This is a genomic window from Prevotella sp. ne3005, assembly GCF_900110085.1.
In the GTDB taxonomy this organism is placed as follows: Bacteria; Bacteroidota; Bacteroidia; order Bacteroidales; family Bacteroidaceae; genus Prevotella.
Genome location: NZ_FOCK01000002.1, coordinates 288,358 through 346,028, shown reverse-complemented (window position 1 = coordinate 346,028; position 57,671 = coordinate 288,358). Strand labels below are relative to the sequence as shown.

The window sequence follows — 57,671 nt, the reverse complement described above, 5'->3', positions numbered from 1 at the left end:
ACGGAAAATGTATTAAGTTGAATAGTCATAAAAATGAATATTATTTAGAATAGAATTAGTTATTCTCATAGTGATAGAAGAAATATGATGCAACTAGTAAATTCTTTTGATAATTTGGTATTGGTAAATCAATCTCCATTTAGTAATGATGAGGGACGAATGGCATTTATTGATATCGCAAAGGGAATAGGTATTATTATAGTATTATTTAGTCATGTATGTGGATTCATGGTAAAATGGGCAAGTCCATTCTTTATACCATTATTTTTTGTTACCAGCGGATTCTGTACTAATCATTTGGTAAAAATTTCACAAAAAGTTAAAAAGCTAATTGTCCCATATTTCTTTTTTACTTTAGTCCTTTTTCTTATATATAGGTCTTTTCGACCAGTTGATTTTGTGGGTGTTTTCTATTCACGATGGTGCTTATACCCATTAGACCATAATGATAATATCTTCTTACTTCAATCTGGAAATGGACCTTTGTGGTTCCTTCCGGCAATGTTTATGTCGTTTTACTTGTATTCATTTGTGCAGAAATGTAAAAGTTCTATTGGGGTTTTATTGATGTTGATATCATATGTTATTATAAGTTATTCTTTGTCTTTCTTACCTATTTTATTGCCATGGAGCTTGGATACTGCATTTTTAATGGCAATATTTATATATTGTGGTGTGAAAATACGAGCTAGTTGGCTTTATTTGAAAAATTGGTGTTTTTTATTTGGTGTTTGTACAACCTATATTATTCTTCTGAACTATTGTGGATATGAGGTTAATTTATCTGTAAGACAATATGGAAATTCTTTATTTCTATTATTGCCAACGGCATTGGTAGGCAGTTTGCTATGCCTTGGCTTTTCATGTCTTATTGAAAAAAGTGTGTTTGGAAAATTTTTCTCAGAACTTGGAAGAAACTCTTTACCAATATTCTGTTTACATATGCCTTTTATAAGCCTTTGGGGATATTTGATGTGGGTATTTCAACTTAACTTGTCATCTATTATGAATGGTATATTGTGTGTCCTTTTCATTATTGCATTTACATATCCGATAGCAATTCTATATAATAAATTTATATCAAAGTTCATAAATATATTACCAACCTATTTTCTCCCACTATTGTAAATGTTTGGTCCTTATATTTTTTAATTGTCTGTATTTCATATAAATAACATTTGGCATATTAATTATCATGAGTTTGCCGATTTTGCTGAATCCACATATCTTATAATATTTATGTAGTATTTTTTTGTTATGCTTGATATAATTTAGTATTTCTATGATGCGATTGTCAGAATAAAACTCTGGGAAAAGTGATACCTTGCCAACCAATTCATTATAGTACATGATGATGTGCACGATGCTCCACTCTTTGACAGCTGCCGTCTCGTTTTTAACAGCCTCTTGGGTAATATGAACTCTCTTAATGCGGTTGTCGATATACTGGCTGATATTCTTTTTGAAATAGGAATGGGCAAGTGAATTCTCTCGATGGGTATATTCATATAATGGCTCATCGACAATGACTGTCTTTTGAGCTTTCACAAAGGCTCTGATATTAAAAATGAAGTCTTCATCAGTACGTAATCCAGGATCATTTTCAATATGATAGTCAATAAGCATCTGACGTTTATATAGCTTCGTCCAACATTGAGAATAAATTTTGTCTTTAGAGAAGAAATGGACCAATCCTTCTTCGTGATCCAAAACATATTGTTTATAGGTACTGTTTAGATGTGAAATATTCCCATTCTCATCTATCTGCTTATAGTTGCAGCAAATGATGTCAGCATGATGCTCATATCCTGCTGTAACCATTTTGTGAAGCATCAAGAGTTCCATTTTGTCATCACTATCAGTTAGGGCAATATAGTTACCTTGTGCCAATTTGAGTCCTTCGTTCTTTGCTGTGGCTGGACCTGAGTTTTGGATGTGAATAGCCTTAATATTATCATGCTTTTGTGTGTATACGTCACAGATACTTGCAGAAGAATCTGTAGAACCATCATCAACTAGAATAATCTCCAACGACACGTAGGTTTGCTGGAGCACGCTGTCAATGCAGGCTGCCAGATATTTCTCGGTATTGTATACAGGTATGATAACGCTTACATCCATTTTCTTAGCTCTTTTTATTGGTGAATCTTAATACATAGCTAGATAGCTTTTTTATCAATTTTCTAGCATATACCGTTTCTGTAAGCATGAGTGATTGATCAAGTAATTCATCATCTACAGGGGTTAGTCGTTGATAGTCGGTAATGATTCGAGGCGGAAACAACTCTTTCAGAATAAGATCTCTTTCTTTAGGTAGCAATCCGTTAGAATTGGTACTGATGCCGCTGGTGTCATAATCTGCAACAATGGTATCGACATTGCGAAAACTGCAATTTTCAAAGACAAGGGCTTCTATGCAGAATTTCCAGTCGGAGAGTATTTTGTACTTTTCGTCATACGGATGTTTAACCAACAACTCTCTTTTGATAAACATCGCTTGATGGGGGAGGCTACCTCTCATCAAATCAACTAACGATATTGTAAATTTATGATGACCACTTGGAATCGTAGAATTACCCTTTAATACTTTTCCACAAATGATGTCTTCTTGATAGTTTTCGATATCATTCAAGACATCCGGCGAATGGAAACTATCACCAGAATTCATGAAAATAAGATAGTCGCCATGAGCTTGAGCCACTCCTTTGTTCATGGCATGATAGACTCCTTTATCTTTCTCAGAAACCCAGGACGTGATGTCTTTTGTATGTAGTTTGATGACATCTAAGCTGCCATCTGTCGATCCGCCATCAATAATAATATACTCAAAGTCTTTATTTGATAGACATAAAACACTATCGATGGTGCGAATCAATCCATCCTTGTTATTATAATTAATTGTAATGACTGAATACCTCATCTAAGTTTTTTTGCAAAGATATATATTTTTTTTGATATAAATAAGTCGTTATTATTTTTTTTTTGTATTTTTGCAAAAAAGAAAATAATGATATCTATAATTGTGTGTTCAAGGAACTCTACGATTCCTATTTCTTTAAAAAAAAATATTGAGGAAACAATTGGCGCAAACTATGAACTGATTGTGGTAGATAATTCTCAGAAGAAATATTCTATTTTTTCTGCGTATAATGAAGGCGTAAAACATGCAAAAGGAGATTTGCTGTGTTTTATGCATGAAGATATTATATATCGAAATAATAATTGGGGTAAGTCTCTAGAATCATATTTTATGCAATACAATAAGGTTGGTATGGTTGGAGTCGCAGGAACACATTATTTGCCTGCTATGCCAGCAGCATGGTGGGATACGGAAATACGTTCAGGCCAATTGTTACAAGGTTCGGTGATAAATGGTGAGTACAAGGTAATAGGAAAAGATGAATGGTTAGAATACAAACATATTCCTACATTAGTCGTTTCTGTTGATGGCTTGTGGATGTGTTTTAGAAGAAGGCTGTTTGATTTAATTAGATGGGATGATATTTCTTTCAATGGATTCCATGGTTACGATACTGATATTTCACTACAAGTTTGGAACTCTGGATATGAGGTGCATATTTTTTGGGATGTGTTAATTGAACATATGTCTGCGGGTAATGCCCAGCTTGATTTTTATAAGAGTTTGGATGTTCTATATAATAAATGGTGTAATTTGTTGCCCATGATTAAGGGGACAGAAATCTCAGAAGGAGAGCAAACTGCTCGCTTAAGAATAGCAGAACTGCGACATGAATTGTTTTATTCTGAGTATAAGCTTAGAAATTTATGTGCCTCCCGGCAATATAGGTGGGGGGGATATTTGCTAAAGCCCTCAACGATATATTATCGTTTGATAAAACATTTAAAGCGATTGTTAGGGCTTACCTGATTACATATTTGTTCATGATTTTAAGAACATAATAGGTTATTATGTATAATAATCTAATATGTTTATTTAATTTGTTATTTGACAATTCTTTATCAAACTTGAGAATAGTTTGTAAGACATATAATAAATATTCTCTTCTTCTTTTGGGGCTTGAAACATATGGCTCGTATTTCTCGCGTGTTGTTCCTGACTGCCCACTAATCTGAGGCTCAATATAAAAAGGGTAGTAATGAAATCGTTTTTCTTGTATGATACAATTCAATAAAATAGTTTCAAAATAAACACCTTTGGAGTCATCTATTTCTTCTCTATGCTTAAGAATTGAACTAAAAAAAAAGATAGGGGCAATAATAATTCTACTATCTGCAAAAGTGAGAGTTGAGTTTAAAGAACTAATTACACTATTACTTTTTTGTAGAATCATATGCTTATATGCAACTTGATTAATATTGTTAACAATTAGTCTCCCAGTGATTTTAATTATAATACAATTAGTAGAGTATGAGGAAATGATATGTGAATGGGATAAAGCATAGTCAATGATCTCGGATTCCCCATACCCTTTTCCTTTTTTTTTGTTCTTATTACCGTTAAACGATAATATTTCTAAGCGTTTTTTATCTATATATTGAGTATAGGAGTCACTTATATCTGTTCCAGAATTTTCTGCAAATATGATAGGAAAGTTTGTTTTGGTGAGATAAAAATCAATTGCACTCAAATACTGAGACCTCCTTATTGATTTTTCTGTTAAGGATGTGAAAGGCATTCCATCAGGATTGATACAGCCTGTTAGAAGGAGAATGTAATTTTCATTCATATGTCTGATAAGCCAATTAACCCATTCGTTTCTTGAAGCATGGATACACCGAAACCTGATTGGTATCCTTCACTTTCTAGGACACAACAATTTGGAGCCTTTAGATAATACTCAACAGTTGGATGATGAATGAATAAATCAACGTTTATGATTCCACGTGTTAGTATTTTAGGTAGTGAAATATTATTCTCAAAAATAAAATTACCAATCTTTTGATGTTTTATTTCTCCCTCATAATGCCCTTTGGCATATGTTGCAAGAGGAACGCCGTCTTTGCTCTTGAAGATTACCATTATATCATAAGTCATATCTTCGTCTGTTTGTCCTTCAATTACAACTTTAATAGATTGTTGACCACATCTTATTGTTGATATTGCTTGATTTGTATTGTTTATCTCGATTTTATTGATTGATAAAGAACTTTTTTTCCATTTAATATTATCTATTATTAATTGATTTTGTTTTCCCTCATTGTCTTTAAGATAATGATCAAGAGTGTTGGGGATACTACCTAAATAGTCAATAGTACCATTTTTAAGCATGACTCCTCGAGTGCATAAACTACGGACGGCTGCCATGTTGTGACTCACAAAGAGAACTGTGCGCCCTTCTCCCTTACTGACATCTTGCATTTTGCCTATGGCTTTCTTTTGGAACTCGGCATCGCCGACAGCCAAGACCTCATCAACTACGAGAATTTCTGGTTCCAAATGGGCTGCTATGGCAAACCCTAGCCTAACCATCATGCCAGATGAGTATCGTTTGACAGGAGTATCCACATATTTAGCTACTCCTGCGAAGTCAACAATTTCATCAAACTTGCTTCTAATCTCAGCCTTTGTCATGCCCATGATACTACCATTCATGAAAATATTTTCGCGCCCCGTCATTTCAGGGTGAAAACCTGTGCCTACTTCAAGAAGAGATGCAATACGTCCTTTAATCTTGATATTACCAGTAGTGGGGGAGGTAACACGAGATAGTATTTTTAGGAGTGTAGATTTACCTGCACCATTTTTCCCAATGATACCAACAACGTCTCCTTGTTCCACTTTGAAGTTGATATCACGGAGTGCCCACACAAAACGACTATTGCCTTTCTGGGTGCGGTCGTTGGTGTCACCAATCTTTAAGAATGGATCCTCCTTGCCACGAACTCGAGCCCACCAGCGATTTAGGTCCTGGCTCAGTGTCCCAGTGCCGATCGTGCCAAGAATATATTGCTTACCTACATTATTAAATTCTATAACAGTATTGCTCATAGTCTTGCATTTTTTAGATGACATCCATGAAGTTTCGTTGAACTCGGTTAAAAATAATAATGCCAAGCATCAGGATGATGATAGTAACTAAAAAGCTATAACCTAAATAAATCCAATTGAATTCTCCAACACCCGTGAAGGCATATTTAAACGTCTCGAGTATTGCTGTCAGCGGGTTTGCAACTAACACCCAGATATATTTTGGATATGTATCTTTCATCACAGAAAGGGGATAGATTACTGGTGTGGCATACATCCAGAGCTGTACACCGAAAGTGATAAGAAATCGTAAATCGCGGTATTTTGTAGTCATGGAGGATATAATCATACCGAAACCTAATCCTAAACACCCAAGCATCACAATGAGAATTGGAATAAGTAGGATTGTTGCATTGATATGAAATGATACTCCTGAAGCATAGTAGTAAAGATAGACTACTAAGAACAAGGTGAATTGTATAGCCATCTTAATCAAATTTGAGATGACGATAGACAGAGGGACAACTAATCTTGGGAAGTAAACTTTTCCGAAGATTGCTTGATTGGCATTAAACGTATCAGAACATTTGCTGAGGCAGTCCTGGAAATAGTTCCAACAGACAAGTCCGGCTAAATAGAAAACTGCCTGTGGAATACCATCGGTGGAGATACCTGCTATGCCACCAAATACAAACATAAACATGATGGTTGTGAACACTGGTTGGATTACAAACCATAATGGGCCGAGGACGGTTTGTTTGTAAAAGGTAATAATATCGCGTTTGACATACATGGCTAGAAGGTCGCGATATCTCCAAACCTCCCCCAGATCAATACTCAGAAGGTTACTTCTATTCGTTATAATAATATCCCAGTCTTTTGCCATATTGTATAATCATTATCCGTGTTGGGTATGAATAAAATCGGTATTCTTGCGGTCGAGATGGAGAATGTTTTTGAGCATACGTAGTACAAGGCCGGGGATGGCTAAGACCTTGCTGAAAGAGCGTAGGCGAAGCTGCCTGGGGATTGCAATGAATAATGAAACTGCCAATACACCAAATAGCGCCCACCATTTTTCACACCATTCAGGAATAGTAAGTGTGATGAATATAGAAATACCCGTCAGTAAAACAATTAAGATGGAACGGGGAATAAGGGCCTGCTGGATAGTTTTATCAACAAAGTTAATCTTACCATGGATGATAGCATCGGGAATCTTGGGCAGATTGCTGAGGAGACTTTGTATCTGAGCTGTCATCCAACGCATACGCTGCTTTTGGAAATTCTCTTGGTTGCTGACTTTCTCATCAAAGACATGGATGTCTGGCGCATATTTAATGAATACCTCCTGATGAAGCAGGAGGGCTTCCATCTCACGGTCTTCACCTGCTGTGGATAGTTTGAAGACATTTTCTTTAAAAAGATTGTAACTGAAACACATGCCGGAACCAATCAATGCAGAGGATAGACCAAGGCGGTTATGAGCCTTTCGGAAGATGGTATTGTTGATCTCCTCGCTGGTGCCATCGAGGACGGCCACATCGTTATTGGCATTTTTGGCGCAGCGGTGGCACTGAATCGCATCATAGATATAACATAGTACATTCAACTGTGACAGGAACTCGGGACGAACCACATTGTCTGCATCCAAGATGACTACATTGTCAAAATCGCCCTTAACCTCGTTGATGGCATACTGCATGGCCTTTGCCTTAGAACTCTTGTCAAATGTAGGTGTCAGCAGCGTGATGGGTAATGTTCTGAGATAATCGTTGGTCTCAGGCAGCATGTGATCAGATATTACAGCAACAGTATAATGGTCTTTGGGGTATTTTTGTCCCAAAAAACGTTCCACAGCATTAATAATAACCCGATCTTCATTATAAGCAGGATAGAGGATGAGGAATTTGTTCATTTTGTTGCTCAGAGCCGCTGCGTGAATGGCAATGCGATCTTCCTTTTCATAGAACAAGGATATGATGGCAAAGAATGCCACGTAGGCCACAGAGCCCAAGATGATGACCCAAAGGGTAATATCTATAATATGTAATACATGCCACATCATCTTATCTTCTTTTTTAGAGAGTCCAATTTGTTGCCAATCAGTTTTGTACTGATGATGCCCCAAAGCGTGACAAAGGGAGACCGAAGGAATGTCTTGTTCCACATTTCATCAACTAAATAGTCGGGTGTGGCTAAAGCAAAGAAGAAGAGAGCCAAAGAGCCCAGTATCCACCATTTTATAACCAAAGTCATGTAGATGAATGGGAGTACTACACTCATCAGCATGATAATACCTACCATTGTGGTTCGGGGAAGTAGCATCCATTGGATGATCTTATCTGCTAAATCGTATTGTTTGCTAAAGATGGCACCAGGCAAGAACTTGATGTTACGAATGAAATTCTGAATTTGCTGGATGGCCCAACGACCATGCTGCTCATTCATCTTAAGCGTAGTACGTTGTTTTTCGCCATATACTAAGATATGATCAAAATAGTCAATGAAGTAGCCCTGTCGCAAAAGAAATGCCTCTAATTCCTTATCTTCTCCTGCCGTTTTGGCTTTCATCACATTGGTTTTAAACCAGTTGAAGTCATAGGCAGTGCCGGAGCCTGCTAAAGCTGCAGACATACCTAAAACGATATGGCCACGACGGAAGATGGCATTGTTGATTTCTTCAAATATAGAGCCCATCCTGGCAGCGGCTGTATCACGATTTCTGGAAATGCGATGCAATTGAATAGCTTTGGTGGCTGCCGTCTCAAAAGCATCATTAACCTGAGTAAGAAACTCTTGGCCCACAATGTTGTCTGCATCCAAAACTAAAGCAATATCATAAATCTTAAATTCAGGCAAATTCAAAATAGCATATTGGAGGGACTTTGCCTTGCTGCTTTCCGCAAAATCAGGTGTTAATAAGGTAATTGGGTATTGAGCCAACTTCATGTTGGTCATCTCACTCTGATGATCAGAAATTACAACCACATCAAACATACGCATCGGATATACCTGACCTAAAATAGAAACAACCGTATGCTCAATGACGTCATCCTGCATATAGGATGGAATCAGAATGACAAAGCGGTTTTGTTTTTTTGCCTTATTAAAAGCTGTATGTCGATTAAAAAGGGATGCAATGGCAAATACTCCGAGATAGAGCACAGTTATTGCGACCAATGCGAAAAGAGTCCAATCGATGATATATAATAGAATCCAAAAATCAAACTTCATACTCATAGAATTTAGAATTTGCAAAATCACATAGCGCTTGATAGATTGCCTTTACATGATTTTTATTTCCTTTTATCATATTCTTCAGAATGTCACGAGTGGAAACTAAACCTATTATATATATATATGATAGATATTTTGTTAACCCATGCCAATTACGTTTGACCAGTAGCTGGCGATTTCGGGTAATATAATATGTTCGAAGAGGACTGTTTTGACCAGTACTTTGACTCTCTTTATGATAGATGGTGCAAGCGGGCTCGTACCATATTTCATACCCGGCTCGTGCGAACATCATTGACCAGTCAAACTCTTCATAATATAGGAAGAAACACTCTGGCATCAGCCCTACTTTCTCTATAGCTTCTCGTTTGATGAGCATAGCTGCACCGTGGGCGTAAGGCGTAGGATGGGGAATATCATATTGACCTTTATCTTCTTCGCCATAACCAATTGCTTGGTTGCGGACCGTCATCTTGGATAGAGGTGTATAACCTGCAAATTGGACAGGATTATTACCCCATGCAAAGCGAATTTTGGGGCAGACCATGCCAATAGTTGACGAAGATTCTAGCCTGTCAATTAATGGCTGTATATTATAGTCTTTAAATATGGTGTCATTGTTGATCAGAAAGAGATACTTGCCTTTGGCTGCCTTTATTCCTATGTTGTTACCACCAGCAAAACCAAGGTTTTTGTTGCTACGGATAGTCTTTACTTGAGGATAGCGTAGCGAAATTAGAGCAGCTTCGTCTTCTTTTGAAGCATTATCTTCTACAATCACCTCCATGTTGTCGTTGAAGGGGATGCTGTCAATTAATGCACACGTATCTTCAAGCCCATTGTAATTGACGGTGATGATAGACAACTTATACTCGTTTTGCAAGTTTCTTTTCTAATTTGAGACGTTTTTTTTCTGTTTCTATTGCTAACTCCTTGGCTTCATATTCTTCGAATTCTTTCTCAAGTTTAGGCAATAAGAAAACTGTAGTTAATCCTCCGTAAAAAATGACGATATTGGGGAACTGCATCAATATCTGATTGGCATATCCTCCTAGATGAATTGCAGTAAAACCTGCACACCAAGCTGCCCCAATTCCCATCAATGAACGGTTTTTAATCCTGAAGAAAACAGTCCAACATGCACCTAATAACATGATGATGTTGCAAATCAGGAACCATGAAACACCAATCCAACCAGTTCTTACCCAAATAAACACATATTCTGAATCAGGTGGGATTTGAGAAACAATTTTGTATTTATTCCATGCAGGTATATCTCTTTCGAAAATGCCAATTCCTATACCCCAAGGCGCATCTTTCATATATTTAGAAATAGCAGCTTTATTAATGTCTCTAACATTGGCAGAGGCATCACTCGTATTAAAAGCTGAACGCATTCTTCGAATCTGATTATTTCCTTGCCCAATGTTAGTGAATATTAGCATTGCAATAAATAAACCAAATATGATGGATACGGGGATAATGATTTTAGCAGATTTTGATAGGGCTAGAAAGACTATAAAACCTGCAATCATGCAAAAAATGGCAGTACGCGTTCCTGACTGGAACATGGCCCATGTACATAATATACCAGCTATGCCAAAGAAAAACCTATATTTCTTTATTCTATTAGTAATAGTAATAATGAAGAATCCAACGGCAGCAGCAGCCATATGAATACCATAATTTGCAGCATCCGTGAATGTCCCAAAATATCTAATGATACCATTTACCATGTGTTGTCTTTGGTGATCTTGGACATACAGCCAATAAGTCTCTCCAGAGGTCCATCCAATATTTTTCTGTTTCCATCCCCAAAAAACCGCAAATAATGCACAACATGCCCATGCGAAAAATAAAAGATAGATACGCTTGGGCGTATTAATATATAAGGCAAAGACAATCACTGCATAAAGTAATTGAAAAGCCATTAAACGTATGCCCGTAAACCAAGCACTGACGTTCATACCTAATCCACATGTATCATTAAACAACTCAATAATACAAAAAGAACACCAGCCTAAAATTCCTACCAACATAAGGTTAGCTAGGTTCTCAAAATGGGACTCTCTTAAATCAATAATAGCAATGGCGATAAGTATAATCTCAAGAATCTCATTGGGCAATGAAGAAGGTATTCCGCTCGGCCATAGGCGCTCTTTCCCCAAAAACATTACAAAATAGTTGATCAGAAAGAGTAACCAGAATGTAAACATTCTATAGCTGAATGCCAAATAGACAAAGAGAATGGTGAATGGTAATGCCAAGTACATGGCCATACCATTGATACCAGAATTAACGAGAGAATAGATGCTTAGTAAAAATAGGAGAAAGAGTAATAGAACTCTTCCTCCGTTTTCTCGGGAATATGTAATATAATCCTTTGTCATTTGTTATTTTGCATGACTATTCTCAACTGCTGTCAATCCCATTTGAGAGATGCGATATACAAAGTTGTTAAATTTGGTATATGGTGGCAATTGGCCAACAAACTCTTCGACAGCGTAACGCTGAGCTTCTGTCAGATACATAAATAATGTGCTCTGATCTTTCAGTTGTGATTGTAATTCCTTTAATGCTTTCTGATCTACATCCTTCCATGTACGATTCGCGCGAGTCACTATCATATTAATAGTTCCCATATTTAATAACCCTGATGGAATGGAATTGTCATCCAAGTTGGGGTATTCGATAATGGCAATCTCGTTTGGCAGGATGTCCGGACAAATGTCTTTGATATCGTTGGCCATAATGAAGCGACTATCTTCTGCCAAGAAATCTTCATCGTATGTAAGACGGCGTACCTGAAGGCCGATAGATATCCAATAGTTCTCTAATTCCTGAGCAATGTAGCTTTTACCGTTAGCTGCATCGGTAGAGAGAAGATTCAATACATTCTGCTGGCCTTCCTTGAAGTGGGGGAGTAACGTTTTACTCAAGTTGCGTAACGCCATATCTGCTATTGTCTTGTTAAAGCGGCGATAGCGTAAGGTACTTTCTTTTGGGAAACATCCCATCACAGGAATCTTTGTGATTCGTTCGGAACGCATACGGTCGCGAAGTGTTCGATCCAACAACTCGATAATGAAGAAATACATTGCTGTTAACAAAAATGTAATCATAAATGCACCCAGTAGTATCATCATACGATTCGTGGGCTGCGCATTCATGGGGAACATAGGTGGATTGAGCACACGCAATGTCGCAGTGGTCATCTGAAGGTTCTTTTGGCGAAGACGCGCTGCGTTGAGAGCCTTCAACATCTCCATATAATTCCCTTCAATAAAGCCTATATGCCTTTCTTTTCGTCCTATAGTAGCACCAATTGGCGCATAATATAGTATTTCTTTATCTAGTTTCTGACGCATGATGTCCTGGGCACTTTCATGGGCCTTGGTTTTTTCAAGCAACAAAACTTGTTCCAACCATTTATCAATCATTTCACTGGCTTTCACACCGCTTTCAGTACTATAGGTACCTGCTTCAATGTCTTTTACTAAACTTCTTACATTATTTTGAGCATCTTGAAGCATACGTTCGGCCTTTGCCAGTTCTAATTGGGACTCGACACCACTACCACCGCCTTCACTACTCATTAGGCGAAGGTTGGAAATACGAGACTGAATACGGGATATATCTGTCACCTGATTAGTAAAGTCTTTATTTGCTTTGATGATTTTTGCACGGTCACCTAATTGACGCTCCAAATAGTCCATCAGAGCACGAGTAGTCGTTCTGTCTATCAGCAAATTGTTATCAGATACTTTCTGGCCAGCATCAAGTCCTGCTAATTGCTTGGTTTGTTCTCCATAATTAATAATGCGCTTTTCTACATTATAGCGAATCAAATCATCTTCTGCATTGGTCAAAATACGATAAAGACGAGCTACTTCACGCTCAAAGAACTTGATGACATTATTGGTTTCACCATAACGGAGTAATGCATATTGACGAGCAAAGACCTCGTTTAGAATATCCAAAGTATTATAGGCAATACCAGCATCATTTGCAGAGTAGCCTATATCAATAATATCTGAACGGTTTAATTGTACAACTTTTAACCGTCCCGTAATGCTATTAATTCCAAACCAAGGATGATAGTTTGTTAATCCAAATATGAAATTATCTGCAGATGGCTTTTCGTAAGCCTTTAAATTAGCATAGGTCGCATTTTCACTGTTGTGGTTAATCAGTGCTTTTACTTCTGCAGGAACGCTATTACTGAGTTGACGAAAATGTTCTGATGATATATAGTTATTATCCTTATTCGGATTACCATACATCATGCAACGGGCAAACAGGCGTAGAGATACCTCATGAATAGTCGCATCTGTGGTAATCAACAACATCAAGTTTGTCATATTAGTTTGAGATTGTCCACCAGCGGTACCTGTACCACCTTCAATGTTATAGGCAGTTATCATACCTGTATAGATGGTTGTGTTTGTGTTGTATATACGCTCCATGTGACGGGTGGAGAACCAAGCTACCACCAAAGCAATTAATGGTAGAATGATGAGGTACCAACGAATTTTGTATAAGAATCGAACTATATATCTGAACAAATCCATAATCCTTCGAATTTAATTATTTATTTTGTTTCTTTGCTGCTTTAGCTGCTGCTTTTTCTGCTTTTGCTTCTGCTTTTATTAACTTCTTTTCTTTTTTCTCCTCTTCCTTGACTGCTTTTTTGATTCGCTTTTCAACGGCTTTATTTTCTTTGGCAATCTCTTTGCTAGATTTACTCTCTTTTTGATCCAATGTAATTTCTGTTGTGGAGTTTGTGATGATTGGAGTATGGGTTAAAATCTCTAAAGTAATGATGTCGGTTGTAATCGTCGTTTGAAGTGCTTGGTATGATTGAACAGATCCGACTTCTCTTTGCTTATCAAATGCATATGCACTAATAGTTTGATTGCCATTTTCAAAATCTTCTCTATTAAGGGAACCTGCTCCAATATATGCAGCGGCAGCCTCCCCCGTAGCTTTAAGAGCTACTAAGTTATTGGTAATTCTAACAAATAAAGTTGCAATTTGTAATTTTAATTGGTCGAAGGCAATATCTTTTGCTAAAACAGCTTGATCTGCTTCCATTTTTTTTCGTTTGACAGAAGCTGTCAAGTCTAAGATATCTTCTAATGGTAAATTTAAACTTGCGCCTAAATTCCAATAATTGGTTTCAGAGCCTTGATATTGCATCAACATTGGGGAATATGCATTTTCTGAAGTGCCCCAACTATCACCCTTACCATAACTAATGCTTGCATGGGCTCTTAGATACGAGAAAATATGCCTTTTTTGCTTAGCCACTTCTGCTTGAGCAAGCTGTTGTGCCTTTTCAAGGGTCAATATCTGAGGGTTGGCTTTCGCATTCTCAAAGAGAATGGCCAAAGGTGGCAAGTGGAACTCTGAGAAATTGATTTCCTTATCATTACTGGAGTCAAAGAATCCAGCAGCGATACCACTCTCGTCGAACTGGGCGTAAGCCTGAGTTCCTGCTCCAGCGATGGCTACAATAAATAGGAGTCTTTTTAACTTATTCATTGTTATCGGGTTATGATGATTTTTAAACGTTGTTCTTTTGTACAAATGCTGTCAGCGTACGGAAGATAATCTGCATGTCCATCTTGAAACTGTAGTTACGACCATACTCAATATCCAACTGCTTACGCTCCTCAGCTGACATCATGCCGCCTTTGCCACGCTCCTCGACCTGCCAGAGACCTGTCAGTCCTGCGGGAGCCATGAAACGGTCGATACTCTTGTCGGCTGTGAGCTTTTCAGCTTCATAGAGAGGAAGGGGACGGTTGCCGACAATCGACATGTCACCCTTGAGGATGTTGAAGAGCTGCGGGAGCTCGTCAATGCTGTATTTACGGATGAACTTACCCACCTTGGTGATGCGGGGATCATTCTCAATCTTCACGAAAGCACTGTCAATTTCTTCCTGTTTTTCCTTGGCAAAGTCACTCTCGGCTACAACATAGTCATCGCCAACAAGCATGACTTCATCATCGCTGATCATCATATCAGATTCCATGCCCATGTCCATCATCATCATCTCAGCCTCGGCACCAAGTGGGGCGGTAATGGTGTGATCCTCTTCTTTCTTCTCTTCGTTCTTCTCCAGATACTGGTTGCCGGCTTCTTTGGCAACTTCTTTCAGACGCTCTTCGGCATCGCAGTACATAGAACGGAACTTGAGGAAGTTGAAAATGGTGTAGTTGGTTCCAACACGCTTCGACTTGAAGATGACGGGACCCTTGCTTTCCAAACGGATGGCAATGGCTGTCAGCAGGAAGACGGGAGAAAGAATAATAATAGCCAGAGCTGAGAACACAATGTCGAAAACACGCTTCCATACTGGAATCTTGAATTTCAGCATTTTGTAACGGGGTGTCGTGTCGTCGAACATTTGGGACTCACGGTCGGCAATGAAAGTGATCTTTTTGTTGAGCTCTGTAATCGAAGCATTGACATCAATGGTGTCATTAATGCCGCACCTCTGATATACCTGACGATCATCCTTGTTCATGTTGTGGGTGAGCAGGATGATGTAAACACTCTTGTTCCTCTTTTTCAGATAGGTAATAGCCGTGATGTCTTCCGCTTGCTCAGTCTGCTCATAGAACACAATGAAATGCTCATTGCGAACATGAGTAGAGCAGGCGGCTGCCGCATCTTTGTAATTCTTCGTATATTGTACCAGACGACCGGGAATGTATCTCAGACGTTCTTCGGTCTCAGGATTACTACCAAGATATACTACACCTAACATATATTATAGTCCTTAAGGAATAATCTTCTTAACTCGGATTTTAAGTTCCATCGGGTTGAAGGGCTTCACAATGTAGTCTTCTGCACCAATCTCTAACAGGCGGATACGCTCACTTGTGGAGTCTTCACTGGAGAGCATAATGACCGGGATGTGCTGGAACAACTCGTTTTGCTTAATCCACTCCAAGAAGTCATCGCCGCGCATGCCCGGCATGCGGATGTCAGAGATGATCAAGTCGGGTGTGTTGCCTGCCTGAAGCCACTTTACTCCTTGCAATCCATCGGGCAACCACTGTACATCGTAGTCGCTCATCAGGTAAATGGAGAGAACCTTTGCGATGGTCTCTTTGTCGTCAAGTATTAGTATTTTTTTCTTCATATATGAATTAATTTATCCGGAATTACGTGATTCTAAAGTGCAAAGGTAAACAAAATATTTTAATTGTGTTCAAAAAATAGTAAAAAAATCACTTTTTTTTGTAAAAAAGTTGCCTAAATGAAAAAAAAAGGGGAAATTTGCGGTAAAAAGTACTGTAAACAGACACTTATTATCATATTTAATTATGGCAAACAGATATCTATTAGGTTTTGATGTTGGTAGCTCATCAGTGAAGGCATCACTCGTTAATGCCGATAGCGGCAAGTGTGTAGCAACAGCGTTTTATCCCGAAAAGGAGGCTCCTATTCTTGCCTTGAAGGCAGGATGGGCTGAGCAGGATCCTCAGATGTGGTGGGAGAATGCTAAGTTAAGTTTGAAAAAGATTATGGCAGATGCCGGTGCAACTGCCGAGGAGATTAAGGCCATCGGTATTTCATATCAGATGCATGGTCTGGTCTGCGTGGACAAGAATCAGAAAGCGCTCCGTCCTGCAATCATCTGGTGTGACTCCCGTGCTGTTCCTTATGGTGAGAAGGCATTCAAGGATTTAGGTGCAGACCAGTGTCTTAGTCATCTGCTGAATTCTCCTGGAAACTTTACGGCTGCTAAGTTGGCATGGGTGAAGGAGAATGAGCCAGACCTCTATAATAATATATATAAGGTGATGCTGCCAGGTGATTATATCGCTATGCGTTTGAGTGGCACTATGAATACCACCGTCAGCGGTCTGAGTGAGGGTATGTTCTGGGACTTCAAGAATAATCAGGTGGCAGATTTTTTAATGAAATATTATGGCTTCGACCAGAACCTGATTGCTGACATTGTGCCGACCTTCGCTGAGCAGAGTGTGGTGAGCGCAGAGGCTGCAGCTGAGTTGGGCCTGAAGGCAGGTACACCGATTACCTATCGTGGTGGTGACCAGCCGAATAATGCTCTCTCACTGAATGTACTGAATCCTGGCGAAATTGCCGCTACTGCTGGTACGTCTGGCGTCGTATATGGTGTGCTTGGTGAGGTGAACTACGATAAGCAGAGTCGTGTGAATACTTTCGCTCATGTGAACCATGCTGCAGATCAGACTCGTCTGGGTGTGTTGCTTTGCATCAATGGCACGGGTATCCTGAATGCCTGGACGCATCGTAACATTACACCTGACGTGGGTTATGCAGAGATGAACGACTTGGCTGCAACTGTTCCCATTGGCAGTGAGGGCGTGACTATCATTCCGTTTGGAAATGGTGCTGAGCGCGTTTTGGAGAATAAGGAGATCGGATGTTCTATTAACGGCGTGAACTTTAATAAGCACAATAAGGCTCATCTCGTCCGTGCTGCCCAAGAGGGTATCGTCTTCTCTTTCTGCTATGGTATGGAGATCATGCAGCAGATGGGTATGGACATCAAGAAGATTCATGCCGGTAAGGCCAACATGTTCTTGAGCCCGCTGTTCCGTGATACTCTGGCTGGTGTGAGCGGTGCCACTATCGAGCTTTATGATACTGATGGTTCTGTAGGTGCAGCAAAGGGTGCCGGTATTGGTGCTGGTATCTATAAGAATGCCGATGAGGCTTTTGCTACATTGGACAAACTGCAGGTTATCGAGCCGGATGCTAAGCGTCGTGAGGAATACCTTGCTGCTTATGCCGCTTGGAAAAAGACTTTGGAAAGTAAACTGAAGTAAGTTTTAAAGCAAATAAAGAAGCCCGCCAAATCGGCGGGCTTCTTTATTCATTTATACCAATCATTGTTGTTCTTACCTCCTGAGGTAGACCATTCGAGGAACTTTGGATAAAGTTCATTGATAGGCTTCTTCTCGTTGTCTCTCACCAGGATGGTTTTCTTAAACGGCTCGATCGTTGTGCCACTGAGGAAGAATGCAAAGGGATAGTTTCCTTCTCTGACATAGTAGATGCCTTTAGAAGGATCGGAAAGGTCATCTAACGTGCCAAAATAAGATGTAATCATCTTGTTGGTTGGTGCTTCTTTTGGAATATGGACTTCCCAACGGCCGCCATCCTCATTTCTATAAATGAATGGCTTGACTTTGCTTTTTTGATTATTCGTAATGCCACCACTGTATTCGAACTCAATAACGAATTGTGTGCCAAGGGTTCCTGTGATATCATTGGTCAGGAGATAGGTATTGCCGTCCTTCTCAAAGCTTGCTTCTTTTACATCAGCACCCTTGATGGTCTTCATCTTGACGCTGGTAGGAGCCTCCTTATTATCAATAGTCACTGCGAGGCCGCTCTTGAGTGTTACGTAGTTCTGATAGGTGGTCAGCTTCACTGTCTCCTTATAGATCTTGGATTCTGTTGTATTTACATCAGGTGTCTTCCAATTCCATACTTGTTCAAAGTCCACTACGGCATCGTTCATGTCGTAATCACCCTTGGCGGGCCACAGGTCCTCAAAAGCATAGACACCAGTCGTCTTTGTCTCTTTTTCCTCTGGGTTGGGAAGATTTTCAAACACACCTACAGGCTTTAATGCCAAGATGAAATCATCGAAATCATCATCGTTGCAAGCGTCCTCAAACGACACAATAGCATACTGCTTTCCTTCTGCGTTCTGATAGGCAAACTTCGCTGTACGAGCCTGACCAGTTGGGTTTGGAATTCCATAGGTTCCTTTATCCGCTGTGTTCTGCTCTGCATCGTCAGTGCTATACGACAGGCCATCCGTACTCGATGCCCAAGAATTGTACTGGCGTGAGATTTTAGTACCTTTCAAATCACCAAGGTAGATGTTGTGGTATTTCTTGTTGCCTACAGGCTTCTGCATACCCCAGCCATTTGATTTCAGGATAAATCCGATTCTTGTTCCTTTGGGGAATTCCTTGGTAGCACCAGAGTAGTCACCATTGGCAATGTTTGGATAGTACATCAACTGAACCATATCGCCAGGCTGGAGGGCAACGTTCCCATTGTATTTGTCTCCTGAGCCAGATCTTTTAGCAATAAAATCCGACATACCATCCTGCGTGTTGGGGAACAGCATGATGATGTTCAGATCCTCAGGCTTTGTCGGTGTCTGCCCCTCTGGATAATAATAGTAGCCCATAGTGCTGTTCCAGCAGGTATTGCCTCCAACCACGGTAACAGCCACTTCGCTTGTCTCAGTCAATGCAAGGTCATACGCTTGCCTGTACTTCATGGGGCAATGACCCTTATTGACCAAAGTATTACCGATGGTCTGCTTAATACTTTTCATCTCTGCCTCTGTGAATGCCATTTTCGAATAACTCTCGTCGCTGCTTGCCATCAGGTATGAGGGTCTTCCTGTATTAGCATCCCACGTCCCGAGAGGTGTATGCCAGTCTTTGTAGATCCTTGTGTCTGTCTTGTCACCAGTTCTCCAGTCTACGATGTAGCTCAATTGGTAAAGCGTCTCAAGACTCCTAGTCTGGGTGCCGTCTTCGCCGCGAGTCCTAGCAAATGCTCCACGGGTAGCCGCGGCTGAAGATTGGGCTGTCACTTTGGCAGAACCACTCAGTACGTCGCACTCCAACAGTTGATCCTTCACAAAGAAGTTACCTGTGTATACATAGAGATGCTCTGCGTAAGCAGGAAGCGTAACAATCTCATTAAAGATACCAGAGGTGTTTGTGAAAGCCTCAAATACTGGTTGGATGTCATTCTTCAATACAGGGTCAGTGTCATCCGACAAAGGGTATTCGGCATAGATGCTGAACCATACGGCACCTGCTTTACAAGCAGAGTAATCTACGCCCAAATTGATAGACTGGGTTGTTGAAAAATCGAACAAATTGGCTTCTGGCTTGACAGGCGTTGGCTCTGGATCAGGGTCTTGATTGTTTCCCTGATACAAGTCGGTCTTCGAACAACCCCAAATCATCATTGTTGTCATGAACAATAATGAAAAAGACTTCATCGTTCTCATATTCATACAAATTTAAATGTAACTTAAATGGCTAATGTAAAGCGCAAATATAGCAAAAAAATTCTATTTGTAGGTAAATATCGTCGATTTTTCTTTCGCCTTTAACAATATTTATTATTTGGGGCTGCCGAAATGGTTATTCCAAAGAGTTCTGGTACCAATCAAACAATTTCTGTACACCCTCCTCAATCTCCACTTTGTGAGTCCAGCCGAGAGAATGGAGTTTTGATACGTCAATGAGTTTGCGCATGGTGCCATCGGGCTTGGAGGCATCAAACTCAACCTCGCCCTCGAAACCTACAGCTTTTACAACCAACTCGGAGAGTTCGCGAATGGTGAGCTCCTTACCTGTGCCCACATTGATGTGGCAGTTGCGGATCTCCCCTAATTGGGGAATGGCACCACCTCGGCCTGCAGAATGGTTTCTGTCAACAGCGCCATCGGTGCTTGCACCATAATGGACACTGGAGTATTTCTCGATACCAATAATATCGGAGAAGTTCACGTTCAACAGCACATGCACGGATGCATCAGCCATATCTTCACTCCATAGGAACTCGCGAAGCGGGGTTCCAGTTCCCCAAAGTACCACCTTATTATTATATATACCGTATTTGGCCAAAATGTCGAGGACCTTCTGGCGGGGTGAGAGGTAAGAGGTGAGAGGTGAGAGAAGACCTTCGCCTGTAACTCCTTCCACAGGGCGTTTGTTCAGATCGATGGCGATCTTATCCCATTCTTCGTCATGGATGAGTTTAGCCAGGTAGATCTTGCGCATCATGGCTGGCATCACATGGGAGTTCTCCAAGTGGAAGTTGTCGTTGGGACCATAGAGGTTGGTGGGCATCACGGCAATATAGTTGGTGCCATACTGTAGGTTGTAGCTTTCGCACATCTTCAGGCCCGCAATCTTGGCGATGGCATATTCCTCGTTGGTATATTCCAGGGGCGATGTCAGCAGACAATCCTCCTTCATGGGCTGGGGCGCATTCTTAGGATAGATACAGGTGCTGCCCAGGAAAAGCAGTTTCTTTACCCCATGGGCATAGGCCTCGCTGATAACGTTACACTGAATCTTCATGTTCATCATGATGAAGTCAGCGCGATAGAGCGAGTTGGCCATGATACCACCTACGAAAGCTGCTGCAAGCACTACTGCCTCAGGCTGTTCTTCGTCGAAGAACTTCTTTACTGCCACCTGATCTGTGAGGTCGAGTTCCTTGTGGGAGCGACCAACCAGATTGGTGTAGCCTCGCTGAAGCAAATTATTCCATATAGCTGAACCCACCAAACCATTGTGGCCTGCCACATATATTTTAGAATTTTTATTTAACATGATCATCTTTAATTTTGGCACGGATTACACGGCTTTTTCAAAGACACGGCTATAAAAGCAGTGTTAATCCGTGTAATCCGTGCCTAATAATTATTCGTCCATGTGAGCTTTAAGGAAGAGTTTCTTCACGAACTTCATATCGTGCTGAACCATGATCTTCACCAAATCAGGGAAGGATGTCTTCTGCGGATTCCAACCCAACTTAGCCTTGGCCTTGGCAGGATTACCCAGCAACTGGTCAACTTCTGCGGGACGGAAGTATTTTGGATCGACCTCAACGAGCGACTTGCCCGTAGCTTTGTCGTAACCTTTCTCGTCAACACCATCGCCACGCCATTCGAGTTCGATGCCTACCTCCTTGAAAGCCAATGTGGCAAATTCGCGAACTGTGTGATACTCACCTGTGGCAATCACAAAGTCATCTGGCTCGGGCTGTTGAAGGATGAGCCACATACACTCTATATAGTCCTTGGCATATCCCCAGTCACGGAGTGAGTTGAGATTACCAAGATAGAGCTTGTCCTGATAGCCTTGAGCAATACGGGCTGCGGCCAGCGTAATCTTTCGGGTTACGAATGTCTCACCGCGACGTTCACTCTCATGATTGAAGAGGATACCATTGCAGCAGAACATATTATATGACTCGCGATAGTTCTTCATGATCCAGAAACCATAGAGTTTGGCTACGGCGTATGGAGAACGGGGGTAGAAGGGAGTGGTCTCACTTTGGGGAACCTCCTGTACCTTACCATAAAGCTCGGATGTTGAGGCCTGGTAAATGCGACAGGTATCGGCCAAGCCACAGATACGTACGGCTTCCAGTAAGCGCAAAACACCGTTGGCATCAGTATCGGCTGTGTATTCCGGTACATCGAATGATACCTTCACATGGCTCTGGGCAGCCAGATTGTAAATCTCCGTAGGACGAACCTTTGAGATAACACGAATCAGCGATGACGAGTCCGTCATGTCTGCCCAGTGAAGATTCACCAGACGGGATTTCTTCATATCACGTACCCATTCATCAAGATACAGATGTTCAATACGGGCGGTGTTGAATGAAGAGGAACGGCGCATCAGTCCGTGTACCTCATAACCTTTTTCAATTAAGAATTCTGCCAGATAAGAACCGTCTTGTCCGGTAATACCTGTAATAAGAGCAACTTTTTTATCCATATTAATGTTTAATCGTTTCCTGAAAATTGTTTGATTCGCTGTTCCTCAGATAGCTTGCAGATGAGGAGCGTGTTGTCTTTCTCTGCTACGATATAACCGTCGAGTCCCTGGATGACGACTTTTTTCTCCTGGGTGGTGTGGACGATACAGTTATGGCTTTCTATCAGATTAATGTCCTCGCCAATGCTGACATTTCCATAGAGGTCCTTCTTGCTTTGCTCGTGCAGAGAGCCCCATGTACCTAGGTCGCTCCAGCCGAAGTCGGCAGGACAGACAAAGATCTCCTCAGCCTTCTCCATGATGGCATAGTCAACGGAGATGTTCTCGCACTCGGGGAAGCGACGGTTAATCTCTTCCTGTTCTTTATCCGTGCCGTAGATGGGGAGCATCGACTCAAATATCTTGGACATGGTGGGCTGGTAGATACGAAAAGCGTTAACGATAGTACTTACATTCCAAATAAAGATACCAGCATTCCAAAAGTAATAGTTCCTTTTGATATATTCCTGCGCAGTCTCCAGATTGGGCTTTTCACGAAAGGAATCCACACGGTAGATTTCTTTGTTACGTAAGGAACTGGTGCTCAGATCGGCCTGGATATAACCGTAACCCGTTTCTGGACGATTGGGCTTCATACCTAAGGTAACGATGGCATCCGTTTCACTGGTAAACTGCATGCACTCTTTTATGACACGCTGGAATTCAGCTGTATTCGTTACTATGTGGTCGCTAGGCGTTACAACAATATTGGCCTTAGGATCCTTTGACTTGATGCGCCAGCTGACATAGGCGATGCATGGAGCTGTGTTTCGGCGGCAGGGTTCGCATAGGATGTTCCCCACAGGCATATCGGGCAGTTGTTGTTTGACGATATCTGCATATTTCTGGTTTGTCACCACCCAGATGTTTTCTGACTTGACCAAATTTCCAAACCTCTCCACGGTAAGCTGAAGTAAGGTTTTTCCTACACCAAGTACATCTATAAACTGCTTGGGATTCTCAGATGTGCTCATGGGCCAGAACCGGCTGCCGACGCCGCCTGCCATGATGACCAGATGATTGTTTGTCTTTGCCATAACTAACAATTTGTTGATAATAATCGGCAAAATTACAAATAATTTTGGAAAATAAAGAATTTTTTGATAAAAATCTCTATTTAAGCTACTTTATCTTGCTTTTTCTTCATTTTCGCCTTGATGACGAAGTAGATGACGGCCACCAAGAGGAGACCGAGGATAGCGATTTTGATATATTCCGCATATTCACTGATTTTCTCGTTCAACTGATTCTCAGGGACGATAGCGTGCAGATACCAACCCATCGCTGCCAAAACACTGTGCCAGCCACCGGCACCGATGGTGGTGAAGAGCAGGAACTTGCCATAATGCATCCGAGCCAGACCGGCAGGGATGGAGATCAGATGACGGATAACGGGCACAAAGCGGCCTGTCAGGGTAGCGGCTACGCCGTGATCGTCAAAATATTTTTCACTCTTCTCGACTTTCTCTTGGTTCAGCAGACACATCTTGCCCCACTTGCTATTAGCAAACTTATAGACCACAGGCCGACCAACATATAGGGCGACAAAGTAATTGATGCTTGCACCGATGTCGGCACCCAGAGTGGCATATAGAATCACTAAGAATACATTCAGTGATCCACTGGCGGCATGATAGGCGGCAGGGGTTACTACAAACTCTGAAGGTACTGGAACTACCGTACTTTCCAACAGCATCAGTATGAAAATTGTGGGATACCAGCCGAGGCTGTTCAGGATATTAGTGATGAAACTCATATTTATTTCTTGCTTAGTTTGTTAATCATATAATCGTAATAGTCCTTGGGCTCAGTGCCCTTGGGGAAATAACTGCCTAACACCGTTCTGGCTTCTTTGGGATTCTTCTCGCAGGCCAACTTTAGATAGTGTAGGAATTCGTCGTCTTTTTTCATGTCCAGACAGCACAGTGCCATATAGGCATAGCCGTCTTTCCAATCGTCGTCCATATATTTGAAGAAACTCTTTAACAGCATATATGATGAACGCAGATATTGATTGTCATAGAGGCTGACGATGATACGCAGCATGACCTTAGGCGAGTTCCCTGAGTCTACAAGCGCTTTTCTAAAAGTGCTTTCGGCCTCTTTCTGTCGTTTATTGGCTAAGTATACATGCCCCCTGATAATCTGTATGTTGATGTGGTCGCAGTCCAGATTGTCGGTCTTGTCGAGATAGTAGATAGCGGTGTCGGGCTGATGTAGTTCACTATAGGCAAACGCTAACTCCTGAAAGATATCCGGCATATATTGTGATTCTGGACTCGCCACCTCTTCCGCCTTCTCCAGAATACTAATCGCATCCTCAAAGCGGCCGAGATTAATCAGACAGGTACCCTGATGTAAGAAACCGAATTCGTCGTTGGGCATCTTCTCAGAGTATTTCTGGAAATAGGAGAGAGCTGTCTCGAAGTTCTCTAAGTTATAAAGGCTATTGGCTTTAGACAAAAGACTTTCTGCATCGTTAGGATCAATGGCGATGGCATATTCGCTGCTGGTGATGGCTGAATTGTAGTCCTCCTGCATGAACTGGACACTGGCTAGTGCGTTCCAATAGCGGGTGGAGTAGGGGTCATGGTCCAGCAGTTCGTTGAAGATACGTTCGCTATCCTTGTATTTGCCTAAACCGAAGAGTGTACGGGCCATCAGCTCCTTGAACTCGTCTGAGTCATCACCTCGTGAGCGGCACATCCATTCGAATGACTTGTCGTGAAGTCCGTATTCTGAGAAAATGTTGGCTACATCATAGACATAGTCCATCAGCTCGTCTGTCATGACCTCCTCCTTCATATACTGCCTATAAAGGGCGTCGGCCTCTTCTTCCTTGCCTTCAGATATCAGAATCTCACCTTTAAGGAATAGCGATTCTAAGGCATCGGCAGCCTGGATACGACTGGCATATTCGCGTGCAGTGTCATAGTCGCGAAGCGTCAAAGCCTCGCGAGCCTTATAGAGTAACGGTCCCACGGCTTGTGGATTGTAGCTTAGGGCCAGGTCGATAGCCGTTTCAGCCTCTTCGGGATGCCCGTTATACTGATAATAGTCAGCGATATCAGCCAAGTCGTCGGCATCCATATAGACAGGATGCCCCGACTTGGCCGACTCTTCGTATTTATTCAGGATTTCACGGAAATCCTCACTATCAAAATATGCAAGTTCGTCTTGTCGCATTTAACTCTTGAGTCCTACGGTCTTGTTGAAGATAGGCTTCTCTGGCGTAGAATCTGCATCAGGTGTGAAGTAGCCGATACGCTGGAACTGCAGGTAGGTGAGAGGCTTCATTGTGGCGGCATAGGGCTCGATGTAACACTCCTTCAGAATGTTCAGTGAGTCAGGATTGATCATCTGCTTCATAGCGGTGACGGCATCGCAGTTTTGTGCTTCACGGATGGCAGCCATCTCGTCACGTGGGTTCTCAACCTTCCACAAACGCTCATAGAGTCGCACCTCTGCTTTTACAGCGTGTTGACAGCTTACCCAATGCAGCGTCTTACCCTTGATCTTGCGGTTAGAGCCAGGCAGACCGCTACGTGACTCGGGATCGTAGGTGCAGTAGATCGTTGTGATGTTGCCGTTCTCGTCCTCGTCGCACGGGTGTTCCTCGTCGCACTTGATGATATAGGCATTCTTAAGACGTACCTCCTTACCGGGAGCCAGTCGCATAAACTTCTTCTCGGCTTCCTTCTGGAAATCATCGCGCTCAATCCAGAGTTCACGGCTGAACTCTATGGTATGTGTACCGTCGGCCTCGTTCTCTGGATTGTTGATGGCCGTCAACTGCTCAATCTGTCCCTCTGGATAATTGGTGATAACTACTTTCACCGGATTCAATACAGCACTGACGCGAATGGCGCGGCTGTTAAGATCATCGCGGACAGCACTCTCCAGAAGAGCCATCTCGTTGAGAGCATCGTAAGTGGTATAGCCAATCTTATCGATAAACTTGATGATACTTTCGGGACTGTAGCCTCTGCGACGGAAACCGCAGATGGTTGGCATGCGGGGATCATCCCATCCGTTCACAAGACCTTCGTTCACCAATGCCAACAGGTTGCGCTTCGACATCAGCGTATAGCTCAGGTTCAACTTGTTGAATTCCGTCTGGCGCGGGCGGTTGTCCTCGATATTATCGGTCTCACCCTTCCATTCTTTCATCCAGGTAACGAACAGATCGTACAAGGGACGATGCTCTACAAACTCCAACGTACACCAGGAATGGGTTACTCCCTCCAGATAGTCGCTCTGGCCGTGGGTGAAGTCGTACATGGGGTAGGCATTCCATTTGTTGCCTGTACGGATATGGGGGATGTTCAGTACGCGGTAGATCAGCGGATCGCGGAAGAGCATGTTGGGATGAGTCATATCAATCTTTGCTCTCAGGACGAGTGTTCCTGGCTCGCACTTGCCGCTGTTCATGAATTCGAAGAGCTTCAGGTTCTCCTCAATAGGACGATTGCGGAAAGGACTGTTGGTTCCTGGACTGGTGGTTGTACCTTTCTGCTGGGCGATGACCTCAGCACTCTGCTCGTCAACATAGGCACGGCCTTGCTGGATGAGCCACACGGCAAAGTCCCACAACTCCTGGAAGTAGTCGCTGGCATAGTAGATGTTGGCCCACTGGAATCCCAGCCACTTGATATCGTGCTCGATGCTCTCGATATATTCCGTATCTTCCTTAATGGGGTTTGTATCGTCGAAGCGGAGGTTACACAATCCACCGTATTTCTTGGCCAGACCGAAGTCGATGGCGATAGCCTTGGCGTGTCCGATGTGTAGATAACCATTGGGCTCTGGTGGGAAACGGGTCTGCATCCTGCCTCCGTTCTTACCTTCTGCCAAGTCGTTGATCACCTTCTGCTCGATGAAGCTGACAGACTTCTTTTCCTCACTCTCATTCAGTATTTTCTCTTCCATATTATACCTTATCTTTTATTTGCGGCTGCAAAATTACGAATTTTTCTCGAAACTCCTGCAAGAACCTTTTTACTTTTTTACCTTTTTGCTTTTTTCCCTTTACTTGATTCCCCGTTCGTTGAGTGCTTTGCTGTATTTGGCGGCATTCTTCAAGTGTTCTGAATAGGTCTTGGCGAAATTATGAGTACCAGAGAAATCCTCTTTAGCACACATGTACAGATAGTCATGATTCACCCTGTTCAGAACAGCATCGATACCTGCCACCGAAGCAATCTTAATGGGACCAGGGGGCAGCCCTATGTTCTGGTAGGTGTTGTAGGGACTGTTATAGGTCAACATATCATGATAGATGCGACGCAGGGCGAAGTCTTGCATGGCAAATTTAATCGTGGGGTCTGCCTGCAGAGGCATACCTGTCTTCAGGCGGTTCAGGTACATACCTGCAATCATGGGCTTTTCTGCATTGTTGGCAGTCTCCTCATCGATGATACTGGCCATTGTACATACTTCGTTGGGGCTTAGTCCGATAGCTTGGGCCTTGGCCTGACGCTCATTATTCCAGAATCGTTGGTGCTCTTTCTGCATACGGTCCATCAGGTGCTCGATGGTGGTGTTCCAATAGACCTCATAGGTGTTGGGCACGAACATACAAGCGATGGTTGTCGTATCATATCCCCAACGCTGGCAGAAATCATTGTCCTTCAGGCAGATGGCCAGTGCCGTACTATCCATCATCAGTTTCTTCCCTAACGCACCGGCCAGTCTGTCTGTCGTGCGACTCTCGGGAATCGTCAGCATGACGGGTTCCTGATGGCCATTCTTCAGGTGACGGTAGATGGTGATGGTGTTCTCGCCGTGTACGATAGCATAGCGGCCTGTACGAATCTTCTCGGCATATCCACCGTGACGGGCCATCGTCTGGAAGGCCATCATGGCGTGGGCATTGGCAATGGGACTCAGTTTCGCACAGACAGAGTCGATGTTGTCGTTATCGTCGATATAGACATACGTCGTCTCTTCTACCTTTGAGAAACTATCCATGAAAAAGTAGTAGCCCAGGAGCAGGATACCTATGAGACAGATAACGATAGGTATCAGGTAAACTTTCTTTTTTAACTTCTTGATCTTCATGATTCTTCTAAAATTGCTGCAAAGTTACGACATTTCTTCGCAAAGTTACAAAATTCTCTTAATTATTCGTGATTTATTCGCAATTATTTGTATCTTTGCATGAAAATATGGCTTATGAAACTGAAGTTTGCTATTAACTATGGCACAAAATGGGGCGAAAACCTCTTTGTGTATATCACCTACCGCAGCCTTGACGGGACAGAGCGCTCGAGTCGGCAGATGATGCTTACCAGCGACGGATGGCAGTGGGAATTGGAAACCTCTGCGCATGAGTCGCGACAGCATCCCCTTGTGTCGTTTTCCTATTATTATCAGGTAGAGGATGCCGATGGCCACGTTCTGCGAAAAGAGTGGACTGCGATACCACGTACCTTTTATTTTGATTCTTCGAAGAACTACGTGATGGCCGATCTATGGCGCGAGGTGCCTCTTCAATATCATCTTTACAGTCAAGCCTATAGGACGATGGCCTTTATGCCTCAAGAGGAGGAGGTAAAGGCCTTGCGGGTGCCGCTCTATCGAAAGACCGTTATCTTCCGCGTCTCTGCCCCTCAGTTGCTGAAGGGACAGTCGTTGGCGGTTATCGGAAACCATCCTGCCTTAGGAAGTTGGAATCCAGCGCGTTATCTGAAGATGGAGCATATAGGCTGTTATGACTGGCTGCTCTCCGTCAATGTCGATGCTGTACTATTGCCCATCGAATATAAATATGTGATTGTTGATGATGCAACCCATGCGTTGCTGACATGGGAGGAGGGTGATAACCGCACTACCGAGGGGCTTCTGCCACCCGACCAGAATGCGGTACCTGATGGAACGGTATTGGTTGCTTATGGTGAAAACCTCAGGGTGAAGGAACGGACTTGGCGTGCTGCCGGTGTGGCTGTACCTGTCTTTTCTTTGCGTACAGACCGTTCTTACGGCGTGGGCGATTTCGGCGATCTGAAACACTTCGTCGATTGGGCTGTAACCACAGGGATGAAGGTCATCCAGATTCTGCCTGTCAACGATACAACGTCCTCTCACAACTGGTGCGACTCCTATCCATATAACATCGTATCAGCCTTCGCGCTCCATCCACATTACATCGATCTTGAGGCTTTGGGCTCGCTTAAGAGTAAGGCGAAGATGACGGCATATCGTCGTCAGCGTCAGGAACTTAACAATCTCAATTATAGTGATTATGAAGCGGTGGATCGTGTGAAGTCCGTCTATGTTCAAGAGATATTTTCAGAACGTGGTCAGCAGACGCTTGACTCCAAAGAGTTCCAGACTTGGTTTGACGATAATAAGGATTGGCTGGAACCTTATGCACTGTGGCTGAAGCAGCCAGTGCAGATGGTTTATTATCTCCAGTATCACCTTCACCTCCAGTTGAAAGCGGCTGCCGATTATGCCCGTTCGAAGGGAGTTATCATTAAAGGTGATGTGCCGATTGGGGTGAATCGGAATAGTGTGGAGACGGCCACTCATCCAGAACTCTTCCATCTCGATGCCCAGACAGGTGCACCTCCAGATGCTTTCTCCCATTATGGTCAGAATTGGGGATTCCCAACTTATGATTGGAGTGAAAAACAAAAATCGAAAGGTGAGAATCTGGTAGACTGGTTCCACCGCAGGCTTCGCTGGATGGCTCAATATTTCGATGCCATTCGTATCGACCACGTGTTGGGCTTCTTCCGTATCTGGGAGATTCCCGAGGATGCTGTCTTTGGTGTTTTGGGTCATTTCTCACCCGCACTGCCGATGACGGTGGAAGAGATAGAATACTTTGGTCTTCCCTTCAGAAAAGCTCTCTTCACCAAGCCCTTCATCAACGACCGTGTGCTCGATCGTCTCTTTGGCATGCATGCACCTTATGTTCGCGAGAACTTCCTTGTTCTTCGTGCCTATGGCCTCTACGACCTGAAGGCAGAATACAACACTCAGAAGAAGATACGCGATGCCTTTGAGGGTAGGGGAGACGAGAACAGTCTCTGGATTCGCGATGGGCTCTATCGCCTCATCAGTAGTGTACTCTTCCTTGAAGATCCCCAACAACCAGAGATGTATCATCCACGTATCGGCGTTCTTCAGGAGCCTGTATTTGAATCACTCTCAGCTGAGGATAAAGATGCCTTCATGCGCCTGTACAACAACTATTACTATCAGCGCCACAACCTCTTCTGGGGCGATCTGGCAATGCATCGTTTGAGTGAGGTGTTTGGTGAGACGCGTATGCTCTGTTGTGCTGAGGATTTGGGAATGTTGCCCGACTGTGTGGCTCCTGTACTCGACAATCTCCGCATCCTTACGCTCGAGATTCAGTCGATGCCCAAGCAGAGCGGCTTTGAGTTTACCCATCTTGATGGTAATCCCTATCGCAGCGTGGCTACTTTCTCTACCCACGATATGTCGCCTCTGCGCCTTTGGTGGGAGGAGAATCCCGAGCGAACCCAACGTTTCTATATCACCATGCTTCAGAAACAGGGACGAGCACCAGAGCATCTGCCGGCTCATCTGGCTGAGGAGATTATCGCACGCCACCTCTATTGTCCCTCGATGCTGTGCATCCTCTCCTTACAAGACTGGCTGGCGATGGATGGGGAACTGCGCTCGAAACATCCACGAGAGGAGCGTATCAACGTGCCCAGCGATGCTTATAACCATTGGAAGTATCGCATGCATCTCACCATCGACGAGCTGCTGAAGGCCGACAAATATAATAATAAGGTGCGTACGATCATTACGAGGAGTAAAAGGTAAAAAAGTAAAAAGGTAAAAGGTGTTTTCGACTTATATATTTGATTTGGATGGGACGCTGTTGGATACGTTAGGTGATCTGGCGGCATCCGTGAACTATGCGTTGCGGACGCATGGTATGCCTGAACACACTATCGACGATGTGCGTCGTTTTGTGGGCAATGGTGTTAGGAAACTGATGGAACGGGCTATTCCCGAAGGCGAAGCCAATCCTCAGTTTGAGGCTACTTTCGCCACCTTTCGCCACTATTACATGCAGCATTCACTCGACACCACACGTCCCTATGAGGGTATCCCTGAGACGTTGGCAGCCCTAAAGGCCAAAGGGTGCCGTCTGGCTGTGGTGAGTAATAAGATGATGGCAGCTACACAGGAACTCTGTCAGCATTTCTTCTCCGATACCATCGAGGTGGCCATCGGTGAGAACGAAGCTGCCGGTATTCGCAAAAAGCCCGCCCCTGATACCGTCATTGCCTCTCTTCGCCAGTTAGGCGTAGAAAAGCAAAACGCCGTCTATGTTGGCGACAGCGATGTGGATATCCAGACGGCAGCGAATGCCGGTCTGCCTTGTATCAGTGTACTATGGGGCTTTCGCGACAAGGACTTCCTGAAAGCAAACGGAGCGAAGACTTTCATCTCCGCTCCGTCAGAACTCTTACAGACTCTGTAATCTCGCAATATACTTGCCGAGAATATCAAATTCCAGATTGACGACCGTTCCCACCTTGATGTCACAGAAGTTCGTGTGCTCAAAGGTGTAGGGGATAATGGCCACCTGGAAAGTATTCGTAGTGGGATTGCAGACCGTCAGGCTGACACCGTTTACCGTTACCGAGCCTTTATCCACCGTGAAGTAGCCTTTCTTCGCCATCTCACGATCCTCGGGATACTCAAATGTGAAGTAAGTACTACCATCGGCATCCTCCATCGCGATACACTTTGCAGTCTCGTCCACATGCCCCTGTACAATATGACCGTCCAATCGTCCGTTCATCAGCATCGAGCGTTCCACATTCACCTTGTCGCCTACCTTTAGCAGACCGAGGTTCGAGCGGTCGAGGGTTTCCTTCATGGCCGTTACCACATAGGTGCCGTCCTTGATTTCCACCACCGTCAGGCACACGCCGTTATGAGCGATGCTCTGGTCAATCTTCAGCTCGTCGACAAACGAGCACTTCAACGTAAAATCAATATTCTCGCGGTCTTTCTTTATCGCTACAACCGTAGCAAACTCTTCAACTATTCCAGAAAACATATCGATATAAAATTGTTTTAATAAAAAAAGCGGGTTCGTGCCGATGATTTGGTGAAAACTCCTGTTTCACACGATGTGGGTGCTCCCTGCTGTTGTAATCCACCGGCATTACTGCTCTCCCGTGGGGATGACTGTGGCCCGCCATTGGCAAGGGAAACGATCCCGGTTTGTTTTTGTTAATGTAGAGTATCCCGATCTATGCGGCACGACCCGTATTATCGTTCTCTTATTCTTTTCTGTTTGCAAAGATACGGCTATTTCTTGAATCAGCCAAACCTTTTAGCATTTTTTATTGTTCTTCTTCTCCCAATTTGTCTACGTCGATAATCTCATAACTGTCTTCATCGTCGCCCTTGTCGGACTTCTTCTCTACAGGGAATTCAATCTTCCGCTTGAATTCCTTGTTGAACTTATAAACGAAGAAGGCTGTCAACAGCAACAACATGATGCCTAGCACCCACTTGAATAAAGGTCCTAACGGTAGGGCGCTCCTCACATCTACCTCGATGCTTCGGATATCATATTTGTCGGGCGACTCCAACAGGAATGCCTTAACTTTAAAAACGTAGGTGCCTGAGGGCACGTCGAAATAGGTGGCAGTCCGGTCCTTCTCTGCATTGCGCCAGTCTTTGTCGTAGCCCTCAAGCATATATTGATAATGTACGCGATGCTGCAACTGGTAGTTCATCGCTGCAAAGCGGAAACCGAAATTGCTGGCTTCAGAGGGAACTCTCACATGCGTGCTGCCCGGTACGTAGTAGTCTATCTTGCTGCCCAGACGGGGACTCTGCCATTCGTCGCTCAACAGGAATCCTGTAATCTGCAGCTTCAGTAGAGCTCCGTCCGAAGCCATCAGCTTCTGGCGGTCCACCTCATAATATCCGTCGAGTGTACCGAAGAGGATATTGCCGTTGCCGGTCATGATGGCACCGCCTTCTGAGATACGTGTATCGTCGAGACCGTCGAGTTCTGCGAAGGATGTGAAGATGTGCTTCTCGGCATTAAACGAGCAGATGATATGTTCGGCGGCAAACCAAGTGTTACCCTTCTCGTCAAAGGTGATGCTGCGAATCTCTTCTGACGGCAGTCCGTTGCCTGCATCGAAGATGTGCATCTCCCAGCGGCCGTTCTTATCCTTATTGTGTGTGTGGGCGATGCCGCCACCGTTGGTGCCTACCCACATCGACCCCTTGTTGTCGCGACGGATACAGATGATGTCGATGCTCAGGGGTGCAGAACCTGTTTCTGTCGACATCTCCAGTTCTTTTACCACGACCTTCTTGTTTTCATACGAGAGTTCAAGAATACCGTCGGTGGTACCTGCCCACACTTTACCGTCTGGGTCGGCCTCGATGGTTCTCACCTTTTGGTAGGCTCTTTCTGGATAGTCTGCCATACCGCGCAGGGGATGCAGGAACGCATCCTTCGCCATGTTCTCCTTTGTCAGCAGATTCACGCCGCCGCCATAGGTGGCGATCCAAATGTTACCATCCTTATCCTCCACAGCCTCATAGGCGGCACTGCTGCTCATGCTCATGGGGTTACCATCCTCGTGGCGATAGTTCTTCAGCGTCCATCCACTGCCGTTGGGCATCATCTTATAGACACCGTTATCCTTCGAACAGATCCAGTAGTTCCCCTGCGAGTCTTTCGAGATACCGTAGAGGCGTCCTAAGGGGTCGCCTTTTGAGTCGTGGGTGATGACGCTCTTCTGACCGTTGTCGTGGTAGAGGAACAGGCTACTGCGCTTGTTGCCTAAGAGCAGCAGCTTACGTTCTTTGTCGTAGTACATCGCTCGAATCTCGTTCTCCTCCGTAGAGGTGGCATTGGGGATGGGTTTCCTGCGTACAATGTTATTCTTCTGCAACTCCAACTTGTCGAGTCCGCGGCTGCTCGTCGATTCCCACACCACACCTTCAGGCATCTCTAACGAGGCGTAGACGGTGTTCGAGATGCTCCATGATTCCATGGGGTCGTTATAGAAGTGCTCCACGCAGTCGGCCTCGCGGTTGTAGTAGCCGTAGCCGCCGTTGTTCATCAGAATCCAAACGCGGTCGTTCACCTCATTGAACTCACCGCCGCGACCGTCTCTTTCTGGCACGGGCACAAACTGCTGGAAGTGCTTTTCTTTGCCCGTCTCGATGTTCAGATACGAGGCACCCATCTGGTCGTCGCAGAACCACAGCAGACCGTGACTGTCGAAGAACATGTTGAACACCGTCTTTCCAGTGGGTTTCCTGATTTGCTGGATTTTTGTGGGGAAGGTGATCCTGTAGATGGCACCTTGTTTAGTGGCGGCATAGAGGGAATAGGCGTTGACGCATAGGGCTGTCACCTCTTCATGAGTTAGTATTGATAATGTGTCGAGGGCCATCGTCTTGCGGATGCCGCGATAGATCCCCTGGGTCGTACCCAGCCACACATCGTCATCAACGCCCTCGGCCATACATCCAATCTTCATGCCGTGGGTGTCGACCAACGTGGACTTCAGTCCGTCGTTAGGGTCGAGATGTGCCACATAGAGACCCACGTCGCGGATGTTCAACAGCACCTCACCCTTTGAGGTGGTCAGGATTCTACTGCCCAGAAGGAACTCCTCGTAACCAACCTTCCCCTCGAAGGGGTTGATAATCTTATCGGTATGGCGGTTGAGCACAAACACACGATTGTCGTACATGTGCATCCAAATGTTCTGGAACTGGTCGATACGGATGTCGAGCAGGCGGTTGTGCAGATGTTTTACGCCGCTGCCGCTACCCATGCGGTAGTTGTAGAACTCGTAGCCGTCATAGCGTGAGAGACCGTTCCAGGTGGCAATCCAGAGGTAACCGTAATCATCCTGTCTTATCGCGGAGATGGCATTGCTGCAGAGGCCGTCCTTGGTGGAGAGGTGGGTGTGGATAGCCCGCAGCGGCTGGGCGCCTGCTGTGAGCGGTAGCAGGAGCAGCCATAGCATAAGCAGCTGTTGTATATGTCTGAAACTCTTATTCATAAGGTAATAGTCTGTTATCATATTACTCTGCAAAATTATAAAAAAAAAATGTAATAACCAAATTATTTCGCGAAAATTTCTTATCTTTGCGGCATAAATGAGAATAAAAAGAAATTCATGCCTTATGGAGAAGCAAATATGTATCTTAGCGGGCGCAAGACCCAACTTTGTCAAGGTGTCGCCACTCGTCCGGGCCATCGCCCGCCGCGACGACGCACAGTGCCTACTCGTCTATGCCGGCACAGAGGATGACCCCACGCTCGAAGCCTCGCTCTTCGACGATCTCCAGATGTCGCGACCACAATATTATCTAGGTGTTTCGTCTACCAGTCTGAATGAGATTACTAGTCAGGTGATGGCTGCCTTCGACCGCTTCCTCGATGATCATCCCGTCGATGTGGTGATCGTCGTCGACGACCTTGCCTCCACGATGGCGGCAGCTATCGTCACCAAAAAACGGGGAATCCGTCTGGCCCATCTCGTCGCAGGCACACGTTCCTTTAATATTAACATGCCAAAGGAAATCAACCGTCTCGTGATTGATGCCCTCAGCGACTATCTCTTCACGGCAGGTGTGCGCTCTACGGGCATTGCTAACCGCGAGCAGTCCAGTGACTCGCAGACCTATATGGTGGGCAATATCCTCATGGATACGTTGCGCTTCAACTACAACCGTTTTAAGAGACCCGCATCGCTGCCAGATATCCGTGAAGGTGAGTACATCGTCTTCACCCTCAACCGTAAGGCCCTCATCGCAAATCAAGCCAATCTCCAGCGTATGCTTCAGGCGATGGTTGAGGCCTCAGGCAATGTCCCCATCATCGCTCCCCTTCGTGGTGAAGCGCGTAAGGTGGTGGAGACTATGGGATTACCAATCGAGGTGGTCGATCCACTCGGCTATCTGGAGTTTGGCTGGCTCACGGCCCACGCCAAGGGCATCATCACCGATTCGGGTAACGTGTCGGAAGAAGCCACGTTCAACAGTGTTCCCTGTATCACGCTGAACAATTATACGGAACATCAGGAGACGGTGACTGTGGGTTCCAACGTACTTGTGGGGGAGGATGCCGAAAAGCTGCATACTGCCGTCGCTCAGATGGTGTCGGGTGAATGGAAAAAGTGCGCCCTTCCCGATCGTTGGGATGGACGCACAGCAGACAGGATCCTACAAATCCTTGTTTAGTAATTCTCGGCTTTTACCTGGAAGTAAGCTTGTGGATGGTTGCAAACGGGGCACTCCTCGGGGGCCTTCTTGCCGATGACGATATGGCCGCAGTTCGAGCATTGCCAGATGACGTCACCATCCTTCGAGAACACACGCTCCTTCTTGATGTTGTCGAGCAGCTTACGATAGCGGGCCTCGTGCTCCTTCTCGATCTTAGCCACACCCTCAAACTTCTCGGCAATCTCGTCGAAACCTTCTTCACGAGCCTCCTGAGCCATGCGGGCATACATATCGGTCCACTCGAAGTTCTCGCCGTTGGCAGCTGCCTCTAAGTTCTCGGGTGTACTCTTGATGCTACCGCCCTCCAACAACTTGAACCACATCTTGGCGTGCTCCTTCTCGTTATTGGCCGTCTCCTCAAAGATGGCTGCAATCTGCACGTAGCCGTCCTTCTTGGCCTTCGAAGCCCAGTAGCTGTACTTGTTACGTGCCTGACTCTCGCCTGCAAATGCTTCCTGCAGGTTTTTCTCTGTCTTTGTTCCTTTCAGTTCTTTCATCATCTTTATTTGTTTAGTTTGTTGAATAATGATTCGTTATAATGGGATCCACATCCAGAATGTGCAGCCTTTGCCGATACCTTCCGACATGAGGCCGATGTCGCCGTGACAGGCATCTGCGAAGGCCTTACAGATGGCCAGTCCCAGTCCTGTTCCTTGGATATAATCATTGACTTTATAGAACCGCTCGAAGATCTTGGGCTGATTCTCCAGAGGGATACCGTCGCCGGTATCCTCACAGTAGAGGTATAGGCCTTCATGCTGTTTGCCGCCCATTGCCCTGGTCTCCAGATGGTAGCCCAGCTTGATATGTCCCTGATGGGTATACTTCACGGCATTGGTGAGGAAGTTGGTGATGACCTGCGTCAACCTGCTGGCATCAACCTTGATCGTCAGGGTGGGATAGGGGTTGTCTTTCAAGAAGTCCACACCAATTTCCTGCACTCTGGGTCGCAGCGTCTCAAACAGCTCGTTGAATGTCTTGGCGAAGTCCACCTCTACGGGCTTGATGCTCACTTCTCCTGTCTCCAGCGATGAGGCTGTGAGGATATCGTCGATCAGGCGCAGCAGCATGTCGCAGTTGTTCTTGATAATCTGGATAACCTCCTTTTTCTCCTCCGACGATGTCAGCGACGACAGCACCTCCGAGAAGCCCACAATCGCATTGATAGGTGTCCGGATCTCGTGGCTCATATTGGCCAGGAAGAGACTCTTCAGCTGTCCCGACTCCTTGGCGCGCTGGGTCTCGCTGCGCAACAGGTCCTGCTTGCGCATCAGGTCGGATATGTTGCGCCATACGCCAAAGGCTCCCAACAGGTGTCCGTTTTTATCGTATTCGGGAATACAGTTGATCTGCACCCATTGCTTTTCGGTAGAGCTCTGTGTCACCATGGGATGCATCTGCCCGATATATATGAGTGGTTTCTTCAGGGCTTCTGAGGGGTTCGACAGAGCCTTCACAAAGTCCTCCTCCTGATTGACGAAGATTTTCTGCACTTGAGTCAGGTTGAACGAACGCGCTACAGTGTTCAGACCATTATAAAACTCTAAGGTCTCGCGCTCCAGACTGATGCGCCAGGTCTGCATCTTCGAAGCCTCGAGCATATAGCGCAACTCGGCCTCGTAGTTCTTGATGGCCTCGTTCATCTTCTTCATCCTGGCATCGTTCTCCATCACTTTCAGGTACATGTTGCGCTCCTCTGTCACGTCGTTAGCCGTTACAGAGATGTATATCAGCTGTCCGTTCTCGTCGTAGATGGGGTGTACGCTGATTTCTAGATACACGTGCATGTTCCTCTCGGGAATGATACTCAGCGAACAGGCCCAGTAGTCCTCGGGATGATCGCGGTCCAGCACCTCGTTGAACGGCGATATCTCAAACAGGTTCAACTTTGAGAAGAACTCATCGCCCGTATCGCTGTCGAAGTTACAGATGCGGCGCATGATGCGGTTGGCATCCACCAGCCTGCCCTCTGGGGTATAGAACGACATACCGATGATGGAGTTCTCGAAGATCGACCTGTATCTCTCCGACAACTGCTCAACCTCCCGTTCCTTCCGTTTCGGCTCCGTCTCGTCAGTAATGGTGGCGATGATGCTCACGGGCTTGTCGTCTTCATATTCGGCAATGGCCACAAGGTGATAGCTGTGCCAGTCTGGCTCGCCCTTGCCGGTATAGTTGAAGTTCCATCGGTAATGGCATTCGGCTTCCATATCGGTGCCGTCACTCAGGCGCTTGATGAGATTACGAAACTTATCGCAGTCGTCTGGATGGACATAAGTATAACACACCTCTATGCCCACATTATTGCCAAACAACGACTTTCCGTGAATGTCGTACACACGGTTCTCGCGTATGTCAAAACACATCACGTGGTTGCCGCTGATGTCGAGCGCCATCGTCATGGCCTCCTGCTCGTCAAACATATTCTTCGTACTCATACCTCTGTTCTTTTCTTTTCAATGACTGAGGCCGTACAGGGTATCGATACCCATGTACTTGTGCCTTTGGCATATTCCGACTGAATCTCGATGTTGCCACCCATCTGGTGCGCCAGCAGCTGCACGATCGGCAGGTCGAGTCCCGAACCGATCAGTCCACCTCTTATGTTGCGTGTAAAGTGATCGAAGACGTGGGGCATGACCTCGGGTGCGAATCCTATGCCCGTATCGTCGAAACGGACGGTCAGCTCACCGCGATGATATTCGTAGCTGATACTGATCGAGCCTTGGGTGGTCATCAGACACGACAAGTTGCACAGGCGCTGGATAATTATCTCCAGATGATTGGTGTCGATGTCAACCACCAGCTTGTTGTAGGGCTGTACGATGACGGGCTTTACGCCTTGATTGATGGTTGAAAGGCCGTTCAGGCAAATCTCCTCAAATCTCGTGGAGAAATCCACAGTCTCTGTCTTGTATTCCTCCATATTGGCCTCCAGGCGCGAGATATATAGGATGTCGTTCACGAGCAGCAACAGCTCACTGGTGCTGTGCTTGATCTGTTCCATGAAGAAGGGCTCGTCGCTCTCCTCATGATGGCTCGTGAAGAGTCCTGCGTAGCCGATGATGTTGTTCAGTGGCGTTCGTATCTCGTAGCTCATATTCGTCAGGAAAGCCTGCTTCAGCACCTCTGTCTCCTGTGCCTTCTTGGTCTCTATGGCCAGCCTCTGCTCTGTCTCCACCATGTCGGTGATATCGCGGTAGGTGCCGAAATAGCGCTCCACCTCGCCCTGGGCATTCAGCATGGGTACCATGTTGAACAACAGCCATATCTGTCTTCCCTTCTTGTCGCGTATCTCTATCTCTATCGCCTGCACAATGCCGCGTTTCGTCAGGTGGTCCATCCTGTTAAGCGCACTGTTCACCGTACGGCGGAATCGCATTGTAGCCAGGCGGATGCAGCGCAGCTGCGACATGTGGAGCCGCTTGTGGGTCTCTCTGTTGATGAGTTCGAAGGTATAGGATTTGGGGTAATAGTTCACCAGCTGCACGCCGCTCACGCTCAGGGCGTAGTCGATGTTGGCGATATACTCTTTGATGCTGTCCGTTCCCTGCTGCAGCTTCTTCACACCCGCCTGCTGGCGATGGTAAGAGTTCACCATCTCCGTAATGTCGCGCCCCGACATATAGACGCCCTCCAGCTCACCCTGCTCGTTGCGGATGGGGTTGATGGTCGACTCGTAGTACATCTTGCCCGTCAGCTGGAACTCATCAAGCCGGTATTTCTTTTCCACAAATTTTGTGAAGTTGATGATACTGCCCGTCAGCGTATTCGTCATCTGCTCCAGCGGTATCTGACTGTAGAAGGGGTTGTTCTCCAACAAGAAGCTGCCGTCGAGCACCTGTTCGCGGCTCTTTACGTTAAAGGCTGCACAGGCGCGCTCGTTGATGTCGCTCAGCACACCATTTTTATCGTAATACAGCATGTCGAGCATCGACGAGTTGAAGATGGTGTGGTAGCGCAGGAGCAACTGCCTGGTCTTCTCCTGTCGACGATACTCTTCTGTCACATCGTGCTGGATACCCATCAGCGAGGTGGGAAGCCCGTTGTCGCCTCGGCTGACAACTGAGATGGATACCTCATAATGGTTGCATTCCGACTCCTTTTTCGCACTGCTGCGTAGGGTCGCCTTTGCGGAGTCTTGTTTACCGTCGCAGATGTCAAAGATGATGCTGCGCATCTTCTCAAGGTCCTCGCGGTAAAACTGCTTGGCAAATTCCGAGGGGTTATATTCGCGTTCGTAGTCGCCTGCTTCCGACAAGTAGCAATAGTGGCGCGTGGCTGGGTAATAAAACCATATCCTCAGTCGGCCTGTTCTCAAGATCAGTGCCAACCGCGCTTTTTGCTTTTTACTGTCCGTATCTGTTGCCATAGGTCAGATGATTGTCTATTTAGTAAAAAATCCGTTAGATAGTTATTTGTGTGGCAAAGATACGAAGAAAAATTGGAACGTGCAAATATTTTAGGGAAAAGTTTGGAAGTTTCAGAAAAAAATCTTATCTTTGTCGCCGATAAATCAATCACTAAAAGACTAAAAATTATGATCAAACGTATTTTCTTGATGCTCATCGTAGCATTTGCATGCACACTGAGTGCCAACGCCCAGAGCTGGCTGAACAGACTTAAGGACAGGGCTGTGAACGCAGCAGAGAACGCCGTAACGCGTAAAGTAGAGAATAAGGTAGACCGCGAGACCAGCGACGCTATGGACAATGTGCTCGACGGTAAGAAGAAAGACAAAAGCTCAAAATCCAACGATGCCGACTACGAGGATGCCGAGGTGACGGAGCAGTCTGGCGACGATACGCCCGTAGCTCAGAACCAGAAGAGCGACTTCGTTCGCGGTAGCGTGATTCTCTTCGAGGATGATTTCGCTAACGAGCAGATGGGCGAATTCCCGTCGAAGTGGGATATCAGTGAAGGTAGTCTTGAGACAGCTGCTATCAACGGAAAGAAGTATTTGCACAGCAATGCCCCTGACTCTAGGTTTTCTCCTTTGATGGAGAATATGAAATCTTACTTGCCCGAGGTCTTCACACTGGAGTGGGATGAGTTCTTCTGTAAGAGTGGAGATATAGCTGATTTTCCATCTGATTTTAATTTCTATGACGCAAACGGAAGCGAAGTCGGCCATATTTATAAAAGGTATCGCCCAGGTAATCCAGATTTCTATGGCAACTACAGCTTTAAGAAAGGTGGTGGCGTGGATGAGAATGTCACAGGCAGTTTTGACTGGGATCATATGAAGAAATTTATCAAGATTGGTCAGTGGAACCATTTTGCTATCTCATTCAACAAAAGAGCCTTCAAACTCTACGTCAATGGAAACCGCTTCATCAATCTGCCTAATGTAGCAGCGCCTGCTCGTTTCGTATTCATTATTCAGGATGAAAATCCCTACCGAGGCGTTGCTAATGTAGTGCTCGCCAAGGGTGCTGTAGAACTCTATGAGCGTCAGACTACTGATCTTTCTGCCGTTGAGAAGGCTATTGCCGAGACGGGTAAGTTTGTGACGAACAACATCCTTTTCGAGACAGGTAAGGCTACGCTGAAGCCCGAGTCGATGGCCGAGATCCAGAAGGTGGCTGACTATATGAAGAAGAACCCGACGGCTCGCTTCGAGGTACAGGGACATACCGACAATCAAGGCTCTGACGCCATCAACGATCCGCTCTCACAGCAGCGCGCTGAGTCCGTCGTCAAGGCCCTCGAAGGCTTAGGCTGCGATCCCTTCAACATGCGTGCTGTGGGTAAAGGCTCTCACGAGCCCGTTGCCGACAACAAGACCGACGAAGGCCGCGCCAAGAACCGCCGCGTAGAATTCATCAAGCGGTGAGAGCAGAGATGAGAGCTCGCTCTCAATCTATGCCGAAGCGCGCCGATGAATCGGCAAAGCCAATTCATCAAACGGTGAGCGCAGAGCGCAAGCCAATTTATCAAGAAATAAAAAGTTGTATCACTGCAACATAATTAGTATTACCAAAAACAATTAGCTTATGAAGAAATTTATGATCTTTGCAGTCATGATGCTCAGCGCTATGACCGCAAGTGCACAACAGGAAGTCGGAACATGGTCTGTGACACCGAAAGTAGGTATCAACCTGGCCAAAGTTACCGACGCCAATGATGCCAGCATGAAGGTAGGTCTCGTGGCTGGTGCTGACTTGAACTATCAGATAGCAGAGAAATTTGCTGTTAGCGCAGGTGTGTTCTACTCTATGCAGGGTGCAAAAAGCAAGGATGATGGTATAAAAACGACGGCGAAGCTCGACTACATCAACATCCCCATTCTGGCTCAGTTCTACGTGGTTCCTGGTCTGGCCCTCAAGGCAGGTATTCAGCCAGCTTTCAATGTGAAGCATAAGTTTAAAATTGAGTCTGGTGGCAGCTCTGCAGAGTCGGACTATACCGATTTCAAGACTTTCGACTTCTCAATCCCCCTCGGTGTTTCTTACGAGTTTAGCAATTTTGTTATCGATGCCCGCTACAACTTAGGTCTGACCAAGATTGTGGATAATGGTGAAAGCAGCAAGAACAGTGTGATCCAGTTCACTGTCGGCTACATCATCCCGTTCAATAACTAATTTCCAATCACGAAATTTAAATCCCCGCCAAGCTTTCTTGGCGGGGATTATTTATTTGATGAATGTGAAACGCCACATGCTGTGACGCTCAATTCAGATTACTTTCCGAAAGGAATGACGTAGCCGAATGTAACCTGGAACACGCTGTTCTTGTGACTCTTGTCGTCGATTGAATCAAAGAGCTTTGTCAGACCGAGGTTGTAACGAGCTTCAACCATGAAGTCGCCAAACTGGTAAGAAGCGCCGAGGGGGATAGACAGGTCGAATGACTTGAAGTCGTCAATGTCGCCCTCAACAGAAACCTTGCCGCTCTCTGTCTTGATCTTGTGCTTCACGTTGAAGCCGGGCTGAACACCTGCCTTGAGGGCCAGACCAGGAATCACGTAGTACTGAGCCATGATGGGAACGTTGATGTACTCGAGCTTTACGTTGGCGTCAATCTTCGAACCATCTATTTCCGTGAAATCATACTTGCAACCCTGCATAGAGTAGAAGAGACCTGCGCTAACAGCAAATTTCTCTGCTACCTGATAGTTGAAGTCGGCACCAGCCACTGAACCCAGCTTCATTTTTGAATTGTCAATCTTGGTGACGGTAGAAAGTTGAAGACCAACCTTTGGGGCCACTGAGAATTTTCCTACTTCCTGTTGTGCACTTGCGGTCATAGCGCAGAGCATCATGACTGCGAATAACATTAATTTCTTCATAAGCTAAAATCGTTTTTTTTGTTTAAAACGCTGCAAAAGTACACACTTTTTCTGAATCACCCAAGTAATTTTAATATAATTGTTTAATTTCTGCCGTATTCCTTGAGATTTATTAAGAAATTTGTTTGTTTTTTGCCACCGAGTTTCCTTCCGTCCCCTTACGAGTTTCACAGCGTCGTCCGCGGTATGACTCTGCGTCCCCTTACGAGTTTCGTTCAGTCCGCATCCGGTCGGCTCGAATCTGAGTACAAAGTTAATGCTAAAACGGCCTAAATCCAAGCCCGCAAGGCAGGCATATCTTATTTGGCGGCAGGTCATGATGCTGATGCACGATGATCCGAATCTCGCATCGCTCAAACACAGTAAACGTAGTTATCTGACTATAGATGAATATGACTATATATTAAATATGTTAAAATCGATTTCGTAAGAAATTCTCCAAGAATTACAAATTACAAATTACAAATTACATTAAGACCTTTTTAGCTCGATTTCGGCTAAAAAGTAGAAAATATAAGACCATATTATATAATTATATATATATAATTATATAATATGAGGTATATATAGGATTTTTGTCTATTTTCTTCCAAAACTCCTTATTGTAATTTGTAATTTGTAATTTGTAATTTTGTGTAAAGGTTTGTCTCCAGGTAAGTCTGGAGGTTGTTATCATCAACCAAACTTTTCGGCAAATTGTTTTGCCATTTTGGATTTTATTTGTACCTTTGCATGCGCAAACGTCAACAATTCCTTAAAACTAACAAAATATGGAAAATGATTCAAATAAGACAGTGTTGAAAAAGGCAGTTGTATGGAAAGAGCTCTACTTTTATCGTAAGAGCGATACCGTATATCAGTTGACAGTGGAGTTCTGCAAGCGTTTTCTGCCTCATTATGGAGATCGTACTGTCGACCAGATGGTGCAGGCCGCGCGTTCTGGCAAGCAGAATATTGTGGAGGGTAGCGAAGACGGGCAGACCAGTTCTCAAATGGAGATCCATTTGTTGAATGTTGCTCGTAGCAGTCTTCAAGAGCTTCGTTCAGACTATCAGGACTATCTGAATACCCATCATCTTGAGACTTGGGCGGCTCATAGCAATCGACAGAAACGGCTTCGTGAATTCTGCCATTCGCACAATGACTACGAAGCCTATGCTCCGTTTGTGGGAAAAATGAACGATGAGGAAATGGCGAATATGTTGCTTACCCTCTGCCATCAGACGGACAAGATGATGTGCGCCTATATCAAGAAACTGGAGCACCGTTTCGTGACGGAAGGTGGTATCAAAGAGCGGATGTATGCGGTTCGCACAGGCTATCGTCAGCAACAGGAGAACCATCTGCGTACTCTTGAAGCTGAGAATCAGCAGCTGAAGGCGGAAAATGCTGCTTTGAGGCGGGAGCTCGCGGAGATGAGGGCCAGGCTGGGCCTAGGAGAGCCTAGGATGACCTAGGAATGCCTAGGAAAACCTAGGAATGCCTAGGAACCCCTAGGCTCTAGGCCCCTAGGCGGTGATCTCGCCGCGGAGGCTCTGGGACATGAGGCGGCGGACGGTCTCTGGGTCGTCGGGATAGTGGCTCTGGAGGAACATGAGCTTCGTGACGGCACTCTCTACCGTGGAGTCCCGGCCGCTGATGACACCAGCCTCCTGCAGATGGTAACCGCAGTCGTAACGCCCCATCTCCACGGCACCCTGCATACACTGACTGATGTTGACAATCACCTTGCCATTACGCGTACCCTCGCGCAAGGCGTTGAGCAGCCAGGTCTTCTGCGGGGCATTGCCCGAGCCGAAGGTGCGCATGACGATGGCCTTGAGGTTGGGCGTGTGGATGATATGACGGATGAGGTCTTCACGGATGCCAGGGAAGAGCGAGAAGATGATGACATTGTTGTCGAGGCGGAAGTGGGGCACCATGGGTTTGTTCCAGTCGGGCTTGAGGATAAGGTGGCGATGGTAGGTGATGTTCACGCCAGCTTCGACGAGGTGGGGGAAGTTGAACGACTCGAAGGCATTGAACTCCTCGGCGCTCTGCTTCGTGGTGCGGTTGCCGCGTAACAGATGACCGCCAAAGTAGATGCCTACCTCAGGCACCATGGCGTGACCCTCCTCGTCCTTCGCTGCGGCTATCTCTACGGCGGTGATGAGATTCTCCTTGCCGTCGGTACGGAGCTGTCCGATGGGCAGCTGCGAGCCCGTGAAGATGACGGGCTTCGTCAGATTCTCCAACATGTAGGAGAGGGCAGAGGCAGTATAGGCCATCGTGTCGGTACCGTGGAGCACCACAAAACCGTCGTAGTCGTCGTAGTGGTCGGCAATGCAGTGGGAGATGTCGGTCCACATGGCGGGCGACATGTCGCTGGAGTCGATAGGCGGCTCAAACTGATAGGTGTCAATCTTGATATCAAACTGTTTCAGTTCGGGCACGTTGAGTAGCAGGTGCTCGAAGTCGAAGGGCTCGAGGGCGCCTGTGTGCGGGTTGCGGTTCATGCCGATGGTGCCGCCTGTGTAGATGAGTAGTATTCTGCTGCGCATAAAACAAACGTTTACGTGGTAATTTTCTGCAAAGATAGTGGATTTCTATGAGATTTTTGCTATCTTTGCACAAAAATTTAAAGAACCTATAAAACAAACTCAAAATTATGAAACAATTCAATGACGATAACTTCGTTCTGGAGACCCAGGTGGCACAGGACCTGTATCACAACCATGCGGCTAAGATGCCTATCATCGACTATCACTGTCATCTGATTCCTGAGATGGTGGCCAACGACCATCGGTTTAAGAGCATCACAGAGCTCTGGCTGGGCGGCGACCACTATAAATGGCGCGCCATGCGTACGAACGGTGTAGACGAGAAGTACTGCACAGGCAAGGACACCAGCGACTGGGAGAAGTTTGAGAAGTGGGCTGAGACGGTGCCTTACACCTTCCGCAACCCCCTGTACCACTGGACCCATCTGGAACTGAAGACCGCCTTTGGCATTGAGAAACAGCTCTCTCCCAAGACGGCCCGCGAGATTTTCGACGAGTGTAACGAGAAGCTGAAGCAGCCCGAGTTCTCTGCCCGCGGATTGATGCGTCATTATAATGTGGAGTGCGTCTGCACCACCGACGATCCTGTGGACGACCTGCACAACCATATCGAGTATGCCAAGCACAAGGCAAAGAACGACCCTGTGATGATTCCCGCCTGGCGCCCCGACAAGGCCATGAACATCGAGAAGCCCGAGTTTGCCAAGTATGTGGAGCAGCTGGCTCAGGTGAGCGGTGTGAACATCGTGAAGTTTGCCGATATGGTGGATGCCTTGCAGAAGCGTCACGACTTCTTCGCCAGCAACGGTTGTAAGCTCTCTGACCACGGTATTGAGGAGTTCTACGATGAGGAGTATACCGACTCACAGATCGAGACTATCTTCGAGAAGGCTATGCGCGGTCAGCAGTTGTCGACCATGGAGGTACGCCAGTTCAAGAACTGTTTCCTGACGGTGATGGCCGAGATGGATGCCGACAGCGACTGGACACAGCAGTTCCACTATGGTGCCATCCGCGACAACAATACGGCGATGTACAATCAGCTGGGTCCTGACACGGGCTTCGACTCCATCGGTGAGTTCAATACCGCCAAGGCTATGTCGAACTTCCTGAACAAGCTGAACATGAAGGGTAAGCTTACGCGTACCATATTATATACGCTGAATCCCTGTGCCAACGAGGTGATTGCCACGATGCTGGGTAACTTCCAGGGTGGAGAGCCGGGCAAGATCCAGTTTGGTTCCGGCTGGTGGTTCAACGACCAGATGGATGGCATGATCCGTCAGATGAACGCCCTCTCGGTGCTGGGTCTGCTGAGCCGCTTCGTGGGTATGCTCACCGATAGCCGCTCGTTCCTGAGCTATCCGCGTCATGAGTATTTCCGTCGCATCCTCTGCAACCTGCTCGGCAACGATGTGGAGAAGGGCTTGCTGCCTTGCGATATGGAGATTCTTGGACGTATGGTCGAGGATATCTCGTACAACAACGCCCGCAGATATTTCAAATTCTACTAATATAATTAAAAGTGCACAAGAGAATTCTTGTGAAAAAGAGCCGCAGACTTTTGGAGTTTGCGGTTTTTTTATTAATTTTGCAGCCAATATGAGATATAATAGTGGATATAACCGTGAGGGTGACTACGACCATTACGTCGTGAACGAGCCCATGCCGCTGCTGGAATGGCTGTTGGCAAACGTGCAGCAGACGAAGACGAAGATCAAGGCCACGCTGCAGGGTAGGGGTATCAAGGTGAACGGCAAGACCGTCTCGCAGTTTGATTTCCCCTTGGAGCCCGGCATGAAAGTGGCCGTGAGCAAGACCAAGCGCAACCAACAGGGTTTCAAGAGCCGTTACGTGAAGATTGTCTATGAAGACAAGTGGCTCATCGTCATCGAGAAGGCCGTCGGCATCCTCTCGATGGCTGCAGGTCATTCTACGCTTAATGTGAAGACCGTGCTCGACGACTATTTCAAGAAGAGCCGTCAGAAGTGTACCGCCCACGTGGTGCATCGTCTGGACCGTGATACCAGCGGACTGATGGTCTATGCGAAGGATATGGAGACGGAGCAGATCTTGGAGCACAACTGGCATGATATCGTCTACGACCGCCGTTATGTGGCCGTCTGCTCGGGGGAGATGGAGCAGGATGAGGGCACCATCGAGAACTGGTTGAAGGACAATAAGGCCTACATTACCTACTCGTCGCCCGTAGACAACGGCGGCAAGTATGCTATCACGCATTATCACACATTGGCCCGTACCACGGAGCACTCACTCGTGGAGTTTAAGTTGGAGACGGGAAGAAAGAATCAGATTCGTGTCCACTCGGCCGATATGGGGCATCCTGTCTGCGGCGACCCCAAATACGGTAATGGTGACGATCCCCTGCATCGTCTCTGTCTGCATGCCTGGTTGCTCTGTTTCCATCATCCCGTCACGGGCGAGCCGATGGAGTTTGAGACTCCTGTACCCACAGAATTCCGAAAAATGTTCAAATAATGGAATATTATATTTTTGTTCTGGTCGCACTGATTGTCGCCTTCATCGTGGTGAAGAAGGTGGCCTCGTGCATGATTAAGTCAGTGATTCTGCTGGCGATGGTAGTAGCCTTAGCCGCTATCTACTGGCTCTACTTTATGAATTAGCAGTCTCTTCGGCAAAGATCTGGTCGAAGGCTTTACGGAGTTCAACGGGTTGCTCAATGAGGTTGCGCAACTCGCTGAGCTTCTTTGCGTTGGGTGAGCCGGGAATCCAAAGTTTCAGATAGCCGTCCTTGGAGTATTTGTTGTTCATGTGTTCCAGGAAACGCTTCCAGTGACCCTCTTTGTCGAGCTCAGGATAATGACCAAAACCAAACTGGATGGTGCGGCGAATCACCACCTGGGGCTCAATGTCGCGGTCGGCCTCGGCCACGATTTTCCCGTAGATGCTACGTGGTGCTCGACTGGCTGAGGCACGATGGTCTTCAACGGCTTCCTTCATGATTTTGATCTGTTCGGGCGAGAACCACTTCTTCAGTCTGGCATCGCGCTCGAGGATTTTTCCGCCACGGATATGATGGTCGGCCCGATGGCCCGACATCCCTAAATCGTGATAGGCGGCGATGGTGTAGACCATGTTGATATCGGCTCCTGTTATCTTAACAAGATCGAGTGAGCTGCGGATGACTCTTGTGACGTGCTCCATATTGTGGGCACGATCGAATTCGGCATATTTGGGGAGTATCTGTGTCTCGACGAACTCCACTAAATCCAGGCTTGGCGTGTTGGTAATCATAAAAAATCAAGAAAATTTTTGCAAATATACGAATTTCTATGTACTTTTGCAAATAAAAAGCGAAAAAATGATGGCGGAAGAAAGAAAAATTAAGACCGATTCTCCTCAGGCGTGGCTTCTGGCAGCCCGCCCGAAGACGCTTTCTGGGGCTGCTGTCCCTGTGATGATAGGTGTGGCTCTGGCTTGGGTGGATACGCCGCTCTACGTGGGCGGTTCGTTTAGTTGGCTGGCGGCTGTACTCTGTCTGCTTTTCTCGTTCGCCATGCAGATCGATGCGAACTTCATCAACGACTTCTTCGACTTTGCCAACGGTAATGACGACGCTGAGACGCGTCTGGGGCCGAGACGAGCCTGTTCGATGGGGTGGGTGAAGCTCGACTCGATGAAGCGGGCCATCGCCCTTACCACCTGTCTGGCCTGTATCATTGGCCTTCCGTTAGTCTACTATGGCGGTCTGGAGATGATTCTCGTGGGTATGCTGTGCGTGATCTTCGCTTTCCTTTATACGACGTTCTTTTCCTATCAGGGCTTGGGTGATGCGCTGGTGCTCTTGTTCTTTGGCATCGTGCCCGTCTGCTGCAGCTATTATGTCCAGCTGCATACGGTCACGTGGCAGGTGTTCCTGGCTTCCGTAGCCTGCGGACTGGTGATTGATGCGCTGCTCATCGTGAATAACTTCCGTGACAGGGATAACGACCGATTGGCGGGTAAGAATACGCTCATCGTACTTTTAGGTCCTGAGGGCGGCTTGCAGCTCTATCTGGGTGCAGGTATCGGTGCCATCATCTTAGGGGCTACATTCTGGATGAATGGGCATCCTCTGGCTACCGTCCTGCCGCTGATTTATCTGCTGATGCATGTCTTTACTTATCTGAAGATCAAGCGCATCTATCAAGGAAAAGCGCTGAATCTCTGCTTGGGAGAAACAGCGCGTAATATCTTTATCTATGGGCTTTTAGTGAGCGTGGGCCTGCTGCTGGTATAGGATCTCCTAGGAAATCCTAGGGTGTCCTAGGAAAACCTAGACCCCTAGTTGAAGAACGGCCAGGAGACACCGAAGTGGATGACCGATCCGTTGGTGGGGTAGTGAGGCGTCAGGAATTTCATGTGGTTACCTGAGCCGTTGAGCACGTTGGTCATCATCAGGAAGAATCTCACACCTTTCAGTGCCAGGTTGGCATAGACATCCATGAAGGGATAGCCACCTAACTCCACACGGCTGGCCTCGTTCTGCTGGACGGCAAACTGGTTGATGGCCGGGCAGAAGTCTGGAGCGTAGTATTTGCTGAAGAATGTGACGTCTGTTCCCAGTTCCACACCCAGCACCTTGGCTATACGGAACTTCAGGTAGAGGTTCGTGAAGATGTTCCATGTAGGCAGGGGCAACACATCCTCTTTACTGCTTCGCTGATAGGTGATCATGTTCTCCCAGTTGATGGGACCTAGGCGGAAGTTCTGATGCAGCTGGGCTGTGAGCACATTGATGTTGTCCGACTCCTGGAGAGGTCTGCAGGTCATGTTTGTGCGACCTGTTTCCGTAGCGTCGTAGCTCATGGCGAAGTAGGTGTAGTCCTTGATGTTGTCCATTGCCACACGCAGTTCCGTATTGGTCTTGGTATAACTGAACAGTCCCTCGATGCGGGTACGTGTCTCTTTAGACATGTCGCCGTAGTCCCACCACAGGTGCTTCGAGTGGTAGTTGCTCACGAAGAAAGCTGGGGTCTTCCTGTGGATATAGGCGTTGGCGGCCAACTGTACGCTGTCGCCGAAGAGTGGGAAGTTCAGGTCGGTACTGAAGTCTATGGTCAGGTCTCCACTGTGGGGACCCACCATCCAGGCTTCAGCCGCCAGGTTGAAGTGGAGCGTCTTACCCTGTGTCTTACTGAGCACACCACCGAGGGAGATATCGTCCTCAGTTTCCTTATATTCGGAGTAGACACCATTTTGGATACCGGGCATCTTGTATGTGCGATGGTCGAAACTGACGAATGCCTTCAGACCTGCTTTGACGTATTTATTGAAGCCCTCAAGCAGTGCCAGACCTAAGGTGTTCTTGATTTGCAGGTGCTTCGTGGTGTCGTAGATAGAGTCGTTGCCGTACTCCTCACCCTTGTCGTAATAGCGGTCCTTGTAATAGTCCTTGGGGGTGTTGTAAGCCTGATAGATACGCTCGTAGTTGTTCAACTCGAAGGTGTGGATAAAGCTGGTGACAGGCACGAACTCACGTTTCATCGTGGCATCGATGGAGTCCTGAATGGCCTGCAGACGGTTGAGACTGTCGATGGCAGCCTGACCGTTCACCTTGATACGGGTGCTGTCGGCCATCGCCACGTTGAGAGAGTCCCTCTGGGGCTCTTTACCCATCACGACGGCTCCTTCAGGTCGGCCAGAGGGTGCTTTCTGGGGTTTCTTGCTTGTATCGCGTCTGCCCTGATTGTCGGCATTCTTCGGGTCTTGTTTCTTTTCATCCCGCTCTTTCTTCGACTCCATCGCAAACTTCCTGGCCTTGATCTCCTCCTCGGTCATCTTCACCAGGCGGTAGAAACCGAGGTTATAACGGTGACTCAGGAAGATATGCTGGTGGTCGTTACGGTTCCAGTTGGAAGAGAGCACCGTAGGAATCTCAGCATCGGAGAAGTTCTGTTGGTATGACTCCGGGTGGGTGATATACTGATCGTCTGTGATACCGCCGTTCTCTGAGGCTTTCTCGTGGTTGGCATTGAAGAAGAAGTGCAGCTGATACTGGTCACCACGATAGGAGGAGAATATCGAACTGTTGAAGTGCGAGATACTCTGGTTACTGAAATAGCCTCGGGCATAGGCATAATCGAGGTCAAAGCCTATGTTGAAGCGCTTGCCGGCATTCACGGCAAACTTTCCGTCGATATGGTCCTCACCGTAGAGCTTGTCACCACAGTCGTCATAGAGTATGCTGGTATAGGGCGACAAGGTGTTCATGAACAGGAACTTGTCGACCTCTTTCGTGGCAAAGCTATAGGGCTGGGTGAAGATAAAGTTGTTGAATTCCGGCCGGTCGATGAAGATACGGCTCATGCGGGCTGTATAGTTGCTGCCCGTGGTGTTGTATTGGCCATAGTAGCCCGTGTTCAGCGTGGTGTTCGGAAAGAGGTGGGGCAGGGTGTCGGGTATTGCAGGGGTGATCTCACCCAGACGCCTGTCGATGGTCCACACGTAGAGGCCTTTGGGAATCTCCTTATTACGCTTGGTGGTGTCGTTGTTGTGCTTGTTGAAGTTGCCGTTCTCACTGCGCTGGGTGAAGTTTCCGCTCTCGTCAACCTGATTATAGGTACGGGTGTTTTGCGCACTGAGCTCTGTCAGTACCAGCAACATCGTCAACAACGTATTTAGTCTTTTACCCATAAAGTTCATTTAATCATGCGCAACGAAGACTCTGCGATCTTGAAGCACATCGAGATGAGGATGATGTAGAGTCCTAGCTGATGGGTCTGCTCGTTCTTCTGGAGATAGAGGATGACGCCCACCACGGCTCCAATCATGAAGATGATGTTCAGAATGTTACGTATTTGGTCTTTGCTCATTTCTTTTCGTTCAGCAGTGATTCAAACTTATTGAAGATGAAGTCCTTACGGTCGATGGTCTTCCTACGGAACTTGCCGGAGATGGGGTAGAGTTTAGTGCCCTTCTTGTTTACGGCATATTTGTCGGTAATCCATTCCTCTGCCGAATAGTGCTGGGGGGTGCGCGCCGTATCGTAGTCATAGGTGATGCGCGTCATCCTCACATTCGCCTCACCGTCCTTACAGGAGACCAGCAGCTGGAAGTTCATCTGCGTACGGTCCAGCGAGAGGGCTACACTCTTGAAGACCAGCCATTCGTGGAATACGGCACCAAGCTCGTGGTTCACGGAGTCCTTCACGGCCACAATACTGTTGGCAATCTGGTTGGGCTCTTTCACCATCTTCTCCATCTGCTGGAGCAGGATGCTGTAGATTTCTTCAGCCGACTTGCCGGGTGCTTTGATGTTGGTCTCGAAGCACACCTTGCCGTTCACCTCGGGGACAACGCCTTTCACGAGGTATTTGGCGTCGGGATTTTCCTTTTCTACAGGCTCTTGCTCGATTCTCTCCCAGGTGTTGTCCTGAGCCGTTGCCAACATGGGCATCAGCATGAATATGACTATCAGTAACTTCTTCATATTTTTAATGTTTAATTTGGGTGCAAAAGTACAAAGAAAAAACAACAAATCCGCACCAGCGTGCGGATTTAACGTTATTTTAGTTCAAGTTCCTTCTGCAGACGGATAATCTCGTCACGATACTGGGCTGCCTGCAGGAAGTCGAGGCTCTTGGCGGCCTCCTTCATCAGACGTGTGGTTTCGGCGATGCTCTTCTCCAACTGCTCTCGTGTCATACGTTCTACAATCGGGTCGGCAACCATCATACCTTCCTGGGTTACTTCTGTGATGCCAGATGCCCGCTTCAGTTCTTTCACGTCGGCCCGGTCGTCACGCTGCAGGGCGTTGAAGGTGAGGTTCCTGACAATCTGTTTCGGGGTGATACCGTGTTCCTCGTTATAACGTATCTGCTTCGTGCGTCGGCGCAGGGTCTCGTCTATGGTCAGCTGCATCGAGGCCGTGATGGTGTCGGCATACATGATTACCTTACCGTTCACGTTTCTTGCGGCTCGTCCAGCGGTCTGCGTCAGACTCCGGTGATTACGCAGGAATCCCTCCTTGTCGGCATCGAGGATAGCCACCAGCGACACTTCTGGCAGGTCAAGACCCTCACGCAACAGGTTTACACCCACCAGCACATCATAGACCCCTTGACGCAGGTCGTTGAGTGTCTTCACACGGTCGAGGGTGGCCACATCACTATGAATATAGGAGGTACTGATGCCGTGATTCAAGAGGTATTCACTCAGTTCCTCGGCAAAGCGCTTGGTGATGGTCGTCACCAGCACCCGTTCGCCCCGTTCCTTGCGGACGAGAATCTCTTCCATCAGGTCGTCGATCTGGTTCTCACTCTTACGCACCTCAATCTCTGGGTCGAGCAAGCCCGTAGGACGAATCACTTGTTCCACAACGACACCCTCAGCTTCCTCCAACTCGAAGTCGGCTGGTGTGGCACTCACGTAGATCACCTGGTTTACCTCCTCCTGAAACTCCTCAAACCTCAGCGGACGGTTGTCGAAGGCTGCTGGCAGACGGAAACCATATTCCACAAGGTTCTCCTTTCGGCGACGGTCACCGCCATACATCGCGTGCAACTGAGGCACCGACACATGACTCTCGTCGATGAACAACAGATAGTCGTCGGGGAAGAAGTCAAGCAGGCAATAGGGCCTTTCTCCAGCCTTTCGGCCATCGAAGTAGCGGCTGTAGTTCTCGATACCCGAACAGTGGCCCAGTTCCTTGATCATCTCCATATCATACTCCACACGCTCCTTGATACGGGCGGCTTTCATCTCATCGCCCAGATCCTCGAAGTAAGCTACCTGCTTCACCAGATCGTCCTGAATCTGGCGGATGGCGATGTTGGTCTGTTCCTGCGAGGTCATAAAGAGATTGGCTGGATAGAGCCTGTAGTCTTCAAACTTAGCCAGTCGGTCGAAGGTCACACTGTCCATCTCCTCGAGGGCATCGATCTCGTCGTCCCAGAACGTCACCCTCAGCACCACCTCACTATATGCCATCGCAATATCAATGGTGTCGCCCTTTACGCGGAAGTTACCACGTTGCAGGTCGAGGTCATTACGCACATAGAGAGCCTGTACTAATTTCCTTAACAGCATGTTGCGGTCCAGTTTCTGACCAACATGCAACTCAATCACATTCTCCTGCAAAGCCACAGGACTGCCCATACCGTAGATACATGAGACGGAAGAAATGACGACCACATCGTTTCTGCCTGACAATAAATTAGATACGGCAGAAAGTCTGAGTCTGTCGATCTCGTCATTGATGGCGAGATCCTTTTCGATATAAGTGTCAGTGGAAGGCAGATAAGCCTCCGGCTGGTAATAGTCATAATAGCTGACATAATACTCTACGGCATTCTGGGGGAAGAAACCCTTCATCTCTTCATAGAGCTGGGCCGCAAGGGTCTTGTTATGACTCAGAATCAGGGTAGGGCGGTTACGGTTGGCGATGACATTCGCCATCGTAAACGTCTTGCCTGAACCTGTGACACCTAACAGCACCTGAGCCCTGTCGCCACGCTCCAATCCTTCCGTGAGCTGACGGATGGCTTCCGGCTGGTCGCCAGTAGGCTGATAGTTGGATGTAAGAATAAATTTTCCCATATTGAGGTGCAAAGGTAGTGCATTCGAGTATCAAATATAATCATATTTGAGTTAATTATCCTTAAATGCTTTGAAAATGTTCAATGTTCAATGTTCAATGTTCAATGAAATATGTAACTTTGCACCCCGAAATGAAGAAAGGTATAATCATATTCGCATGTGTGGCGCTGCTGATGAGCAGCTGTGCCTCAGAATTCAATGCCGTCTATAAGTATGGCGACAATGAGATGAGGTACGAATATGCCAAGGAGTGCTTTGCCCGCGGCAAGTTCGAGAAGGCCGTCACCTTGCTGTCAGATGTCGTCACCATGAAGAAAGGTTCCGACGAGGCCCAAGAGTGTCTTTACATGTTGGGTATGGCCCAGTATTGTAATGCTGACTACGAGGCAGCCTCCGAGACTTTCAAGAAGTATGGTTCGAGCTATCCCCGTGGTATCTATGCCGAGCCTGCCGCCTTCTATGTAGGTCAGTCGCTCTATCAGAGTGCCCCCGAGCCCCGCCTCGACCAGAGTCCTACCAATGGTGCCATCACCGCCTATCAGCAGTTCATCGACCTCTATCCCGACTCGAAGCTGCGCCCACAGGCTCAGGATCGTCTGTACGAGCTCCACGAGAAGCTTATCCTGAAGGAACTCTCATCAGCAGAGCTTTACTATAACCTTGGTGGTTATTTCGGAAATATCAACTCCAACGAGGAGAGCAACTACACCGCCAGCATCATCACCGCCCAGAACGCCCTGAAGAATTATCCCTTCTGCAATGAGCGCGAGAAGTTCATGATGCTGATTGTGAAGAGTAAGTTCCAGTTGGCCGAGAATAGTTCTGATGAGAAGCGTCTCGAGCGCTATCGTGATGCCGAGGACGAATGTTATGGATTCATCAACGAGTTCCCCGAGTCGAAGAACGTGGAGACTGTTGAGAAATACATTGCTAAATGCAAGAAAGTGATAAAGGATTAATCATTGAATATTGAAATTTTAATAGATATGGATTACAAAAAGTCAAAAGCACCGGTAAACACCGTTACACGCAACATCATGGATCTCTGTAACGACACAGGTAACATCTATGAGAGTGTGGCCATCATCTCTAAGCGTGCCAACCAGATTAGTTTGCAAATCAAGGAAGACCTGTCGAAGAAACTGGCAGAATTTGCTTCCTATAGCGACTCCCTCGAGGAGGTCTTCGAGAACCGTGAGCAGATCGAG

The 57,671-nt window shown here is 46.2% G+C and carries 49 protein-coding genes (2 of these 49 only partly in view); 16 read left to right on the top strand and 33 right to left on the bottom strand.

The window, feature by feature from the left end:
- Window positions 1-53: the final stretch of an alpha-1,2-fucosyltransferase gene (locus tag BMY16_RS04455; protein WP_091840376.1), read on the top strand. 811 nt of this gene lie to the left of the window's left edge; only the last 53 of its 864 coding nucleotides appear in the window; its start codon lies beyond the left edge, outside the window; its stop codon occupies window positions 51-53.
- A gap of 31 nt (window positions 54-84) precedes the next feature.
- A complete protein-coding gene (locus tag BMY16_RS04450) occupies window positions 85-1,128 on the top strand; it encodes an acyltransferase family protein (protein WP_091840374.1) in 1,044 nt (347 codons plus the stop codon).
- Here BMY16_RS04450 and BMY16_RS04445 read toward each other — a convergent pair.
- Window positions 1,120-2,121, bottom strand: coding sequence for a glycosyltransferase family 2 protein (locus BMY16_RS04445; protein WP_091840373.1), 1,002 nt, complete (start codon window positions 2,119-2,121; stop codon window positions 1,120-1,122). The two genes, BMY16_RS04450 and BMY16_RS04445, sit on opposite strands and share 9 nt — an antisense overlap.
- Window positions 2,122-2,125: 4 nt before the next feature.
- Complete coding sequence (locus BMY16_RS04440) at window positions 2,126-2,920, bottom strand: glycosyltransferase family 2 protein (RefSeq protein ID WP_091840372.1); 795 nt, start codon at window positions 2,918-2,920, stop codon at window positions 2,126-2,128.
- A gap of 87 nt (window positions 2,921-3,007) precedes the next feature.
- Here BMY16_RS04440 and BMY16_RS04435 point away from each other — a divergent pair, with 87 nt between their 5' ends.
- Window positions 3,008-3,889, top strand: coding sequence for a glycosyltransferase (locus BMY16_RS04435; RefSeq protein WP_091840370.1), 882 nt, complete (start codon window positions 3,008-3,010; stop codon window positions 3,887-3,889).
- Here the strand turns inward: BMY16_RS04435 and BMY16_RS04430 are convergent.
- Genes BMY16_RS04430 through BMY16_RS04380 form a run of 11 tightly spaced genes read right to left on the bottom strand, consistent with a single transcriptional unit; the run spans window position 3,882 to window position 16,346 of the window.
- On the bottom strand, window positions 3,882-4,709 hold the full coding sequence (locus BMY16_RS04430) for a hypothetical protein (protein ID WP_091840368.1): 828 nt from the start codon (window positions 4,707-4,709) through the stop codon (window positions 3,882-3,884). The genes BMY16_RS04435 and BMY16_RS04430 overlap by 8 nt on opposite strands.
- Window positions 4,706-5,971 carry an ABC transporter ATP-binding protein gene (locus tag BMY16_RS04425; protein WP_091840554.1) on the bottom strand — a complete coding sequence of 422 codons (1,266 nt, stop codon included), beginning with the start codon at window positions 5,969-5,971 and terminating at the stop codon, window positions 4,706-4,708. Before BMY16_RS04425 ends, BMY16_RS04430 begins: the two co-directional genes overlap by 4 nt.
- Window positions 5,972-5,984: 13 nt before the next feature.
- Window positions 5,985-6,836, bottom strand: a complete 852-nt coding sequence (locus BMY16_RS04420; RefSeq protein ID WP_091840367.1) for an ABC transporter permease — start codon at window positions 6,834-6,836, stop codon at window positions 5,985-5,987.
- 12 nt (window positions 6,837-6,848) lie between these two features.
- Entirely contained in the window at window positions 6,849-8,018 is a 1,170-nt protein-coding gene (locus BMY16_RS04415; RefSeq protein WP_091840365.1) for a glycosyltransferase family 2 protein, read from the bottom strand.
- Window positions 8,015-9,187 carry a glycosyltransferase family 2 protein gene (locus BMY16_RS04410; RefSeq protein ID WP_170835999.1) on the bottom strand — a complete coding sequence of 391 codons (1,173 nt, stop codon included), beginning with the start codon at window positions 9,185-9,187 and terminating at the stop codon, window positions 8,015-8,017. The genes BMY16_RS04415 and BMY16_RS04410 overlap by 4 nt, the downstream gene beginning before the upstream one ends.
- Window positions 9,177-10,073 carry a glycosyltransferase family 2 protein gene (locus BMY16_RS04405; protein WP_091840362.1) on the bottom strand — a complete coding sequence of 299 codons (897 nt, stop codon included), beginning with the start codon at window positions 10,071-10,073 and terminating at the stop codon, window positions 9,177-9,179. The genes BMY16_RS04410 and BMY16_RS04405 overlap by 11 nt, the downstream gene beginning before the upstream one ends.
- The gene (locus tag BMY16_RS04400) at window positions 10,057-11,580 is read right to left on the bottom strand and encodes an O-antigen ligase family protein (RefSeq protein WP_091840360.1); all 1,524 of its coding nucleotides are present in this window, start codon (window positions 11,578-11,580) and stop codon (window positions 10,057-10,059) included. Before BMY16_RS04400 ends, BMY16_RS04405 begins: the two co-directional genes overlap by 17 nt.
- Window positions 11,581-11,583: 3 nt before the next feature.
- Window positions 11,584-13,761, bottom strand: coding sequence for a GumC family protein (locus BMY16_RS04395; RefSeq protein WP_091840358.1), 2,178 nt, complete (start codon window positions 13,759-13,761; stop codon window positions 11,584-11,586).
- A 16-nt stretch (window positions 13,762-13,777) separates the two neighbouring features.
- A complete protein-coding gene (locus tag BMY16_RS04390; RefSeq protein ID WP_091840356.1) occupies window positions 13,778-14,734 on the bottom strand; it encodes a TolC family protein in 957 nt (318 codons plus the stop codon).
- A gap of 22 nt (window positions 14,735-14,756) precedes the next feature.
- Complete coding sequence (locus BMY16_RS04385) at window positions 14,757-15,968, bottom strand: sugar transferase (RefSeq protein ID WP_091840355.1); 1,212 nt, start codon at window positions 15,966-15,968, stop codon at window positions 14,757-14,759.
- Window positions 15,969-15,980: 12 nt separating this feature from the next.
- Complete coding sequence (locus BMY16_RS04380; RefSeq protein ID WP_036912994.1) at window positions 15,981-16,346, bottom strand: response regulator transcription factor; 366 nt, start codon at window positions 16,344-16,346, stop codon at window positions 15,981-15,983.
- 184 nt (window positions 16,347-16,530) lie between these two features.
- Here BMY16_RS04380 and BMY16_RS04375 point away from each other — a divergent pair, with 184 nt between their 5' ends.
- Window positions 16,531-18,024: a xylulokinase gene (locus BMY16_RS04375; protein ID WP_091840352.1), complete on the top strand. Its 1,494-nt coding sequence runs from the start codon at window positions 16,531-16,533 to the stop codon at window positions 18,022-18,024.
- A 47-nt stretch (window positions 18,025-18,071) separates the two neighbouring features.
- Here BMY16_RS04375 and BMY16_RS04370 read toward each other — a convergent pair whose 3' ends face one another.
- The 8 genes from BMY16_RS04370 to mltG form a co-directional block, all read right to left on the bottom strand.
- Window positions 18,072-20,246 carry an LruC domain-containing protein gene (locus BMY16_RS04370; protein ID WP_170835998.1) on the bottom strand — a complete coding sequence of 725 codons (2,175 nt, stop codon included), beginning with the start codon at window positions 20,244-20,246 and terminating at the stop codon, window positions 18,072-18,074.
- A 136-nt stretch (window positions 20,247-20,382) separates the two neighbouring features.
- Window positions 20,383-21,582, bottom strand: a complete 1,200-nt coding sequence (locus BMY16_RS04365) for a GDP-L-fucose synthase family protein (RefSeq protein WP_091840553.1) — start codon at window positions 21,580-21,582, stop codon at window positions 20,383-20,385.
- A gap of 90 nt (window positions 21,583-21,672) precedes the next feature.
- Window positions 21,673-22,758, bottom strand: coding sequence for a GDP-mannose 4,6-dehydratase (gmd, locus tag BMY16_RS04360; protein ID WP_091840349.1), 1,086 nt, complete (start codon window positions 22,756-22,758; stop codon window positions 21,673-21,675).
- Between the two features lie 8 nt (window positions 22,759-22,766).
- Entirely contained in the window at window positions 22,767-23,834 is a 1,068-nt protein-coding gene (locus BMY16_RS04355) for a mannose-1-phosphate guanylyltransferase (protein WP_091840347.1), read from the bottom strand.
- A gap of 80 nt (window positions 23,835-23,914) precedes the next feature.
- The gene (locus BMY16_RS04350; RefSeq protein WP_091840345.1) at window positions 23,915-24,553 is read right to left on the bottom strand and encodes a DedA family protein; all 639 of its coding nucleotides are present in this window, start codon (window positions 24,551-24,553) and stop codon (window positions 23,915-23,917) included.
- Between the two features lie 2 nt (window positions 24,554-24,555).
- Entirely contained in the window at window positions 24,556-25,983 is a 1,428-nt protein-coding gene (locus BMY16_RS04345) for a tetratricopeptide repeat protein (protein ID WP_091840343.1), read from the bottom strand.
- Window positions 25,984-27,726 carry a glutamine--tRNA ligase/YqeY domain fusion protein gene (locus BMY16_RS04340; protein ID WP_091840342.1) on the bottom strand — a complete coding sequence of 581 codons (1,743 nt, stop codon included), beginning with the start codon at window positions 27,724-27,726 and terminating at the stop codon, window positions 25,984-25,986. It lies immediately after the preceding gene.
- A gap of 99 nt (window positions 27,727-27,825) precedes the next feature.
- Complete coding sequence (mltG, locus tag BMY16_RS04335) at window positions 27,826-28,851, bottom strand: endolytic transglycosylase MltG (protein WP_091840551.1); 1,026 nt, start codon at window positions 28,849-28,851, stop codon at window positions 27,826-27,828.
- Window positions 28,852-28,971: 120 nt separating this feature from the next.
- On the opposite strand from mltG, the gene BMY16_RS04330 reads away from it, so the two are divergent.
- Window positions 28,972-31,602, top strand: a complete 2,631-nt coding sequence (locus tag BMY16_RS04330; RefSeq protein WP_091840340.1) for a 4-alpha-glucanotransferase — start codon at window positions 28,972-28,974, stop codon at window positions 31,600-31,602.
- A 19-nt stretch (window positions 31,603-31,621) separates the two neighbouring features.
- The gene (locus BMY16_RS04325; RefSeq protein ID WP_091840339.1) at window positions 31,622-32,269 is read left to right on the top strand and encodes an HAD family hydrolase; all 648 of its coding nucleotides are present in this window, start codon (window positions 31,622-31,624) and stop codon (window positions 32,267-32,269) included.
- Here BMY16_RS04325 and BMY16_RS04320 read toward each other — a convergent pair.
- Window positions 32,255-32,854 (bottom strand): riboflavin synthase, encoded by a 600-nt coding sequence (locus BMY16_RS04320; protein WP_091840337.1) that lies wholly within the window; start codon window positions 32,852-32,854, stop codon window positions 32,255-32,257. The two genes, BMY16_RS04325 and BMY16_RS04320, sit on opposite strands and share 15 nt — an antisense overlap.
- A 289-nt stretch (window positions 32,855-33,143) precedes the next feature.
- Window positions 33,144-35,846 carry a ligand-binding sensor domain-containing protein gene (locus BMY16_RS04315; protein WP_170835996.1) on the bottom strand — a complete coding sequence of 901 codons (2,703 nt, stop codon included), beginning with the start codon at window positions 35,844-35,846 and terminating at the stop codon, window positions 33,144-33,146.
- A 124-nt stretch (window positions 35,847-35,970) separates the two neighbouring features.
- On the opposite strand from BMY16_RS04315, the gene BMY16_RS04310 reads away from it, so the two are divergent.
- On the top strand, window positions 35,971-37,029 hold the full coding sequence (locus BMY16_RS04310) for a UDP-N-acetyl glucosamine 2-epimerase (protein WP_091840550.1): 1,059 nt from the start codon (window positions 35,971-35,973) through the stop codon (window positions 37,027-37,029).
- Here the strand turns inward: BMY16_RS04310 and rbr are convergent.
- The 3 genes from rbr to BMY16_RS04295 are packed head-to-tail and all read right to left on the bottom strand — an operon-like array spanning window position 37,026 to window position 41,443.
- Window positions 37,026-37,568: a rubrerythrin gene (gene rbr / locus BMY16_RS04305; protein WP_091840548.1), complete on the bottom strand. Its 543-nt coding sequence runs from the start codon at window positions 37,566-37,568 to the stop codon at window positions 37,026-37,028. The two genes, BMY16_RS04310 and rbr, sit on opposite strands and share 4 nt — an antisense overlap.
- A 36-nt stretch (window positions 37,569-37,604) precedes the next feature.
- A complete protein-coding gene (locus BMY16_RS04300; RefSeq protein WP_091840334.1) occupies window positions 37,605-39,509 on the bottom strand; it encodes a sensor histidine kinase in 1,905 nt (634 codons plus the stop codon).
- Window positions 39,506-41,443 (bottom strand): PAS domain-containing sensor histidine kinase, encoded by a 1,938-nt coding sequence (locus BMY16_RS04295; protein ID WP_091840333.1) that lies wholly within the window; start codon window positions 41,441-41,443, stop codon window positions 39,506-39,508. The genes BMY16_RS04300 and BMY16_RS04295 overlap by 4 nt, the downstream gene beginning before the upstream one ends.
- 168 nt (window positions 41,444-41,611) lie before the next feature.
- On the opposite strand from BMY16_RS04295, the gene BMY16_RS15800 reads away from it, so the two are divergent.
- Together BMY16_RS15800 and BMY16_RS04285 are read left to right on the top strand one after the other, a co-directional pair.
- Window positions 41,612-42,907: an OmpA family protein gene (locus BMY16_RS15800; RefSeq protein ID WP_091840331.1), complete on the top strand. Its 1,296-nt coding sequence runs from the start codon at window positions 41,612-41,614 to the stop codon at window positions 42,905-42,907.
- A 160-nt stretch (window positions 42,908-43,067) separates the two neighbouring features.
- A complete protein-coding gene (locus tag BMY16_RS04285) occupies window positions 43,068-43,655 on the top strand; it encodes a porin family protein (RefSeq protein ID WP_091840330.1) in 588 nt (195 codons plus the stop codon).
- 98 nt (window positions 43,656-43,753) lie between these two features.
- Here the strand turns inward: BMY16_RS04285 and BMY16_RS04280 are convergent, their stop codons facing one another.
- The gene (locus tag BMY16_RS04280) at window positions 43,754-44,362 is read right to left on the bottom strand and encodes a porin family protein (RefSeq protein WP_091840328.1); all 609 of its coding nucleotides are present in this window, start codon (window positions 44,360-44,362) and stop codon (window positions 43,754-43,756) included.
- Between the two features lie 770 nt (window positions 44,363-45,132).
- On the opposite strand from BMY16_RS04280, the gene BMY16_RS04270 reads away from it, so the two are divergent.
- Window positions 45,133-45,819, top strand: a complete 687-nt coding sequence (locus BMY16_RS04270) for a four helix bundle suffix domain-containing protein (RefSeq protein ID WP_091840326.1) — start codon at window positions 45,133-45,135, stop codon at window positions 45,817-45,819.
- Window positions 45,820-45,870: 51 nt separating this feature from the next.
- On the opposite strand, the gene BMY16_RS04265 is transcribed toward BMY16_RS04270, so the two are convergent.
- Window positions 45,871-46,902: an asparaginase gene (locus tag BMY16_RS04265; protein WP_091840324.1), complete on the bottom strand. Its 1,032-nt coding sequence runs from the start codon at window positions 46,900-46,902 to the stop codon at window positions 45,871-45,873.
- 107 nt (window positions 46,903-47,009) lie between these two features.
- Here BMY16_RS04265 and uxaC point away from each other — a divergent pair, with 107 nt between their 5' ends.
- The 3 genes from uxaC to BMY16_RS04250 all read left to right on the top strand — a co-directional run bounded on the left by uxaC (window position 47,010) and on the right by BMY16_RS04250 (window position 49,547).
- Window positions 47,010-48,416: a glucuronate isomerase gene (gene uxaC / locus BMY16_RS04260; protein ID WP_091840322.1), complete on the top strand. Its 1,407-nt coding sequence runs from the start codon at window positions 47,010-47,012 to the stop codon at window positions 48,414-48,416.
- A gap of 88 nt (window positions 48,417-48,504) precedes the next feature.
- The gene (locus BMY16_RS04255) at window positions 48,505-49,401 is read left to right on the top strand and encodes an RluA family pseudouridine synthase (RefSeq protein ID WP_091840320.1); all 897 of its coding nucleotides are present in this window, start codon (window positions 48,505-48,507) and stop codon (window positions 49,399-49,401) included.
- Window positions 49,401-49,547 (top strand): sulfate transporter, encoded by a 147-nt coding sequence (locus BMY16_RS04250; protein ID WP_091840318.1) that lies wholly within the window; start codon window positions 49,401-49,403, stop codon window positions 49,545-49,547. The genes BMY16_RS04255 and BMY16_RS04250 overlap by 1 nt, the downstream gene beginning before the upstream one ends.
- Here BMY16_RS04250 and BMY16_RS04245 read toward each other — a convergent pair.
- On the bottom strand, window positions 49,537-50,178 hold the full coding sequence (locus BMY16_RS04245) for an HD domain-containing protein (protein WP_091840317.1): 642 nt from the start codon (window positions 50,176-50,178) through the stop codon (window positions 49,537-49,539). The genes BMY16_RS04250 and BMY16_RS04245 overlap by 11 nt on opposite strands.
- 67 nt (window positions 50,179-50,245) lie before the next feature.
- On the opposite strand from BMY16_RS04245, the gene menA reads away from it, so the two are divergent.
- Window positions 50,246-51,163 carry a 1,4-dihydroxy-2-naphthoate octaprenyltransferase gene (gene menA / locus BMY16_RS04240; protein WP_244512876.1) on the top strand — a complete coding sequence of 306 codons (918 nt, stop codon included), beginning with the start codon at window positions 50,246-50,248 and terminating at the stop codon, window positions 51,161-51,163.
- A gap of 44 nt (window positions 51,164-51,207) precedes the next feature.
- Here menA and BMY16_RS04235 read toward each other — a convergent pair whose 3' ends face one another.
- From BMY16_RS04235 to uvrB, 4 genes are all read right to left on the bottom strand, one after another.
- Window positions 51,208-53,559, bottom strand: coding sequence for a putative porin (locus BMY16_RS04235; RefSeq protein ID WP_091840545.1), 2,352 nt, complete (start codon window positions 53,557-53,559; stop codon window positions 51,208-51,210).
- A 5-nt stretch (window positions 53,560-53,564) separates the two neighbouring features.
- Window positions 53,565-53,738, bottom strand: coding sequence for a hypothetical protein (locus BMY16_RS15420; RefSeq protein ID WP_170835995.1), 174 nt, complete (start codon window positions 53,736-53,738; stop codon window positions 53,565-53,567).
- Complete coding sequence (locus BMY16_RS04230) at window positions 53,735-54,355, bottom strand: DUF4468 domain-containing protein (protein WP_091840315.1); 621 nt, start codon at window positions 54,353-54,355, stop codon at window positions 53,735-53,737. Before BMY16_RS04230 ends, BMY16_RS15420 begins: the two co-directional genes overlap by 4 nt.
- 74 nt (window positions 54,356-54,429) lie before the next feature.
- On the bottom strand, window positions 54,430-56,463 hold the full coding sequence (gene uvrB, locus BMY16_RS04225; protein WP_091840314.1) for an excinuclease ABC subunit UvrB: 2,034 nt from the start codon (window positions 56,461-56,463) through the stop codon (window positions 54,430-54,432).
- A gap of 131 nt (window positions 56,464-56,594) precedes the next feature.
- Between uvrB and BMY16_RS04220 the strand changes: the two genes are divergently transcribed.
- Window positions 56,595-57,422 (top strand): outer membrane protein assembly factor BamD, encoded by an 828-nt coding sequence (locus tag BMY16_RS04220; protein WP_091840312.1) that lies wholly within the window; start codon window positions 56,595-56,597, stop codon window positions 57,420-57,422.
- 27 nt (window positions 57,423-57,449) lie between these two features.
- On the top strand, window positions 57,450-57,671 hold the 5' portion of the coding sequence (locus BMY16_RS04215) for a DNA-directed RNA polymerase subunit omega (RefSeq protein ID WP_091840311.1). It continues 111 nt past the right edge of the window; the window shows 222 of its 333 coding nt (coding positions 1-222); its start codon is at window positions 57,450-57,452; the stop codon falls past the right edge of the window.

Coding starts and splice junctions, on each gene's coding strand:
- BMY16_RS04450 (WP_091840374.1), top strand. CDS start 85: ATGATGCAACTAGTAAATTCTTTTGATAATTTGGTATTGGTAAATCAA.
- BMY16_RS04445 (WP_091840373.1), bottom strand. CDS start 2,121: ATGGATGTAAGCGTTATCATACCTGTATACAATACCGAGAAATATCTG.
- BMY16_RS04440 (WP_091840372.1), bottom strand. CDS start 2,920: ATGAGGTATTCAGTCATTACAATTAATTATAATAACAAGGATGGATTG.
- BMY16_RS04435 (WP_091840370.1), top strand. CDS start 3,008: ATGATATCTATAATTGTGTGTTCAAGGAACTCTACGATTCCTATTTCT.
- BMY16_RS04430 (WP_091840368.1), bottom strand. CDS start 4,709: ATGAATGAAAATTACATTCTCCTTCTAACAGGCTGTATCAATCCTGAT.
- BMY16_RS04425 (WP_091840554.1), bottom strand. CDS start 5,971: ATGAGCAATACTGTTATAGAATTTAATAATGTAGGTAAGCAATATATT.
- BMY16_RS04420 (WP_091840367.1), bottom strand. CDS start 6,836: ATGGCAAAAGACTGGGATATTATTATAACGAATAGAAGTAACCTTCTG.
- BMY16_RS04415 (WP_091840365.1), bottom strand. CDS start 8,018: ATGATGTGGCATGTATTACATATTATAGATATTACCCTTTGGGTCATC.
- BMY16_RS04410 (WP_170835999.1), bottom strand. CDS start 9,187: ATGAAGTTTGATTTTTGGATTCTATTATATATCATCGATTGGACTCTT.
- BMY16_RS04400 (WP_091840360.1), bottom strand. CDS start 11,580: ATGACAAAGGATTATATTACATATTCCCGAGAAAACGGAGGAAGAGTT.
- BMY16_RS04395 (WP_091840358.1), bottom strand. CDS start 13,761: ATGGATTTGTTCAGATATATAGTTCGATTCTTATACAAAATTCGTTGG.
- BMY16_RS04390 (WP_091840356.1), bottom strand. CDS start 14,734: ATGAATAAGTTAAAAAGACTCCTATTTATTGTAGCCATCGCTGGAGCA.
- BMY16_RS04385 (WP_091840355.1), bottom strand. CDS start 15,968: ATGTTAGGTGTAGTATATCTTGGTAGTAATCCTGAGACCGAAGAACGT.
- BMY16_RS04380 (WP_036912994.1), bottom strand. CDS start 16,346: ATGAAGAAAAAAATACTAATACTTGACGACAAAGAGACCATCGCAAAG.
- BMY16_RS04375 (WP_091840352.1), top strand. CDS start 16,531: ATGGCAAACAGATATCTATTAGGTTTTGATGTTGGTAGCTCATCAGTG.
- BMY16_RS04370 (WP_170835998.1), bottom strand. CDS start 20,246: ATGAGAACGATGAAGTCTTTTTCATTATTGTTCATGACAACAATGATG.
- BMY16_RS04365 (WP_091840553.1), bottom strand. CDS start 21,582: ATGTTAAATAAAAATTCTAAAATATATGTGGCAGGCCACAATGGTTTG.
- gmd (WP_091840349.1), bottom strand. CDS start 22,758: ATGGATAAAAAAGTTGCTCTTATTACAGGTATTACCGGACAAGACGGT.
- BMY16_RS04355 (WP_091840347.1), bottom strand. CDS start 23,834: ATGGCAAAGACAAACAATCATCTGGTCATCATGGCAGGCGGCGTCGGC.
- BMY16_RS04350 (WP_091840345.1), bottom strand. CDS start 24,553: ATGAGTTTCATCACTAATATCCTGAACAGCCTCGGCTGGTATCCCACA.
- BMY16_RS04345 (WP_091840343.1), bottom strand. CDS start 25,983: ATGCGACAAGACGAACTTGCATATTTTGATAGTGAGGATTTCCGTGAA.
- BMY16_RS04340 (WP_091840342.1), bottom strand. CDS start 27,726: ATGGAAGAGAAAATACTGAATGAGAGTGAGGAAAAGAAGTCTGTCAGC.
- BMY16_RS04330 (WP_091840340.1), top strand. CDS start 28,972: ATGAAACTGAAGTTTGCTATTAACTATGGCACAAAATGGGGCGAAAAC.
- BMY16_RS04320 (WP_091840337.1), bottom strand. CDS start 32,854: ATGTTTTCTGGAATAGTTGAAGAGTTTGCTACGGTTGTAGCGATAAAG.
- BMY16_RS04315 (WP_170835996.1), bottom strand. CDS start 35,846: ATGAATAAGAGTTTCAGACATATACAACAGCTGCTTATGCTATGGCTG.
- BMY16_RS04310 (WP_091840550.1), top strand. CDS start 35,971: ATGGAGAAGCAAATATGTATCTTAGCGGGCGCAAGACCCAACTTTGTC.
- rbr (WP_091840548.1), bottom strand. CDS start 37,568: ATGAAAGAACTGAAAGGAACAAAGACAGAGAAAAACCTGCAGGAAGCA.
- BMY16_RS04300 (WP_091840334.1), bottom strand. CDS start 39,509: ATGAGTACGAAGAATATGTTTGACGAGCAGGAGGCCATGACGATGGCG.
- BMY16_RS04295 (WP_091840333.1), bottom strand. CDS start 41,443: ATGGCAACAGATACGGACAGTAAAAAGCAAAAAGCGCGGTTGGCACTG.
- BMY16_RS15800 (WP_091840331.1), top strand. CDS start 41,612: ATGATCAAACGTATTTTCTTGATGCTCATCGTAGCATTTGCATGCACA.
- BMY16_RS04285 (WP_091840330.1), top strand. CDS start 43,068: ATGAAGAAATTTATGATCTTTGCAGTCATGATGCTCAGCGCTATGACC.
- BMY16_RS04280 (WP_091840328.1), bottom strand. CDS start 44,362: ATGAAGAAATTAATGTTATTCGCAGTCATGATGCTCTGCGCTATGACC.
- BMY16_RS04270 (WP_091840326.1), top strand. CDS start 45,133: ATGGAAAATGATTCAAATAAGACAGTGTTGAAAAAGGCAGTTGTATGG.
- BMY16_RS04265 (WP_091840324.1), bottom strand. CDS start 46,902: ATGCGCAGCAGAATACTACTCATCTACACAGGCGGCACCATCGGCATG.
- uxaC (WP_091840322.1), top strand. CDS start 47,010: ATGAAACAATTCAATGACGATAACTTCGTTCTGGAGACCCAGGTGGCA.
- BMY16_RS04255 (WP_091840320.1), top strand. CDS start 48,505: ATGAGATATAATAGTGGATATAACCGTGAGGGTGACTACGACCATTAC.
- BMY16_RS04250 (WP_091840318.1), top strand. CDS start 49,401: ATGGAATATTATATTTTTGTTCTGGTCGCACTGATTGTCGCCTTCATC.
- BMY16_RS04245 (WP_091840317.1), bottom strand. CDS start 50,178: ATGATTACCAACACGCCAAGCCTGGATTTAGTGGAGTTCGTCGAGACA.
- menA (WP_244512876.1), top strand. CDS start 50,246: ATGATGGCGGAAGAAAGAAAAATTAAGACCGATTCTCCTCAGGCGTGG.
- BMY16_RS04235 (WP_091840545.1), bottom strand. CDS start 53,559: ATGGGTAAAAGACTAAATACGTTGTTGACGATGTTGCTGGTACTGACA.
- BMY16_RS15420 (WP_170835995.1), bottom strand. CDS start 53,738: ATGAGCAAAGACCAAATACGTAACATTCTGAACATCATCTTCATGATT.
- BMY16_RS04230 (WP_091840315.1), bottom strand. CDS start 54,355: ATGAAGAAGTTACTGATAGTCATATTCATGCTGATGCCCATGTTGGCA.
- uvrB (WP_091840314.1), bottom strand. CDS start 56,463: ATGGGAAAATTTATTCTTACATCCAACTATCAGCCTACTGGCGACCAG.
- BMY16_RS04220 (WP_091840312.1), top strand. CDS start 56,595: ATGAAGAAAGGTATAATCATATTCGCATGTGTGGCGCTGCTGATGAGC.